General features: G+C 58.5%; 44 protein-coding genes and 1 pseudogene (1 of these 45 running past the window's edge). 17 read left to right on the plus strand and 28 right to left on the minus strand.

The features are described 5' to 3' along the window. The 3 genes in view from KEHDKFFH_RS11025 to KEHDKFFH_RS11035 are tightly spaced (at most 17 nt apart) and all read right to left on the minus strand, a layout consistent with a single transcriptional unit that may run on beyond the window. Positions 1-656 carry the 5' portion of a biotin/lipoate--protein ligase family protein gene (locus tag KEHDKFFH_RS11025; RefSeq protein ID WP_104321971.1) on the minus strand. Its footprint begins 49 nt before the window's first position, so only the first 656 of its 705 coding nucleotides appear in the window; the start codon lies at positions 654-656; its stop codon lies beyond the left edge, outside the window. After that, positions 653-1,501 (minus strand): Mrp/NBP35 family ATP-binding protein, encoded by an 849-nt coding sequence (locus tag KEHDKFFH_RS11030; protein ID WP_082905141.1) that lies wholly within the window; start codon positions 1,499-1,501, stop codon positions 653-655. Before KEHDKFFH_RS11030 ends, KEHDKFFH_RS11025 begins: the two co-directional genes overlap by 4 nt. A 17-nt stretch (positions 1,502-1,518) precedes the next feature. Further along, positions 1,519-3,498, minus strand: a complete 1,980-nt coding sequence (locus KEHDKFFH_RS11035) for a 4Fe-4S binding protein (protein ID WP_104321972.1) — start codon at positions 3,496-3,498, stop codon at positions 1,519-1,521. 143 nt (positions 3,499-3,641) lie between these two features. Here KEHDKFFH_RS11035 and KEHDKFFH_RS11040 point away from each other — a divergent pair, with 143 nt between their 5' ends. The 9 genes from KEHDKFFH_RS11040 (at position 3,642) to KEHDKFFH_RS11075 (ending at position 11,014) form a co-directional block, all read left to right on the plus strand. Next, positions 3,642-4,220: a DUF3305 domain-containing protein gene (locus KEHDKFFH_RS11040; RefSeq protein ID WP_192875777.1), complete on the plus strand. Its 579-nt coding sequence runs from the start codon at positions 3,642-3,644 to the stop codon at positions 4,218-4,220. Further along, the gene (locus tag KEHDKFFH_RS11045) at positions 4,220-4,846 is read left to right on the plus strand and encodes a DUF3306 domain-containing protein (RefSeq protein WP_104321974.1); all 627 of its coding nucleotides are present in this window, start codon (positions 4,220-4,222) and stop codon (positions 4,844-4,846) included. Before KEHDKFFH_RS11040 ends, KEHDKFFH_RS11045 begins: the two co-directional genes overlap by 1 nt. 109 nt (positions 4,847-4,955) lie before the next feature. Further along, positions 4,956-5,567 carry a TorD/DmsD family molecular chaperone gene (locus tag KEHDKFFH_RS11050; RefSeq protein WP_104321975.1) on the plus strand — a complete coding sequence of 204 codons (612 nt, stop codon included), beginning with the start codon at positions 4,956-4,958 and terminating at the stop codon, positions 5,565-5,567. 41 nt (positions 5,568-5,608) lie between these two features. Next, positions 5,609-5,800: a twin-arginine translocation signal domain-containing protein gene (locus KEHDKFFH_RS11055; RefSeq protein ID WP_104321976.1), complete on the plus strand. Its 192-nt coding sequence runs from the start codon at positions 5,609-5,611 to the stop codon at positions 5,798-5,800. 90 nt (positions 5,801-5,890) lie between these two features. Then, complete coding sequence (locus tag KEHDKFFH_RS11060; protein ID WP_104321977.1) at positions 5,891-8,776, plus strand: formate dehydrogenase subunit alpha; 2,886 nt, start codon at positions 5,891-5,893, stop codon at positions 8,774-8,776. Between the two features lie 15 nt (positions 8,777-8,791). After that, positions 8,792-9,400, plus strand: coding sequence for a formate dehydrogenase FDH3 subunit beta (gene fdh3B / locus KEHDKFFH_RS11065; protein ID WP_064229103.1), 609 nt, complete (start codon positions 8,792-8,794; stop codon positions 9,398-9,400). A gap of 87 nt (positions 9,401-9,487) precedes the next feature. Continuing rightward, complete coding sequence (locus tag KEHDKFFH_RS11070; RefSeq protein WP_104321978.1) at positions 9,488-10,660, plus strand: formate dehydrogenase subunit gamma; 1,173 nt, start codon at positions 9,488-9,490, stop codon at positions 10,658-10,660. Beyond that, positions 10,657-10,782, plus strand: a complete 126-nt coding sequence (locus KEHDKFFH_RS20495) for a hypothetical protein (RefSeq protein WP_277872178.1) — start codon at positions 10,657-10,659, stop codon at positions 10,780-10,782. The genes KEHDKFFH_RS11070 and KEHDKFFH_RS20495 overlap by 4 nt, the downstream gene beginning before the upstream one ends. Further along, positions 10,775-11,014 (plus strand): sulfurtransferase TusA family protein, encoded by a 240-nt coding sequence (locus KEHDKFFH_RS11075; protein WP_104321979.1) that lies wholly within the window; start codon positions 10,775-10,777, stop codon positions 11,012-11,014. The genes KEHDKFFH_RS20495 and KEHDKFFH_RS11075 overlap by 8 nt, the downstream gene beginning before the upstream one ends. Positions 11,015-11,030: 16 nt before the next feature. Here the strand turns inward: KEHDKFFH_RS11075 and KEHDKFFH_RS11080 are convergent, their stop codons facing one another. The 9 genes from KEHDKFFH_RS11080 to KEHDKFFH_RS11120 all read right to left on the minus strand — a co-directional run bounded on the left by KEHDKFFH_RS11080 (position 11,031) and on the right by KEHDKFFH_RS11120 (position 20,346). Beyond that, positions 11,031-11,531, minus strand: a complete 501-nt coding sequence (locus KEHDKFFH_RS11080; protein ID WP_241956480.1) for a hypothetical protein — start codon at positions 11,529-11,531, stop codon at positions 11,031-11,033. A gap of 246 nt (positions 11,532-11,777) precedes the next feature. Beyond that, positions 11,778-12,620, minus strand: a complete 843-nt coding sequence (gene nei, locus KEHDKFFH_RS11085) for an endonuclease VIII (RefSeq protein WP_104321981.1) — start codon at positions 12,618-12,620, stop codon at positions 11,778-11,780. A gap of 268 nt (positions 12,621-12,888) precedes the next feature. Further along, complete coding sequence (locus tag KEHDKFFH_RS11090; protein ID WP_104321982.1) at positions 12,889-13,176, minus strand: hypothetical protein; 288 nt, start codon at positions 13,174-13,176, stop codon at positions 12,889-12,891. Positions 13,177-13,334: 158 nt separating this feature from the next. Beyond that, positions 13,335-13,721, minus strand: coding sequence for a RidA family protein (locus KEHDKFFH_RS11095; RefSeq protein ID WP_104321983.1), 387 nt, complete (start codon positions 13,719-13,721; stop codon positions 13,335-13,337). Between the two features lie 14 nt (positions 13,722-13,735). Then, positions 13,736-14,503: a DUF3726 domain-containing protein gene (locus tag KEHDKFFH_RS11100; protein ID WP_104321984.1), complete on the minus strand. Its 768-nt coding sequence runs from the start codon at positions 14,501-14,503 to the stop codon at positions 13,736-13,738. Continuing rightward, entirely contained in the window at positions 14,500-16,230 is a 1,731-nt protein-coding gene (locus tag KEHDKFFH_RS11105) for a hypothetical protein (RefSeq protein WP_104321985.1), read from the minus strand. Before KEHDKFFH_RS11105 ends, KEHDKFFH_RS11100 begins: the two co-directional genes overlap by 4 nt. Positions 16,231-16,233: 3 nt before the next feature. After that, positions 16,234-17,853 carry a BCCT family transporter gene (locus KEHDKFFH_RS11110; protein WP_104321986.1) on the minus strand — a complete coding sequence of 540 codons (1,620 nt, stop codon included), beginning with the start codon at positions 17,851-17,853 and terminating at the stop codon, positions 16,234-16,236. 37 nt (positions 17,854-17,890) lie between these two features. Next, the gene (locus KEHDKFFH_RS11115) at positions 17,891-18,892 is read right to left on the minus strand and encodes a membrane dipeptidase (protein ID WP_192875778.1); all 1,002 of its coding nucleotides are present in this window, start codon (positions 18,890-18,892) and stop codon (positions 17,891-17,893) included. A gap of 11 nt (positions 18,893-18,903) precedes the next feature. Beyond that, a complete protein-coding gene (locus KEHDKFFH_RS11120; protein WP_104321987.1) occupies positions 18,904-20,346 on the minus strand; it encodes an aldehyde dehydrogenase family protein in 1,443 nt (480 codons plus the stop codon). A 124-nt stretch (positions 20,347-20,470) separates the two neighbouring features. Here KEHDKFFH_RS11120 and KEHDKFFH_RS11125 point away from each other — a divergent pair, with 124 nt between their 5' ends. The 3 genes from KEHDKFFH_RS11125 to KEHDKFFH_RS11135 all read left to right on the plus strand — a co-directional run bounded on the left by KEHDKFFH_RS11125 (position 20,471) and on the right by KEHDKFFH_RS11135 (position 22,865). Beyond that, on the plus strand, positions 20,471-21,358 hold the full coding sequence (locus tag KEHDKFFH_RS11125; RefSeq protein ID WP_104321988.1) for a LysR family transcriptional regulator: 888 nt from the start codon (positions 20,471-20,473) through the stop codon (positions 21,356-21,358). 144 nt (positions 21,359-21,502) lie between these two features. Then, positions 21,503-22,453: a hypothetical protein gene (locus KEHDKFFH_RS11130; protein ID WP_104321989.1), complete on the plus strand. Its 951-nt coding sequence runs from the start codon at positions 21,503-21,505 to the stop codon at positions 22,451-22,453. A gap of 91 nt (positions 22,454-22,544) precedes the next feature. Beyond that, entirely contained in the window at positions 22,545-22,865 is a 321-nt protein-coding gene (locus KEHDKFFH_RS11135; RefSeq protein WP_104321990.1) for a hypothetical protein, read from the plus strand. Positions 22,866-22,877: 12 nt separating this feature from the next. On the opposite strand, the gene KEHDKFFH_RS11140 is transcribed toward KEHDKFFH_RS11135, so the two are convergent. From KEHDKFFH_RS11140 to KEHDKFFH_RS11165, 6 genes are all read right to left on the minus strand, one after another. Then, positions 22,878-24,680: an AMP-dependent synthetase/ligase gene (locus KEHDKFFH_RS11140; RefSeq protein ID WP_104321991.1), complete on the minus strand. Its 1,803-nt coding sequence runs from the start codon at positions 24,678-24,680 to the stop codon at positions 22,878-22,880. Continuing rightward, positions 24,677-25,486: an ABC transporter ATP-binding protein gene (locus KEHDKFFH_RS11145; protein ID WP_104321992.1), complete on the minus strand. Its 810-nt coding sequence runs from the start codon at positions 25,484-25,486 to the stop codon at positions 24,677-24,679. The genes KEHDKFFH_RS11140 and KEHDKFFH_RS11145 overlap by 4 nt, the downstream gene beginning before the upstream one ends. Positions 25,487-25,494: 8 nt before the next feature. Then, on the minus strand, positions 25,495-26,703 hold the full coding sequence (locus KEHDKFFH_RS11150; protein ID WP_104321993.1) for an ABC transporter substrate-binding protein: 1,209 nt from the start codon (positions 26,701-26,703) through the stop codon (positions 25,495-25,497). A gap of 71 nt (positions 26,704-26,774) precedes the next feature. Then, a complete protein-coding gene (locus KEHDKFFH_RS11155; protein WP_104321994.1) occupies positions 26,775-27,818 on the minus strand; it encodes a branched-chain amino acid ABC transporter permease in 1,044 nt (347 codons plus the stop codon). Between the two features lies 1 nt (position 27,819). Continuing rightward, entirely contained in the window at positions 27,820-28,698 is an 879-nt protein-coding gene (locus KEHDKFFH_RS11160; RefSeq protein WP_104321995.1) for a branched-chain amino acid ABC transporter permease, read from the minus strand. After that, positions 28,698-29,513 (minus strand): ABC transporter ATP-binding protein, encoded by an 816-nt coding sequence (locus KEHDKFFH_RS11165; protein ID WP_104321996.1) that lies wholly within the window; start codon positions 29,511-29,513, stop codon positions 28,698-28,700. The genes KEHDKFFH_RS11160 and KEHDKFFH_RS11165 overlap by 1 nt, the downstream gene beginning before the upstream one ends. Before the next feature lie 251 nt (positions 29,514-29,764). On the opposite strand from KEHDKFFH_RS11165, the gene KEHDKFFH_RS11170 reads away from it, so the two are divergent. Beyond that, the gene (locus tag KEHDKFFH_RS11170) at positions 29,765-30,541 is read left to right on the plus strand and encodes an enoyl-CoA hydratase/isomerase family protein (protein WP_104322016.1); all 777 of its coding nucleotides are present in this window, start codon (positions 29,765-29,767) and stop codon (positions 30,539-30,541) included. 42 nt (positions 30,542-30,583) lie between these two features. On the opposite strand, the pseudogene KEHDKFFH_RS20535 reads toward KEHDKFFH_RS11170, so the two are convergent. Continuing rightward, positions 30,584-31,729 (minus strand): annotated as a pseudogene (locus KEHDKFFH_RS20535) (GGDEF domain-containing protein); the annotation flags it as partial. A gap of 140 nt (positions 31,730-31,869) precedes the next feature. Here KEHDKFFH_RS20535 and nfsA point away from each other — a divergent pair. Further along, a complete protein-coding gene (gene nfsA, locus KEHDKFFH_RS11180; RefSeq protein WP_104321997.1) occupies positions 31,870-32,607 on the plus strand; it encodes an oxygen-insensitive NADPH nitroreductase in 738 nt (245 codons plus the stop codon). Positions 32,608-32,622: 15 nt separating this feature from the next. Here the strand turns inward: nfsA and KEHDKFFH_RS11185 are convergent, their stop codons facing one another. From KEHDKFFH_RS11185 to KEHDKFFH_RS11200, 4 genes are read right to left on the minus strand one after another with little or no spacing between them, the layout of a single operon-like run. After that, positions 32,623-35,442, minus strand: a complete 2,820-nt coding sequence (locus KEHDKFFH_RS11185) for an FAD-binding and (Fe-S)-binding domain-containing protein (RefSeq protein ID WP_104321998.1) — start codon at positions 35,440-35,442, stop codon at positions 32,623-32,625. After that, positions 35,439-36,110, minus strand: a complete 672-nt coding sequence (locus KEHDKFFH_RS11190) for a LutC/YkgG family protein (protein ID WP_104321999.1) — start codon at positions 36,108-36,110, stop codon at positions 35,439-35,441. Before KEHDKFFH_RS11190 ends, KEHDKFFH_RS11185 begins: the two co-directional genes overlap by 4 nt. After that, on the minus strand, positions 36,107-37,558 hold the full coding sequence (locus tag KEHDKFFH_RS11195) for a LutB/LldF family L-lactate oxidation iron-sulfur protein (protein ID WP_104322000.1): 1,452 nt from the start codon (positions 37,556-37,558) through the stop codon (positions 36,107-36,109). Before KEHDKFFH_RS11195 ends, KEHDKFFH_RS11190 begins: the two co-directional genes overlap by 4 nt. Continuing rightward, positions 37,555-38,394 (minus strand): (Fe-S)-binding protein, encoded by an 840-nt coding sequence (locus KEHDKFFH_RS11200; RefSeq protein WP_104322001.1) that lies wholly within the window; start codon positions 38,392-38,394, stop codon positions 37,555-37,557. The genes KEHDKFFH_RS11195 and KEHDKFFH_RS11200 overlap by 4 nt, the downstream gene beginning before the upstream one ends. Before the next feature lie 217 nt (positions 38,395-38,611). On the opposite strand from KEHDKFFH_RS11200, the gene KEHDKFFH_RS11205 reads away from it, so the two are divergent. Beyond that, positions 38,612-39,388, plus strand: a complete 777-nt coding sequence (locus tag KEHDKFFH_RS11205; RefSeq protein ID WP_104322002.1) for an FCD domain-containing protein — start codon at positions 38,612-38,614, stop codon at positions 39,386-39,388. A 33-nt stretch (positions 39,389-39,421) separates the two neighbouring features. On the opposite strand, the gene KEHDKFFH_RS11210 is transcribed toward KEHDKFFH_RS11205, so the two are convergent. From KEHDKFFH_RS11210 to KEHDKFFH_RS11230, 5 genes are all read right to left on the minus strand, one after another. After that, the gene (locus KEHDKFFH_RS11210) at positions 39,422-40,162 is read right to left on the minus strand and encodes a ParA family protein (RefSeq protein WP_104322003.1); all 741 of its coding nucleotides are present in this window, start codon (positions 40,160-40,162) and stop codon (positions 39,422-39,424) included. 167 nt (positions 40,163-40,329) lie between these two features. Then, the gene (locus KEHDKFFH_RS11215) at positions 40,330-41,085 is read right to left on the minus strand and encodes a putative 4-mercaptohistidine N1-methyltransferase (protein ID WP_104322004.1); all 756 of its coding nucleotides are present in this window, start codon (positions 41,083-41,085) and stop codon (positions 40,330-40,332) included. 37 nt (positions 41,086-41,122) lie between these two features. Beyond that, positions 41,123-41,953 carry an ethanolamine ammonia-lyase subunit EutC gene (gene eutC, locus KEHDKFFH_RS11220; RefSeq protein WP_104322005.1) on the minus strand — a complete coding sequence of 277 codons (831 nt, stop codon included), beginning with the start codon at positions 41,951-41,953 and terminating at the stop codon, positions 41,123-41,125. Then, on the minus strand, positions 41,946-43,349 hold the full coding sequence (locus tag KEHDKFFH_RS11225) for an ethanolamine ammonia-lyase subunit EutB (RefSeq protein ID WP_104322006.1): 1,404 nt from the start codon (positions 43,347-43,349) through the stop codon (positions 41,946-41,948). Before KEHDKFFH_RS11225 ends, eutC begins: the two co-directional genes overlap by 8 nt. 68 nt (positions 43,350-43,417) lie before the next feature. After that, the gene (locus KEHDKFFH_RS11230; RefSeq protein ID WP_104322007.1) at positions 43,418-44,284 is read right to left on the minus strand and encodes an Nmad3 family putative nucleotide modification protein; all 867 of its coding nucleotides are present in this window, start codon (positions 44,282-44,284) and stop codon (positions 43,418-43,420) included. Between the two features lie 97 nt (positions 44,285-44,381). Between KEHDKFFH_RS11230 and KEHDKFFH_RS11235 the strand changes: the two genes are divergently transcribed. Together KEHDKFFH_RS11235 and KEHDKFFH_RS11240 are read left to right on the plus strand one after the other, a co-directional pair. Beyond that, positions 44,382-45,011 (plus strand): metallophosphatase domain-containing protein, encoded by a 630-nt coding sequence (locus KEHDKFFH_RS11235; protein ID WP_192875779.1) that lies wholly within the window; start codon positions 44,382-44,384, stop codon positions 45,009-45,011. Between the two features lie 106 nt (positions 45,012-45,117). Beyond that, the gene (locus tag KEHDKFFH_RS11240) at positions 45,118-47,595 is read left to right on the plus strand and encodes an ExeM/NucH family extracellular endonuclease (RefSeq protein WP_104322009.1); all 2,478 of its coding nucleotides are present in this window, start codon (positions 45,118-45,120) and stop codon (positions 47,593-47,595) included. Positions 47,596-47,756 lie beyond the last annotated feature (161 nt).

The raw sequence follows: 47,756 nt of genomic DNA on the forward strand, positions 1-47,756 counted from the left end.
TCCTGACGCAACAGCATCCGACCTTTTTCATCCAGGCCAACAAAAATGCCGGGCCGGGGCCGTTCGATTGTCTTGCCCAGCGTGTCACAGCGGGGCCGCCATTCGTTGTGCACCCGTTCGAAACCACTGTCCATAAAGTAGGTCAGCCACAACAGCGTGTGCTTGGACCAGCTTTCCAACAGGGCCATGGGCGTGATTTCAACGCAGCCTTCCTCGTACAGACAGGTTTCGTTTGGATTTTCTCCCGGCTCGTCGGTCATCGGGATAAAGGGCACATCAACGCCAATGACCAGCCAGTTGGGATAGGCCTTGGGGTCAGAAACATCCGCGGCGAAACGGACACTGCCGCACATCGCACCGTTTACCTTGATGCGGTCGGGCCATACAAAGTGTACGGGGACTTCGGGCGGGGCCAGAGCACCAAGGCTCTCGGCCAGACCTATCTGGGCAACATAGACCGCCTGAATGGCCTCTTCCAGGGGCGTTTCCGGCGCCAGCACCAGGGCCGCACGCAGGCTGTCGCCTTGCTCGGAGTAGAACACCGTGCCGGAATCGACACCCGCAATGGCCCGGCTCACAGCCTTGTCAAAAGGGTCGGTGTGCCTGGGCACCACCTCTCCGGTCAGTAACGGTGGGAACTGGGGTGATTCGATCATTGGATAGCCCGGGCATAGACGTCAGAGGCAACAATTTCATCGGCGATGCGCTGGAAAGCCTGCGCCTGGGGGCTGTCAGGCTTCGAAACGACAATCGGAACACCCCCATCCGATCCCACCCGGATATCGAGATCCAGCGGAATCTCTCCCAGGAAGGGCGAACCAAGTTTCTCCGCCTCGGCCCGCGCGCCACCGTGTCCGAACGGATGGTGCTCTTTGCCGCAGCCATCGCAGATAAACGAGGCCATATTTTCGATCAACCCGAACAGCGGCACATCCATCCGCTTGAACATATCAATACCCTTGCGGGCATCCATCAGGGCGATGTCCTGGGGCGTCGAGACGATGACCGCTCCTGCAACGAAGAACTTCTGGCTCAGGGTCATCTGGACATCGCCCGTACCCGGCGGCAGATCCACCAGCAGCACGTCCAGCCTTCCCCACTCCACCTGGTTCATCATCTGTTGCAAAGCGCCCATCAACATCGGCCCGCGCCAGACGATGGCTTCATCGTCCGGGGCCATCAGGCCCAGGGACATCAGCGTTACGCCGTGATTTCTCAGCGGCAGGATGGTGCTTCCATCCGGGCTGGACGGCCGGCCGGAAACCCCTAGCATGCGGGGCTGGCTCGGGCCGTAGACATCTGCGTCCAGCAAGCCGACCTTTAGACCTTTCGAGGCCAGGGCCACAGCCAGGTTGGACGACACAGTCGATTTACCTACGCCGCCCTTGCCGGATGCAATGGCAATGATGCGATCCACGCCCCTCGGGTTCTTGTCCTGAGGCCTCGGAGCGTCAGTTCCGATCAGATTCGGCTTCTTTCCTACTTCGGTGTACTCAACCATGGTGTGTCCTGTTGTTTTTAACTGTCCAGATAATCATCACTGGTGCGGACCCGCGGGCGCTCACCGCCTGCCATAGGTGCTGTGCTCCCATGGAACTGGGCCTTGACCCGGCAGTCATCACACATTTTGATGAGCTGCACGTTATCAGAGTTCTTGTACATCCAGTGCTGGTTTTCAAGTTTCTCGACGATCCGGTTAATAGTGCTGGCAACGCCAAATGGGGTGCCACACTTGATGCATTCGAATGGCTCTTCACCATGCAACGCCCGGGCACTGAGCGCCGCCTTGGACACATCAAGCTGGGGCTTCAGGGTGATGGCGGTTTCAGGGCAGGTACTCTCGCAGATGCCACACTGGACACAGGCGTTTTCCGTGAACTGAACCTCAGGGCGATCCGGATGGTCACCAAGCGCACCCGTTGGGCATAGTGATACACAGGCAAGACAAAGCGTGCATTTATCGGAATCAATTTCGATGGCACCGTAAGGCGCACCGACGGGCAGCGGAATTGGCTCTTCGATCTTTTCCGACATGGCAGCCACTGTTACCCGGGTGATATCCCGGCGACCACCAACCAGCAAGACCGGGTCGCTCACCCGACCGGCATTGTCGCCGGCATCGCAGAGCTCAATGGCGGAAATAACCCGCACCCGACTCGGCGAGTTGTGGGTACCTTTGAGCATGGCCTGGGCCAGTTCCACTTCCGCAGTCACCGCACGGCGATCCAGCTCGTTGTCCGCAAGGATCAGGACCTCGGCGTAGCCGGCGCCGAACGCCGCCATGATTTCCGCGTGGCCGATCCGGTCGACATGCTCCAGCGCCATCGGGATGAGATCATCCGCGAGACCATTATCGTAGCGGGCCAGGTTGGCAATGGCTTCTGTGCCAGCCTCCAGGGTATGGAAAACCAGACGGGGAGATTCGTGGGTGTGCTCGCGATAGACCTTGGCCATCACTTCCACGGCCTTGGTCAGTGCCTCGAACGGGGTCTCATTCATGGTCACCGCAGAGGTGGGACAGACCGCGGCGCAGGAGCCGCAACCGGCACAGATATCGGAATCAATCTGGATGTGATCCCCGACGGAGAAAATAGCTTCCGTCGGACAGACATCCAGGCAACGGGTACACCCGGGTTTGTTCGCCCGGGAGTGCGCACAAAGGGATTCTTCCAGCCGGAAATACACCGTTTTCTCGAACTCACCCACCATTTCCCGGGCCGTCAGGGCAATGCGTTCCAGCTCGCCGGATTTTTTCGGGTCGGCCCAGAAGTAGCCGTTGCGCTTCTCGTGGCTCGGAAACGCCGGGGCGCCGCCACGCAGATCAATAAACACATCGCATTCGCTGCGGGCTGTGGGCTTGGCTGCTTCATAACCCAGCTCACCGCGACCGGCCGGATGCAGGGGCTGCAGGTGGGCAAATTCCAGCTTGAAATTGCCCAGCGCACCGTAAGCTCCCGTCAGTTGGCCTTTGGCCACGTCGTAGGCGGCGGATGGCAGCTGGATGGGGCCGGCATCGTTGACAATGCAGGTGACACCCAGTTCGTCCTGAACCAGTTCGGCCATCCTTATAGCCTTCTCGGTGGGACCGACGATGCAGCACACGCCACTGGACTGAATGTTTTTTGCCGGGGCCATTGGCGCCGGCAATTGGGCGGCGGCGACCAGGGCTGCCTGCTTAGCATGCAAGCGCTCGGGCTTGGCGTCGGGAGCACTCCAGCCGGCGCGATCCCGGATATCAATTGATTGGAGCGGCGCGGAGTGCTGGATCTCGGCGTAAACGTCTTCGGCGAGGCGCTCGAACAAAGCCGCCTGCTGGCCACAGGCAATCAGGACGTCGTTACTGGCGGCCAGATGTTCGGCGGCAACACTCATTTCACTGCCGCACAGTTGATCAACTGCAATCACCTGTTCAGCCGCCGCGGCTTTCCGCAACGCCTCTGAATCGAAGGTCTGTGATTTATCGCAGCTGCACAATAATAGGGTCTTGTATGCCTTCATCAGGAATTGAACTCTTTCGTTGTTTTTGTACGTATACGTTTCCGTATCGCTTTTCGAGCATGCCACAGGCATTATCTTTTGGACAATTGGATAATCGTTTGTGCCCTGCTAGTTTTACGCTATAACAAAAAATGAGATGCACCATGAGTCGTCGTACAGAACAGTGGAAACGCGAGTTGAGGGTGGGAGCCGTCGTTCGCCGGTCTCCGGGCGTCACCCGTTGGGTAAAGGAAATCTGGAAGCCAGTTGCCGTTATACCGGGGGCACCTGATGCATTCTGGAAAGAACTGGTTCGCGAGGAAGACGTTGTCGATTACCACGCCAGCACCGTTACGATGGAGCTTTTCCGGGCCGACGTCGAGGGCTATCTGGTTTCCCTGAACATGGCCGTTCCATCGATCTGGATCATCATGGATAGAGATGTAACGAGCCAGTCGCCCTCCGGATGGGTCGTCAGCACTATCACTGCCAGCGCCCATGAGGCACTGGACGCCCTCGATAGTGGCGAAAGCATTGTTGAGGCGGTTCCCATTCCCGAATCCATGGCGGCCTGGATCAAAGAGTTTATCGACATGCACTACATCGAGGAGCCGTTCAAGAAACGCCGTCGCGACGAGGTCCGTGTTGATGGCGCCGAGGACGCCAAGGGCGACCCGCGCATTCGCCAGGAAAGCGACGTTTACCGTGCTCCTGCGAACATCAAAAAGCCGAGAATTCAGTAATGGCCGAATCAAGACTCCAGCGCTGGGCGCGCAAAAAAGCCGAAGCCGGAAAACGCCCTGAGCCATCCCCTCCTCCGGTTGTCGAGTCCGAACCGACCCCGGAAGAGCAGGAACTTGCCACTAATGAAACATTGCCTGAACACGAGCTTCTGGAAAAATATGGCCTGCCCGATCCAGAAAAGATCGAACTGGGCACGGACATCACCGGGTTCATGCGCAAGGAAATTCCGGAGTTCCTCCGCCGGAAGGCCCTCAGGGGCCTGTGGAAATCCAACCCGGTGCTTGCGGTTCTCGATGGCCTCAATGATTACGACGAAGACTACACACTGGCCTCGACGGCCGGCCAGACAGTGAAATCGCTCTACAAGGTGGGAGAGGGCCTCGTCGACAGAGCCAAAAAAGCCGCTGACGTTGTGGAAGACCAATCGGGCAAGCAGGCGATTTCATCGTTGGCAGATCCTGACTCGACAACTGTTGAGGAGCCGGAGCCCGAGGACAGCCCTGAGCTGGAGAGCAGCGGAACGCCGACGGAACTTCCCGAGCAACGGCTTACCCAAGAACAGACGAGTCAGCCGGAAGAGGAACCGGAACCGCGGTTCCGTCCGCGCATGCGTTTTGACTATTAACTGAATGCATTTCAGCTATTAGCAAATTAAAGGCCGGTCAGGCCACTATTCTCGGATATGTACTAGACTAGTGTGACAGACCGCAAATAATAATTAGAAGGAACATGAATTGAGCAATACTGCGGAAATCCAGTGCCCGCGTTCGGTCTCCGAAGAGGATCGCGCCCGGGCCCAGATCTATCAGCTGCTGGGCGTCCTGCTTGTAGACCCACCCTCGAGTGATTTACTGAAAGGGCTGGCGTCACTGCAGGGTGACGAGACGCCCCTTGGTTCGGCCTGCAAGAACCTGGCAGCCCTCGCCGAACGGACCAACCCGTATGATGCCGAGCGAGAGTTCAACAACCTGTTTGTTGGTCTCGGTCGTGGCGAATTGCTTCCCTACGCCAGCTACTACCTCACCGGCTTCCTGAATGAGAAGCCCCTGGCGGAACTGCGAACCGATCTCAGGTCACGGGGCATCAAAGCCCGCAGCGATGTAAAAGAGCCGGAAGACCACATTGGCACACTTTGCGAAATCATGGCGGGCATCATCACCGGCGAATTTCCCTGCGACAGCGGGTTGGCGTCGCAGAAAGCGTTTTTTGATACCCACCTGGCCAAGTGGGCAGCCTTGTTTTTCACCGATTTGGAAGAAGCGCAAAGCGCCGTCTTCTACGCGCCAGTTGGTTCGCTTGGTCGAGCCTTCATGGCCGTGGAAGCCGACGCCTTTGCAATTCAGTAACCGGGATCTGAAGGTCCCATAAACCCAGGGGGAGGTGTCCAATGGACAACCCGAAGCGTGAAAACAGCCGTCGCCGTTTCCTGCAAATGGCCGCTGCCGCAGCTCCGGCTGCCGTTGCAATGACGGTTGCACCGAACGCCGCAGCCGAGGTCGTCAGAAAAGACGTGCCGAAAAGCCGCGGTTTACGTGATACCGAACACACACGTAAATATTTCGAATCGGCTCGCTTTTAACGGGGATTTGAGTTGATCGAGGTTGCGAAAGGCCCTTGAGAGACTCGGCTTTCCGGAAAAACGAGAATAATAAAGAGAGAGGTAAACGACATGTTAAGGAAGAAGACCAACGGGGTAGCGAAAGGCTCCCGTGCAGGCTCTTTGCTTTCTTCTCTCGCTGCCAAGACTCTGGACCGTCGTCAATTCCTGACGACGTCTGGTGTGGCAGTGGGTGGTCTGGCGGCGCTGTCGCTGACATCGGGACGGGTTGAAGCTGCAGCCCCGGCAACCGGTGGCGGAGAAGTGGTCGTCAAGAAATCCGTTTGTACGCACTGTTCGGTCGGCTGCACCGTCGAAGCCGAAGTTCAGAATGGCGTGTGGACAGGCCAGGAACCAGGCTGGGACAGCCCCTTCAATATGGGCGCTCACTGCGCCAAAGGTGCTTCCGTGCGGGAGCATGCCCACGGCGAGCGTCGTCTCAAGTCGCCGATGAAAATGGTCAATGGCCAGTGGCAGAAGATTTCCTGGGACACCGCCATCAACGAAATCGGCGACAAGATGCTCGAGATCCGCGAGCAAAGCGGTCCCGATTCGGTCTACTGGCTGGGCAGCGCAAAGTTCAACAACGAGCAGGCCTACCTGTTCCGTAAGTTTGCGGCCTACTGGGGCACCAACAACGTGGACCACCAGGCCCGTATCTGCCACTCCACGACAGTGGCCGGCGTAGCCAATACCTGGGGCTACGGCGCAATGACCAACTCCTACAACGACATTCACAAGTCCAAGGCGATCTTCATCATCGGGGGCAACCCCGCCGAAGCGCACCCGGTGTCGCTGTTGCATGTACTGAAAGCGAAGGAAGAAAATAACGCGCCGCTGATCGTCTGCGACCCGCGTTTCACCCGGACAGCGGCCCATGCCGATGAGTTTGTGCGTTTCCGCCCGGGCTCCGACGTTGCGCTGGTGTGGGGTATTCTCTGGCACATCTTCGAAAACGGCTGGGAAGACAAAGAATTCATCCGTACCCGTGTGTACGGCATGGAAGACATTCGCGAGGAAGTGAAGCGCTGGAATCCGGAAGAAGTTGAGCGTGTAACCGGCGCACCGGGTGCACAGCTTGAGCGGGTGGCCCGCACCCTGGCCAACAATCGGCCAGGCACCGTTATCTGGTGTATGGGCGGTACCCAGCACACCAACGGTAACAACAACACCCGTGCCTATTGTGTACTCCAGCTGGCCCTTGGCAACATGGGCGTAGCCGGCGGTGGCACCAACATCTTCCGTGGCCACGATAACGTTCAGGGTGCAACCGACCTGGGCGTACTCGCCGATACCCTGCCTGGCTACTACGGTCTGGCCGCTGGCTCCTGGGCTCACTGGGCCCGCGTCTGGGAAGAGGATCTGGACTATCTGAAAGGCCGCTTTGCCGTTTGGGATAAAGACGGTAAGTCCCGGGCCATGATGAACGAGAAAGGCATTCCGGTCTCCCGCTGGATTGACGGTGTCCTGGAAGCCAAGGAAAACCTTGAGCAGCCAGACAACACCCGGGCCATGGTGCTGTGGGGCCACGCGCCCAACTCCCAGACCCGGATGACGGAAATGAAGGAAGCAATGGAAAAGCTCGACCTCCTGGTTGTAGTGGATCCCTTCCCGACCGTCTCAGCGGTGCTGCATGATCGTAAAGAAGGCGCGTATCTGCTGCCCACGACCACCCAGTTCGAGACCCATGGTTCGGTAACCGCTTCCAACCGTTCTCTGCAGTGGCGTGAAAAGGTTGTAGAGCCGCTGTTCGACTCCAAGGTCGATCACGAAATCATGAAACTGTTTGCGGACAAGTTCGGCTTTACCGATCGCATGTTCCGCAACATCGCCATTGATGGCGATGAGCCGTCGATTGAGGACATTACCCGAGAATTCAACCGCGGCATGTGGACCATCGGCTATACCGGCCAGTCGCCGGAGCGCCTCAAGAAGCACATGAAGTACCAGCACCACTTCGACAAGACCACCCTGCGAGCAGTTGGCGGACCTTGTGATGGTGATTTCTATGGCTTGCCATGGCCGTCCTGGGGCACCCCAGAGATGAATCATCCGGGCACTGCCAATCTGTATGACATGTCGCTGCCGGTTTCTGAAGGCGGCCTGACGTTCCGGGCCCGTTTTGGTGTTGAACACAACGGCCAGAACATTCTGGCAGACGGTGTTTACTCCAAGAACTCGGAAATCAAGGATGGCTACCCCGAGTTCACCATGCAGATGCTGATGGACCTGGGCTGGGATGGCGATCTGACGGCTGAGGAGCGGGCCAGCATTGAAGCCGTGGCCGGCCCGGCAACCAACTGGAAGACAGACCTGTCTGGTGGTATCCAACGCGTGGCCATCAAGCACGAATGTGCGCCCTTCGGCAACGCCAAGGCGCGGGCCATCGTCTGGAACTTCCCGGATCCGGTGCCTCTGCATCGCGAACCGCTGTACACCAACCGTCGCGATCTGGTGGCGGATTACCCGACCTACGAAGACAAGACCTTCTGGCGGGTGCCGACCTTGTACGAGTCAATCCAGAAGAACGACTTCAGCAAGGAGTTCCCGATCATTCTTACCTCCGGCCGTCTGGTCGAGTACGAGGGTGGTGGTGACGAAACCCGATCGAACCCCTGGCTGGCTGAACTTCAGCAGGACATGTTCATCGAGATCAACCCTCGCGACGCCAACAACCTGAATGTCCGCGATGGCAATGACGTCTGGGTTTCCGGTCCGGAAGGCGCGCGGATCAAGGTTAAGGCCATGGTGACAGAACGCGTCGGAGAAGGCGTGGCGTTCATGCCGTTCCACTTCGGCGGGCACTATCAGGGCAAGGACCTGCGGGACAAGTATCCCAAGGGCGCCGACCCCATCGTTCTGGGCGAATCCACCAACACAGTTCAAACATACGGGTATGACTCGGTCACGCAGATGCAAGAGACCAAAGCCACCCTGTGTTCGATTATGCCGGCATAACAAGAGGTGTAGACCATGGCACTTGAAGGACAAGCAAGAGCAAAATTCCTTTGCGACGCCGAGCGCTGCATCGAATGTAATGCGTGCGTAACGGCCTGTAAAAACGAGCACGAGGTCCCCTGGGGGATCAACCGTCGCCGAGTGGTAACCATTGAAGATGGCAAGCCAGGAGAGCGTTCGATTTCGGTAGCCTGCATGCACTGCTCAGACGCGCCCTGTATGGCCGTCTGCCCGGTGGATTGCTTCTACCAGACCGAAGACGGTGTTGTGCTGCATTCCAAAGATCTGTGCATTGGCTGCGGCTATTGCTTCTACGCCTGCCCGTTCGGCGCACCACAGTTCCCGCAAGCGGGCAACTTTGGCAGCCGGGGCAAAATGGACAAATGCACCTTCTGTGCAGGTGGTCCTGAAGAAGACAATTCCACAGTTGAATTCTCCAAGTACGGTCGTAACCGTATCGCCGAGGGCAAACTGCCGATCTGTGCGGAAATGTGCTCAACCAAAGCCCTGTTGGCCGGTGACGGCAACGAGGTAGCGGACATCTATCGCCAGCGTGTTGTGAACCGTGGTTTTGGTTCCGGCGCATGGGGATGGGGCACAGCCTACGAGAAGAAGGGTGCATAAACTGGCCTGACTCATACGGGGCCCTTCGGGGCCCCGACGTCGGTCAAGGCAACAATTTCTTCTTGTTCATTCCGTTGGAGTGCTCTAATGAAAACAAAACTTTTTAGTGCCGCCATCCTCGTGCTGGCGGCGCTGCTATTCAACCCTGTCTGGGCACAAGAGTCCCCGACGGTTGATCGCACAGCGACCGGGGGCGCCCAGACCCTCGAAGACATAATGCGCCGCCAGAAACAGCTGGAGACGGACGATTCCTTCCGGTCTGAAAACCTGGGTGATCCCGCTAACGCGGCTCCAATTACGGATCAACTGGGTACCAGGGGCGGGGTTTCCGACTCAGACAACTGGCGCTCTATCCGGTACAACGAGATTGACCCCACAACGCAAGTGAGGGGGCCAGCGGCTGAGGTCCTTATTCAGGATGGCGGCATGCCCTGGTGGAAGCTGCGGGAAGGCCCGATGATTACCTACGGCGGCGGCGCAATTCTCGGTTTCCTGGCGTTGTTGGTGGTGTTCTATTTTGTTCGCGGCAAAATCATGATCGATGGCGGCCCAGCCGGCACTACGATTCAACGATTCAAAGCCGTCGAACGATTTGGGCACTGGCTGTTGGCGGGCTCCTTTATCGCTCTGGGCCTCACAGGGTTGCTAACGTTGATGGGCCGGTCCTTCCTGATTCCCGTCATCGGACACGACGCCTTTGCCACCATTGCTACCGGCTCCAAATGGGTCCACAACAACATCGCCTGGTCCTTCATGCTCGGTCTGGTGATGACCTTCGTGATGTGGGTTGCCCATAACATTCCCAACAAACTGGACTGGCAGTGGATCAAGGCGGGCGGCGGTATCTTTACCAAGGGTCATCCCTCTGCCAAGAAGTTTAACGCCGGCCAGAAAATCATCTTCTGGACAGTAATGATACTGGGCGCCTCAGTCTCTCTCTCCGGGCTGTCGCTGCTGTTTCCGTTTCAGATGCCAATGTTTGCCGACACTTTCGCGGTGATCAACAGCGTTCTGGGAACCAGCTTCCCGACTGAGCTCGCACCCCATGAAGAGATGCAATATGCCAACATCTGGCACTCAATCGTGGCGTTCGTGATGATGCTGGCTATCATTGCTCACATCTACATCGGCTCGGTTGGCATGGAAGGCGCGTTCGACGCCATGGGCAACGGCCAGGTCGACCTGGAATGGGCCCGTCAGCACCACGATCTGTGGGTGGCTGAGGTAGAAGCCAAACAAGGCAAGGGAGGTTCGTCGTGAAGGTCATGATTTCCGCTTTTGTCGCGGCTTTGCTTATTGCCACGGCTGCGCCGATGGTGCTGAATCAGTTTGGCTGGTCGTCAGCCGAGCAGACCAGCGCCGAGAGCGTTCGCCTTGACTGATCAATCCGAGGTATACCAGATCGACGCCGTCGGTCTGGTATGCCCTCTTCCGATTCTACGTTTCAAAAAACGGACCAGAGATCTGCCCAGCGGGACACAGGTCGATTTCCTTGCGGATGATCCTACCGGACGCCAGGATCTGCAGGCCCTGTGTGAAATAACGGGGCACCGTATCGAATGGATGCGGGAAGAAGAGGCGGGAATTACCCGCTATCGTATCTGCCTGGCCTAGTCCCGAACTCCCACCTTCAATGGCCACCCCGGGGATGCTTTCTAGCTTCCAGATTTCCCAGTGACAGTTTCACGTCATGATCGGTAAGCTCCGGGAGGTCATCAAAATTCGAAACCCGGGGAAAGCCCGTATCAATCAAAGAGGCCAGAGCGGCGTCGATGCAAAACGTCTCGGCAACAGCAGAATGTGATCCGTACATGACAATCGCCCTGATGGCACTGATCTCGCGGGTTGCTGTCTCGACATCACCCGATCTGCTTGCGCTGATCACCGTATGCCCGCGACTCCAGTCGACCTCATTGCCCTCCAGATAGCCGGCTTCAATCCTCTCACAGAGTGTGCCGGTTGCCTCGAGTAGTGTCCGGAAATTTGCCGACGCTGCGATATTGTTGGCTCTCCCCCTGGCGTCTTTGTCATATCCACAGTGAAACAACAGGTAAGGTTCTCCATTGACGAACACCCCGTAATAGCCTGCTGTAGCCGCTTCCGGCCTGGGGTAGTAAGTGCCTGCCGTCAATGTTGAATGCTTCTTTCTCCGCGCTATCTGGGAGCCTTTTTTCTCACTAACCACTTCTTTAATACCGATTATCTATTCGCCTGTATGCTGATAAAAACTGCCAAGGTGCTGCGCCCCGTCAAACGGAATTCTCGGGAATCGCCAACGGAGGCACCTCGAAAAGGGCATCAAATGTGGAGTTTGGAAATCGGGATTACAAGTGGACAAGGCGACACGTAAGAAACACTATCAGTTCATCTGCGCTCACTATGGTTCAACGTCCTGACAGACCGGGCAGTAATAGAGGCGACGGCTGGCCATCATGGTTTTGACAAGGGCCGAGGCGCAGTCATGGCAGCGCTGGCCATCGCGGTTGAACACCATGTGCCGGCGCTGACCGAAGCTCCATCCTTCCTGCTTCAGGCGCTCTGCCCGCTCCGGCGGATTGGTAATGCCTTTCAGTCGGTAAGTTCGCTCGACCAGTGTTTGAATGGCGTCGGCCAATTGAATCTTTTGATCACTGTCCAGATCACGAGGACGGCACCAGGGAGAAATCCGGGCCTCGAAGAGAACCTCGGAGCGGAGATAGTTGCCAATACCCGCCACGAAACCCTGATCCAGCAGCAAACCGCCCAGATTCCTTCCGCGAAAGCGCGGATCAGCGAAAACCGACAAGAGGTCTTCAACAGTTATTGGCTGATTCAGCGGATCTGGCCCCAGCCGCGAAAGATAGGGTACTTCGCTTAATTCATCGGGCCGAACCAGTTGAATGTCCGAGGCACTGTATAACCGGGCGGCCTTTTTCAAGCCAATGATCGCAAACCTCAGCTGTCGGTTAGTTCTGGGCTCCCGATCCGGCTTGCCAATGCGCCATTTGCCGTAGAGTTGATTGTGACTGTAAACGCACCAGGGCCCATCCTCGTCTGTAGCCTCGAAAAACACCAGGACGGCTTTGCTCCGCGCTTCCACCTTCTCAACTCTGCGTCCCCGAAGGACACTCTCAAAGGGTTTCAGGTGCTCAAAGGCAAAGAACACGGATTGCACTGTCTTGCCGCCTACAGCTTTGTGAATGTCGTCGACCATGCGGCGTATTTCGGGACCCTCGGGCATACTCGTTTCCGCTCCTGACCAGTCTCTCTGCATCACAGGTGAGCTAAAAGCTACGTTGCTTCCAGCAATTCGGAGTTGTCGGGTCACAAAGTTTTGTCATGAACCGGGACGAGAGAGGGCCAACGGATTGGCTGCCGGCTTCAGGTCAGTGCGATTATCCCGGCAAATTCATGGCTGTAATGAAGCGATATGGTCTCCACCACAGACATGAACAATGGCAGGGTTTACGGGTCAAGCGACAGCGTTGCTACAACCAGTATCAATAACCTCAACGCTTGTCTCCCGGACCGACCAGATCAGAGAGTTTTTCGCGTAGGGAATCAATATTGTCTTCGCCGCTCTGCTTGAGCTCATCCAGCTTTTTGCGGCCATCCGAGATCTTTTCTTCAACCGAGCGCAGCGTATCGGACGCGCTCTGCTGGATATCCGCGCTGGCCTTCTCATTCTCAGCTTCCGCTTCTTTGGCTTTGGCCTTGGCTTTCAGGGAATCGGCTTGTTTTTCCCATTCTTCCAGTTGCGCTTCTGCTTTTCTGATCAGTTCGTCTTTCAATGACATAAATGCCCTCCCTCTAGGAGTCGATGAATTCCTTACAGTTGCGTACTTGGGAGAGCAAACTGGAAAAACAACCCACACCGCCGGTAAACAACGGATTCAGTGGCCTTTTTTTCGGAAAACCACGAGACGCTCACACCTGGATCCCGGTTCGAATCGGTTCAGGCAGCGGCATAAGCCACAATCTCCACCAGCATTTCTTCCCGCGCAAACCCCGAGACAATAATTGCAGCCCGATTCGGATAAGGCGAAGCCACGTACTCGGCATAAACCTGGTTTACCGTCGCAAGATGAGCCCGATCGGTCACGTAGATGAGCGCTTGGGTCAGGCTGGCCATGCCACCGCCTGCACACTCCAGGGTATGTTTGAGGTTTTCCATGGTTTGCCTGGCCTGGACTTCAATACCGCCGGCCACCACCTGACCGCTGGCGTCGATGGGTATCTGGGCAGTAAAGAGAATGCCGTTCGCGCTCACCGCCCACTCAAGGGGGGCTTTGGACCGCGGCAGCTGGGTAGCGATAGGGGTGATCTTACAGGTTGAGGTCATGCTTGCTTCTCTGTTCAGTCGTTATCACTGGTACCTGCACCGGCACCGCTTCGGGACGCGTCGGTCGCCTCGACCAGCAGTCGGTCGGCCAGGGATTTCAGGTTATGCCAAAGCTCGTCATCGATATCCATGCCCTCCACCAGCGCCCTGTCTCTTTGTCTTTCGAGATCCTCTTCGGTCTGGCGCATCAGATTGGTCAGCTCGTATTCCGAACGCAGGCTTGGCAATAAATCGACGTGGTTGGCCATGATCAGGGTAATGCCATCGTTCTTCTCGGTGTCGTCAGGCGTTTTCTCCAGACTGTAGAGACAGATCTCGGGGACCGGGTGCCCCGCCTTGAACCCGACCACCAGTTCTGTAAGTGGGTCGTGGGCATTGCGCCAGAAGGCCGTGACATTCATGCCCCGGCGGGCAAGCCGCGACAGGTAGCCAATAATCAGGATGCGATTGTGGCAGTGGCGAATCTTGGTAACCGACAGCCCTCGCCCCCGTGCCCTGGCATACCCCAACTCCACAGCAAGACTCGCGTTGCCGAGAATACTGTGATTGTGGGCATCAAGGACGCTGAAGTCTTCATCCTGATAGACCAGGGTTGGCGATTCGTTATGATCCTCAGCCAGAAGAAACCTGAGTCCCTTTTTCAGCGCTTCGACGCCGCCCAGGCCATGGGCTTCCATCCAGGCGACCATTTCAGCCGCGTCAATGGCATCACCCTCGGCAAAGCCGATTCCGATAAACGCTTTCCTGCCTATACCCTGAAGTTCATTGAAGGAGACTTTCATGACAGGTTCAGCTCCGGTTCCACGGGAAAGCTCCAGTCGTCGAGTTCAGCAAGTCGCGCCTTGTCGGTGCCATGATCGCTGAAGAGTTCGCAGAACAGGGGCGCGCCCTGGAACATGGTTACTCTCACCCAACGGTCGGATTTAGGATCAAACCGGCTGGCACCGAAGAACGACAGCTTCGTTCGCAGAAGATGCATGGGCTTCATGTCCCGATGCCAGAGGTTGGCCTGGATCTCACCGTAAGGTGTGGCGGCCATGGTCTGGATCCGGCGCACGCATTCTTTCTGCCGGGGATGGGCCATCAGAAACTCGACTATGGAACCCCGGGGGCTGCGGTCAAGAAACGCATCCAGCAACTGATGGGTGCGATGGATCCTTGGCCCAATGGCAAGGGGCATCTCTTTTTCCGCGCCCGGTTCACTGGCGCGCACGCCCAGTCTTGGCTCTTCCTTCTCGGCAGAGCGGTACCAGAACCAGTACTGGTGGTCCGGATTCTTGGGGTCGTAGTCCAGCGCCCAGCCAAACCGCGCCTCAATTTCCTGCTTCAGCGTTGCCGCCCGCATTTCCGGCTGCAGTTCCAGTATTTCCTCACAGCCGAGCTCATCCTCAACCGCATCGATCAGATCCGGATACAACTCGATCAGCAGGGTATTGATCAGTTCCTGGGCCTCCAGTGAGCACTGTTTGTCGGCCCACACCAGTAAATCGCTCCAGAGGGTCGGGGTGGCCGGGGTCCTTTCCAGCCATTCGATAACCGAATCAATGGAGACAACCGTCGCCTCATTGCGCCGGGTCTGCTCGGCATCCTCGGTGACAGTTTCCAGAAAGTGCCGGTGGGCCCTTTTTAGCAACGCCAGAAGTTCACGCCGGCTGGCGTCGTCGGGCAGTTGTTCACGGGCATAGGCCAGAGCCCGCTCACGACAGTACACCCATTGCTGGATCAGTTGAGGGTGATTGATCAGAAACGGCGCCATGCCAAGCCCGGTGGAATTACCGATGCCCAGGTAACGCTGCAAGGATGGATGCAGGGCAACAGCCCGCTCAGGCGAGCGGCTCCTGGCAAGATGCTCTACCTGTTGCACCGAAAAGTGGCGCAACAGGTAGACCGCAAACATCTGCGCCGAGAAGGGCCGATTGAAATCGGGATTGTTCTGCAGGCGAGCGTAATCCGCAATCCCGAATTTCCCGTTACCGTAGACCGCCGTGGTTCGGTACAGATAACCGACCCGTGTCAGCCAGGCCGGATCAGGCTGGCGGCCGGCGGCCAACGCATCAACAAAGTGACCAAAGTTCCTGAGGCTCTTGTTGGCGCGCGACAGCACCAGCAATCGAGGATGTTGACGGCCCGCCTCCTGCAACGGCACGTTGGCCGCCATCTGCTCAAGAAGGCTGTCTTCCACTTCCCCTTCCAACAGCGCAAAGGTGACATCCCAGGCCTCCGCGATCACGCGGTCGGACCGGAGTTCCGGATCCAGATGCTGTGAGAACACCACACCATGATAGGTGTGGTTCGGGGTGTTAAGACGGTAGATCACAACTCCGTGACCATCGGCATCCAGGTCAAAACGAACCGTGGTGACCGTCCAGTCCTCCCGTGCCATCTGGCGAACCAGGCTGCGGCAAAAGCTCAGACGACTGGCGTGCAGGCTCCCGAGTCTGACCAGGTTCATCACCTGGTCAGAGGGGCGGAGCTGAAGTTCAGGCTTTGCATCCAACGGGGTTGCCATGTATCAGACTCCTGAGCTCTCGGACGAGCCCGTCGTCGCAACAACCAGCGCCACTTCACCCTTGGGCGGAACAATGCCCTGCTCTCGAGCCATGGCGTACGCAGACTTGGGGCCGATATACAGCGATGGCAGCAGGATCAAGGACACCGGTATGGCCGTAATTACAATGAACTGCTGCAATGCACTGATCTGACCTGCCCCCATGTACAGCAGCACTGCTGCCATCAGTGCCATGGCGACGCCCCAGAAGGCACGCACGATTGGCTCGGGCGCATCATGGCCGGCACTTACCACGGCGATGGCGTAGCTCATGGAATCGCCGGTAGTAGCGACAAAGATAGTCGTCAGCAGCAGAATCGCCAATGCCATCATGGCGCCGCCCGGCAGGGCTTCGGCTATGGTGAGTGTGGCAACATCAAACTGGAAGTTGTTGAGGGCCTCGGTCAGATCGATCGCGCCGGTGATCTGGTAGAAAATCCCGGAACCACCAAGCAGGGTGAACCAGATGGTGGTGGCAACCGGTGCCATGACGCCAACTGCGAGAATCATCTGGCGGATGGTGCGTCCGCGGGAGATCCGGGCGACAAAGATGGCCATCAACGGTCCGTAGCCCAGGAACCAGGCAAAGAAGAACACCGTCCACCACTGCATCCACCAACCTTCAGCGGTGCCCGACGTTACCGTGGCCATCGAGAAAAAGGAGCTGATGTATTCGCCAAAGCCCTGGGTGTAGGCATTGGTCAGGAACAGCGTCGGGCCGAAAATAAAGATCACGGCAGCAATCGCCAGGGCAAGAAACACGTTGAAACGGCTCAGCAGCTGAATCCCCCGGTGAATACCGGTCATCGCTGAAGTCACATACACACCGGCAAGGACGCCCAGTATGATCAGTTGGGTGCCATAGCCCTCGGCAAAACCGAACAGCTCATGCAGACCAAAGCTGACCTGGGTGGCCAGAAAACCGATCGGCCCAACGGTACCGGCAACCACCGCAATCACACAGGCAGCGTCAACACAGCCGCCGAACCAGCCTTTCATCACCCTTTCACCAAACACCGGATACAGCAGGGTTCGCGGTTGCAGAGGCTGGCCTTTCACGTAGTGGGCATGGGCCAGGACGATGGCAGACAGCGTCCCGAGAATTGCCCAGGCCAGGAAGCCCCAGTGCATGAAGGACTGGGCCAGCGCAGGTGCAACCGCCTCTGCCGTACCCGCTTCCGTATCGAATACCGGAGGCGTGACAACGAAGTGGTAGACCGGCTCACCCGCCGCGAAGAAAACGCCACCCCCGGCAAGCAGGGTGCACATGATGATGGACAGCCATTTGAACGTGCTGAGCTCCGGCGTATCGAGGTTGCCCACTTTGGCACTGCCGGCCGGCGAAATCGCCACCCCCATCGCTATCAGGAAGGTGAGCAGCAACAGTAGCTGAAAGTAAGAACCGAGATATTTAGCGGTCCAGGCGAAGCCGTCGCTGATCAGCCCCGCCGTCCACTGAATGTCGTACAGAGATAGGCCGAGAAAGAGCAGGATGAAGCCCACGCTCAGGCCCAGGACAATTGGATCGCCGAAGCGCTTGATGCCTGTTTCCGGGATAGCTATGGAGCTGGCTGAGTTTGTCATGACGATTACCTGTTGTTGTTTTTGGAACAGTGTGTAATCAGAACGCGGCGTTTACGGCGGGCCGCGTGCCGTCGGTTAACTGCTTGAGCCAGTTTCGGCCCATGATTTTGTCAATTTCCTCGTGGTTGAACCCCTTCTGACGGAGGCCCTCCACAATATTCGGAAAGTGACGGTTGTCGCTGAACCAGGCCAGCGGAGAAGGCCATCCGGCATTCGACTGGCTACCCTCGCCGTAGTCCATGGCTTTGGTCCAGCGCCCGTTACGCATCCACGTCAGCACCGATTCCGGCTGGGCCTGGCAAAGGTCCGTACCCATGCCGATGTGATCGATCCCCATCAGCTCGGCGGTATCGGCCACCATGCCGCAGAATTCGTCCAGCGTGCAGTCAGGCCCGTTCCTGAGGTGGAACGGATACACTGAAAAGCCCAGAATGCCGCCGCTTTCGGCGATGGCACGCAACACCGTATCGGACTTGTTGCGCTTGGCAGGGTGAAAGCTGGCCGGATTGGCGTGGGAGATAATGACCGGCCGCTCTGACAGCTCAATCGCTTCCAGCGTGGAGCGCTCCGCGCTATGAGACATATCGATCAGCATCCCCACCCGGTTCATCTCCCGGATCGCCTGCCGGCCAAACCGGGTAATGCCGCTGTCTTCTGCTTCGTAGCAACCACAGGCCAGAAGACTCTGGTTGTTGTAGGTAAGCTGCATGATCAGCAAGCCCAACCGGCGCATGATGGCCACCAGGTCGATATCGTCCTCAATCGGCGAACAGTTCTGGGCCCCGAAGAAAATACCGACCCGGTTTGTTTCCCTGGCCAGTTCGATATCGCTGGCCTCAAAAACCGGCATGATCAGGTCGGAGTGCTCCTCGAAGCGACGCTGCCACTCGCCGAAACGCAGAAGGGTTTCACGGCAATTTTCGTGGTATACGAGCGTGGCGTGCACTGCATCAACGCCGCCCTCCCGCATTTGTTCAAAAATGGCTCTCGACCAGTTGGAATACTGCAGGCCATCAATGGTTAGCACAGACTTTGACATGGCTGCAGACCTCAGGCCTTGGTGTAACAGGTTTTGATCACCGTATAGAACTCACGAGCATACTGGCCCTGTTCCCGGGGCCCGAAGCTGGAGTCCTTTCTGCCACCGAACGGCACGTGATAATCGGTGCCAGCAGTCGCCAGGTTCACCATTACACAACCGGTCTCGGCCCGGGCCTTGAAGTCAGAGGCGCGTTGCAGGGAGCGGGTAATCAGGCCGGCGGTGAGGCCGTAATTGGTATCGTTCAGAGTCGCCAATGCCGCGTCGTAATCCGGAACCCGAATGACACAGGCAACGGGACCGAACACTTCATCGCGGTTGATGCTCATGTTGTTGGTGGTGTTGGTGAACAGCACCGGCTGCATGTAATAACCGTCTGCATCCACGTTGACGTGGTCACCACCGAAGGCCATGGTCGCGCCCTCTTCCAGCGCCACGCTGACCCAGCGTTGATTGGCTTCCAGCTGGCTCTTGCTGGCTATCGGGCCGATAGCGGTGCCGTCGGACAGAGCCGGGCCAACTTTTGCGCCGGCCAGCTTCGCCGTCAGCTTGTGCACGAACTGGTCGTGTACAGCATCCACAACAATCAGTCGGGAAGACGCCGTGCACTTCTGCCCGGACCCGGAGTAGGCGCCGGCGAAGGCCGCTTCCACCGCCAGATCCAGATCGGCATCGTCGAGCACGATCAGGGCATTCTTCGAACCCATTTCCAGCTGGCATTTCACCAGGTTGGCGGCGGTAGCCGACGCTACCCGCTGACCGACCTCAAGGGATCCGGTAAAGGTAATCGCCTGCACATGGCGGCTGGTGATCAAGGCTTCGCCGGCTTCGCGGCCATTGCCGGTCACCAGATTGAAGGTGCCCGCTGGCAGATTCTGGCGGCTGATAATTTCTGTCAGCGCCCAGGCACTGGCAGGCACCAGATTGGCGGGCTTGAACACCACAGCATTGCCAAACGCCAGGGCGGGCGCAATCTTCCAGACCGCGGTGGCCATGGGGAAGTTCCAGGGGCTGATCACGCCAACCACACCCAGCGGTTCGCGACGGGTCTCTATCTCAACGCCGGGGCGCACCGAAGCGACCCGGTCATCGATCTGTCGAAGCACTTCAGCTGCGTAGTACTGGAAGAATTGTCCGGAGCGATAGACCTCACCCTTGCCTTCTGCCAGGGGCTTGCCCTCTTCTCTGGACAAAAGCTCACCGAGCTCATCCTTGCGGGCGATCAGCTCATTGCCAATTGCCATCAACACGCTGTAGCGGGCCTCCAGAGCGGTTTCTGCCCAGATTTTCTGGCCAGCCTGTGCCGCACTGATGGCTTGCTTTACCTGCTCAGCGCTGGCCTGGTCATAGTGGCCGATAGTGTCGCTCAGGTCTGAAGGGTTCTGGTTGGGCTGGGCAGCATGGGCGCCTGCAACCCACTCGCCGCCGATATAAAGTGCGTGTGAATTTGGCATGGGTTCCTCCTTATATGATCCCCCAAGCCTAGATGCTCCAGATAAATAAGGATAATCAAAAATATCGTGTTTTTAGTAAGTTTTTCTTATACCTTAAAGAGGAAACAGACTGGGGCGTGTGCAAATGTCGATCGAACTCAAGATTCAGCCTCTACGCTACGTATTGGCGGTACGGGAAGAAGGCAGCTTTCACGGCGCAGCCCTGAAACTCCATCGGAGCCAGCCGGCACTCTCCATGGCCATTGGTGATTTGGAAGAAAAGCTGGGCCAGCCCCTGTTCGAGAAGACTCACAAAGGGCAATTAACCCCGTTTGGCGATTATTGCCTGCCCAGATTCCGGGAGCTGATCAACCAGCACGACAGGCTGGCAAGCGAACTTCAACAGATGGCCAAAGGGCACCAGGGGCGGGTGACGCTAGCCACGGTACCCTCGGTTGCCAGCCGGCTGATGCCTGAATTTCTCGCAGCTTTCGTCGCCCAGTACCCCGACATCAACATCAATCTTCATGATGAAAACGCAGAATTCGTCTGTCGACTGGTGGCCAATGGTGAAGTGGATCTTGGAATCAGCAGCATGTGGGTCCAGGATGAAGCCCTGGCCTTCAGCCCGCTTTTCGAGGATAACGTGGGCGTGGTCATGCGCAAGGACCATCCTCTGGCGGGAAGGCAAAGGCTGAAATGGCAGGAGCTGACAGAGGAGCGTTTTATTGCCAACGGCACTTCCCGGCTTCTGAAGCACACGGCCGCCGCCAGCCTGGTCGACAACAACGACTTCTTTATCTCCAACATGATTTCCCTGCTTGCCATGCTGGAAGCCGGCAGTGGCATCACCACGCTCCCGCGCCTCGCCTTCCCCGTGGCCAACGACAAGCTTTGCTTCGTTCCGCTGAGTGAACCGAAACTGGTACGCCAGATTGGCATCATCAAACAGGCCTCTCGCTCGCTGTCACCTTCCGCCCAGGCTCTGGAAAAGATGATTCATGCCGAATTGGCTGGCATGGCGATTTCCTGAAGCCAGAGTGCAGTTCAGCCCTTTGTCACTGCGAACAGGAGTTTCTCCTGGCTCGCTTTACCTGATTTTTACACCCTGTTGACGGAGCCATCCGGATAACCCTGCGATCATTCCGGACAACAGGATCCAATTCAGGAGTGGTTTATGGCAACCAGCAAAGCGGTGCTGATACTCAGTGTTCTCGTGATGGGCCTGACCGGCTGCAAGGTCACTACTTCAGACGATCATCATTACCCGGATTCCGGTGGCTTCGTTTCCGGCCTGTTTTACGACGCACGGGATACCGGCCGGCACTACCCCACGAATTCCTGGGCATTGGCCAGCGACGCTGAAGCCTGCCGAGGCGAATCTCTGTATTTCGAAACCCACAGTGGTCGGGTACGGGTCTATGGCTCGCCGGCTTACAGCGAGACCTCATTCCGGGCTGCCGCCTCGGAGCTTGAACGGCGGATCGACGGCGTGCTGAGCCGGTTCCAGTTACGCTGGTCCGATTTTGTCGAGGACCGCAGCGCTGCTGCCCCCTACCCCCGACAGGTGGTCGGATGCCTCAGCCCCGAGGTGCCACACACCGAGTTTGTTTCAGCCTCAATGGGCGCCGTGGCCTTCAATCCGTATTACGGCCAGTGGCCTTATGAGACCGGCCAGATTGTGGCCCATGAGCTGGCCCATTTCATCCAGGAAAACCTTTCCCGATATGATGCCAGTTACAGCCTGCTTCCCTACTGGTTTGCGGAAGGGCAGTCCGTTGTCGTTGCAGGCGAACCCATTGCCCCGGTCTACCAGCACTATGACTACGACCCTCTCTGGGATGTGACTCCGATTGATGCTGCAAACGCCCCGTATCGCTTCGAGCATTACGGCCTGGCCTACCGCTACCTGGAAAAGGCCAATGGCCCACTGGCGATGACGGTTTTGCTGGAAATGGTTCAGGTGCTGGACTGGGACGGCGGTTTCTATGGCGAGGTCAGCACGGGAGAGTCCGGGGCCTTTGTGGAAGCGTTCAATTCAGCAGGTTTGGTGGACCACAGGAATAACTACCTGAGTTTCCAACGATTTCGAAGTGACTACCACGACCTTCTGAACAGCAGTTATTAAACAACCGCGCCCTGAACTGGATTAAATCTGTCCAATCAGGGATAATTCCGGCCGTTTTTTAACCAGCTGTGTCGTTTGGTAGTCTCTGGTCATGACCATTTTCAGTGCTCTTCAGTTAATTATCTTTTCTGTCCTGTTGCTCAACACCGTGCACCTGATGCCGGCCTTTGGTCGTTTACTCAAAGGCGCTGAAACGGCATTCCAGTCCGGGTATCTCTGCGCCATGCTTACCGTGCGCCTGGCCCGCAATATCCTGGGCCTGGTCCTGGTAACCGCCAGCACCGCGCCCAACCCGGAAATCCACGCCCTGGTGCCCAAGGGCATCCTGTTGTTCCTGGTTTTGGCGGTACTCAATGCCGCACTGACCCAGTATATGGAACGCATCCGGGTGGAAGAAGGCGCCCGTTTCTAGGCCGCCTCACTCTCAGGCGTAAAGCGATTCGATCACGTCGGTGTATTTCTCGTAGATGTTGCTCCGGCGCACCTTCATGGTGGCCGTCACTTCGTCGTCGTCGTGATCCAGTTCCTTGGTAAGCAGGTGGAAGCGCTTGATCTGAGCCACTTGCGGCAGCTGTTCATTACCCCGGTTTACCTCGTTCTGGATCAGCTCGTTCACCCGATCCTGCTCGGTCAGGCTCCGGAACGTGGTGTAGGCAATCCGCTCCTGCTCCGCCCATTTGGCCACCGTGTCGAAGTCAATCTGGATCAACGCGGACACATACTTTCTGGCCTCCCCTATGACAATGCACTCCTTGATATAGGGACTGGCCTTGATGGTGTTCTCGATCTCCGTCGGTGACAGGTTCTTGCCGCCAGCCGTGATCATGATGTCTTTCAGCCGGTCGACAATCTTGAGTTGGCCGTCCCGCCATTCACCCACGTCGCCGGTGTGCAGCCAGCCATCCTTCAGGGTTGAAGCCGTGGCCTCGTCGTTCTTGTAATAACCCTTGAACATGCTGCCACCACGCATGATGATCTCGTTGTGTTCCCCGAGCTTTACCTCGACACCGGAAACAGCCACCCCAACCGTTCCCAGATGCACATCGTCAATCAGCTGCGCCGTGGCAACACCGGTACTTTCCGTCTGGCCATAGACTTCCACCAGGGGAATGCCAATGGTGCGGAAGAATTCGAGAATGCCCGTGGAAATGGGCGCCGCCCCGGTAAGCGCGATGGAGCATCGGCGCAGGCCGATAAAGTTCTGCAACGCGCGGAGCACCAGCCAGTAGCTCACGCCGTACAGGCAGCGTTCCTTCAGACTCCACTGCGTTCTGGGCTTCGTGGCCATGGGTGAACACACGCGGATGGCCCAGTTGAATAACGCCTGTCGGAACCGCCCGGTCTCCTGGATCTTGATGTAAATGGAAGAATGCAGCTTCTCCCAGATCCTCGGTACCCCCAGGAAAAAGGTCGGCGCAATTTCCCGCAAATCTTCCTGAATGGTCCGCAGGCTCTCACCAAAGCTGACCGTACTGCCCACATAAACCGGCGCAATATTGGTAAAGGCCTGTTCTGCAACATGGCACAGGGGCAGGTAGGAGAGGCTGGATCCATGTTCATCGGCCTGCAACAGCTCAATCAGTCCCGGCGCCGCCGCATGCAGGTTCTGCCAACTGATCATGGCGCCTTTCGGTCGACCGGTGGAGCCGGAGGTGTAGATCATCAGGGCGGTGTCATCCATTTGCTGGCTATCCAGCAACTCATCCACCAACCCGGGATGCTGCTTTTCAAACTCCCGGCCGCGGGCCTCGATGTCCTCGAACGCCGACGGCGGCTTCGGGTAATAACGCAGGCCTTTCATATCAATGGCAATGCAATGCTTCAGCTTTGGCAGCTCTGGCCAGGCTTCCAGCACCTTGTCCGTCTGTTCCTGGTCTTCACAGATCACGAACTCTGCGTCGCTGTGCTCCAGCACGTAAGCCACTTCGTTCCATGGGCTGGTGGGATAGACGCCGACACAAATGCCCTGAACCAGGCCGATCCCCATCTGACCAATGACCCACTCCACCCGGTTTTCCGAGATGATGGCCACATGGCCGCCTGGCTCAAGCCCCATGGCGCGCAGACCCAGCCCGAAATGCCGGGCCCGCCGGTAGTAATCCTGCCAGGAATAGGCCTGCCAGATACCGAAATCTTTCTGGCGCAGAGCAAGGGCGTCCGGTCGCTCGAGTGCGTGAGCCCGAAGCATTTGGGTGAGCGTGAGTTCAGGTATGGAAGGCATTGTCATGATAGCCACCGTTTACGGCGTTTGTAGTGCTTGATGTCTCGATAACTGCGGGCCTCACCTTCCTTGCCACCCACACCCAGATAGAATTCCTGAACATCCTCATTGGCCGTAAGCTTGTCCGCCGGGCCGTCGATCACGATCTTGCCGTTCTCCATGATGTAGCCATAGGAGGCAATGGCCAGCGACACCGCGGCGTTCTGTTCCACCAGAAGAATGGCAGTGCCCTGTTCCCGATTGATTCTGGCCACGATGGTAAAAATCTCCTCCACCAGCAGCGGGGCCAGGCCCAGGGACGGTTCATCCAGCATGATCAGGTCTGGCTGGGCGATCAGCGCCCGGCCCAGGGCCAACATCTGCTGCTCGCCCCCGGACAGGTAGCCGGCCAGCTGTTTGCGGCGCTCCTTCAGGCGGGGAAAGTAGTTATAGACCAGTTCGTAGCTGTCACTGAGGGACGGCTTGCTGCCACTGAGGGCGTAGGTGGCGGCTATCAGGTTTTCTTCCACCGTGAGGTCCTCAAACACCCGCCGCCCTTCCATCACGTGGAATAGCCCGTTGCGCACCAGCTTTTCAGGGGGTGTGCCTTTCACATCCTGGCCCTTAAAACGGACTTCACCGGCGGTCACCTCGCCGTCTTCCAGGGTCAGCAGCCCGGAGACGCTTTTCAGGGTGGTGGATTTACCGGCACCGTTGGAGCCAAGGAGCGCCACAATGGCACCCTTCGGCACCCGCAGTGACAGGCCCCGAAGGACCTGCACTGACTTGTTGTAGACCACCTCGATATTGTCAATTTCCAGTAAGGCTTCCATACAGCCCCTCAGTCGAGGTGAATCCAGTCCGATACCGGCTCATAGCGGCCTTCGTCCGCGTTTACCCGCCAGATACGGCCCACCGGGAAGGACATGTCGCGCACGGTAACCGGAATCCCGATGATACCGCCGGTGTCCCAGTCCTCAATGGAGGCCAGGGCCTCTGCCATGTTATCCCCGGTCAGCTCTTTACCGGCATCCAGGGTGCGCTTGACCACTTCGGTCCAGACCATGGCGTTGAACCAACCCTGCATGTAACCGGTGGGACGGTAGCCCGCTTCGGGGTCGCTCTTCTCTGCCTGGGCCCGAAGGGCATCCAGCATCGGGCCGCTTTCCTCGCTGTCGTAGTAGTTGTAGGGCATCACGCCCATGTAACCATCGGCATCTGCCCCCATCTTGTCGATGATGAGTTTGTCAGAGGACCAGAAGGTGCCCATGAACTGGGTATCCAGACCCATCTGACGCATCTGCACCATGAACTCGTTGATCGGTGACAGCACGTAGCCGTGGAACACCACGTAATCCGGGCGCACCCGGCGCAGTTTCAGAACCTCAGCCGAGACGTCCACACTGCCGGGCTTGGTGACGATCTCTTCCACCACTTCAATCCCCAGCTCGGCGGCGCGGGCTTTGCCATTTTCGATCGGATCCTTGCCAAATTCGGTATCGCTGTAGACAAACGCGACGTTGGGCATATCGCCGCCTTCACCCTGAGACGCAATATACTCGAGGATAATCCCGAACATCTGGCTGTAGTTGGGTCCGGGAATGAACTGGTACGGATAGGTTTCGTTGTCAGTCAGCACGGTGGCGAACGACGCACCGCTCATCAGGGTGTTGCCCTGGCTGTTGAGCTCCGAGGCAATCGCCTTCATGAAACCGGTGCTGTCACCATAATAGGTAGCCGGGGAGCTGCTGCCGGAAATCTTCTTGAACGCTGCGACCGATCGGTCCACCTCGTAGGCGGTGTCTTCCATGACATATTTTACCGGATGGCCATTGATGCCGCCCTGGCTGTTGATCCAGTTGGTGTAGTCGGTCAGACCCGCGTGGATGTGAATACCGGCAAACGCAAAGACACCGGAGAGCGGAATGGAGCCGCCGAACACGATGGGCTCCTTATCCTGTGCCATCGCGGGGGCAGCGACTGTCAACGCAGCGACCAGGCTACCAAGCCCGGCAAGCCGGCGACCTTTTTCGAGGATGTTTCTGAACATGTTTCTTCTCCTTGCTGCTTCTTGTTGTTGGTGGTGCGTGGGTTCCTGGTAGCGAACCCGTTGAAACACGATTAATTCTTGAATGGCCACAGGCGGAAGAAACGGCGGATACGGTGCCAGATCTCCGCCAGGCCATGGGGTTCAAAGATCAGAAAGCCCACGATCAGGGCACCAAAGATGATTTCCAGCATCGGCGACATGAACACCGGTGCGTTGGGATAGAAAGGCGTCAGCGCGGCGGTCAGCAGTTTCAGAGCTTCCGGTACCAGGGTCATGAAGGCAGCCCCGAGAATGCCACCCAGCAGATTACCCATGCCGCCGACAATCACAGCCGCCAGATAGAAAATGGACATGGAAAGCGGAAAACTCTCCGGAGTCACCACCCGATAGAAGTAGGCAAACAGACCGCCGGCTACCCCTGCGTAAAAAGAACTCAGGGCAAAAGACATCAGCTTGTAGCGCAGCAGGTTAATCCCGAGAATCTCGGCAGAAATATCCCGGTCACGGATGGCGATAAACGCCCGGCCAATCCGGGTTCGGAACACGTTCCTGGCCGCCAGCACCATCAGCACTGCCAGCGGTACGATGATGAAATACATGCTGAAATCGCTCTGGAACGTGAGCCCGAACAGGTGCGCCGGCTCCAGGCTCAGGCCGCCCATCCCACCGGTTACCGATTCCCACTCGGCGAAGATGAAATGCAGGAACACGCTCGCCGCCAGAGTCGCAATGGCCAGATACAGTCCCTTCACGCGTAGCGAAGGGAGCCCCACCAGAATACCGACGGCGGCGGCCATCAGACCGGCCAACACCAGTGTCACCGGGAATGGCAGTGCGGTATTTATCGACAGCCAGGCAACGGTATAGGCGCCCACCCCCATAAACCCGGCCTGCCCGAGGGAAATCAGCCCGGTAAAACCGGTCAGGATATTCAGGCCGGTAGTACTGATCACGGCGATGCCAACCAGGCACCCCAGGTACAGCAGGTAGGAGTCCACCACAAAAGGGAATACCAGCAAGATCAGCAGGAAGAATCCCAGCCACAGTTTCTGGGTCTGGCTGGTCCAGATTGCCTCATCGGCCTCGTAACTCTGTTTTGCGTCACCGATGCGCATCTTAAACTCGCTCTATTTCGTGGGTGCCGAATAGGCCGTAGGGGCGGATCACCAGGATGACTGCCAGCACCAGGAAAGTTGCCGGCATCCGGTATTCACCGCCGAGATAGGCACCGGCCACTGTCTCCAGCCAGCCGATGAACACGCCGGCCACCAGGGCTCCGAGAATGCTGTCCAACCCTCCAACAATCACCACCACCAGCACACTCAGGCCGATGATCCCGAATTGCGGGCTCAGCCCACCGGTGGCCGCCACCAGCACACCGGCCAGTGACGCCGCGAGAGAGCCGAACACCCACGCCATGTTGAAGACCCGGCGCACGTTGATGCCCATGGAATAGGCCGCCGCCTGATCCGAGGCAGTGGCTCTCAGGGCCACGCCACCCCGGGAGAACCGGAAGTACAACAGGTAGATGATCAGCAGGGCGGAACCAATGAGAAAGCCGTAGGCGATTTTGGGCGCCAGATACAGCTCACCAATGAACACCGGCTCCCTGGGCAGGAAATTGGGCAGCAGCTGGGGATCGGCCGTCCAGATGAACTCCACCAGGCCCACCAGGATGCTGGCGATACCGATGGTCACCATCACCACCGAAATTGGCGACTCGCCCAGCATTGGCCGGATCATGGTCTTTTCGATCACACCGCCCAGAATACTGCCGCCGATAACAGCCAGCGGGAGCGCAATCCAGGGCGACATTTCCATGCCGCCGGCAAACGCCAGGAACAGGTAGGCGGCGAACATCATGATCTCGCCGATGGCGAAATTGATGACCCTCGTGGCCTTGTAGATGATGACAAAGCCCAGGGCGATCAGCGCGTAAAGCCCACCCATGGCCAGACCGGCCAAGCTGATTTCGCCGAAGAACAACCAATCCATCAGGCGGCCTCCCCTTCGGCATTGAGCTTCTTCCGCAGGCTATCGATGTCGCTGTTGCCCAGGTACGCCTTGATGACTTCGGGATTGTTCTGAACATCCGCCGGCAGACCCTCGGTGATCACCTGGCCAAAATTCAGCACGGCAATGTGGTCGGAAATGTCCATTACCATGCCCATATCATGTTCCACCATAAGCACGGTGACGCCCCACTCCTCACGGATGTCGAGAATAAACCGGGCCATGTCCTCCTTCTCTTCCCGGTTCATACCCGCCACCGGCTCATCCAGCATCAATACTTTAGGCTGCATGGCCAGCGCCCGGGCCAGCTCGACACGCTTCTGAAGACCGTAGGAAAGACTCGCCACCGGTTGGCGGCGAATGTGATCAATTTCCAGAAAGTCGATAATCCGTTCTTCCACCTCTTTACGGACTTCCATTTCCTCACGCCGGGCCGGGCCGAAATAGGCCAGAGCGCTGAGCAGACCGCTCTTCATGTGCACATGGGCGCCGAGTTTGATGTTATCGAGTACGGTCATACCCCGGAACAGGGCAATATTCTGGAAGGTTCGGGCCAGACCCAGTGCGGCTCGTTTCGGCGGCTTGATACTGCCCGGCAGAGGCTGCCCCTGATAGCGGATGGTGCCCTGCTGGGGTTTGTAGAAGCCGGAGATGCAATTGAATAACGAAGTTTTACCGGCGCCATTCGGGCCGATAATGGTGGTTACGGTGTTCTCAGGCACCCGAAAGCTCACGTCCTGCAGCGCCTTCACACCACCAAACGACAGAGACAGGTTGCTGATTTCAAGGATGCTCACACTACCTCCCGGCACCCCTGGCGCCGGGTACACAGGCACGCGAATACGCCCTGACAATACCCATCTCACGCCCGAAGATGATTGTAATTTTTGTTGTTTCTTATAGCCGGGGGTTAGCCCCGATCAAGTTTTAAAGTAGTCCATTCAGGCAACATTAGGCAAACCCCTCTATCCTGTTACCCGACAGACAGCAATAATCAGTACGCAGGTTTCGGATCTTCAGACCTGCGGTATCGGGAGGGCAATTGACCATGACAGACACGCTGGTAACAACCGCATTTGATACCGAAACCGGTGTGGCCAGATTAACCTTCAATCGCCCGGAGGCCCTGAACGCCATCAATGTGCCCCTGGCCAAAGCCTTTCTCGAGGCGGTTCAAGAAATCAACAAGCTTTCCGGTGTTCGCTGTATCGTTCTTACGGGCGCAGGACGAGCGTTCATGGCCGGTGGTGATGTATCCAGCATGGCCGGCACGTCGGAGCAGGCAGGGGCAGCCATCAGCGCGATCCTGGATGCCGTCAATCCCGCCGTCCTGCTCCTTCGCAGCATGGATGCGCCTGTAATCGCTGCGGTCCGGGGCATAGCCGCCGGCGCAGGGCTCAGTCTCACGCTGATGGCCGATCTGGTGATCGCCGAGGAAGGCGCGAAATTCCTGGTGGCCTACAACGGTATTGGTGCGGTTCCAGATTGCGGGGGCAGCTGGGCCCTGGCTCACAAACTTGGCGCTGGCCGGGCGGCGGAGCTGATGTTGCTCGGGCGCACCCTGAGTGCAGCGGAAGCGAGGGACTGGGGCATGGTCAACGACATTGCCCCTGACGGCGAATTCGAGAACCGGCTGAATCGTATGATCGAAAAAGTAGCCCAGGGACCAACCCGGGCCTACGGGGCCTTTCGCCAACTGATTGATCGGGCCAACGGCGACCAGCTGGCCGACCATCTGGAGGCAGAGCGCGCGGCGTTCCTTGAAATGACCCGGACCGAGGATTTCGCCGAAGGCGTGTCGGCGTTTCTGGCCAAGCGGCCGTAAGGGTTTCGCGGCCGCTGACGCTGGCACAAATACAGCGCGGTTGCGGCCGTCGCGTTTTGCCCGGTAAAGGGCTTTGTCCGCTGAAACCATGATGTGCTGGAAGTTGCCATGCTCCTGTGTAAGAGAGGCACCCCCGATGCTTGCAGACAGGTGGACCGGAATACCATCGACTTCTCGGCCAGCCTCAAAAATTCGTTGCAACAGGCGCCCGGTTACGGCCTCGATCGCCTCACGGTTGTTGTTGCGCAGCACGGCAGCAAACTCCTCCCCGCCCACACGTCCAATGATGTCGTCATCCCGGAGTTCGGCTTTCATCAGGTTCGCCACGATTCTCAGCACCTCGTCGCCAGTAGCGTGCCCCCAGCGGTCGTTGATCTGCTTGAAGTGGTCCAGGTCTATCATGAGGACAGTAATCAGTTTTCCCTCTTCCCGGGCTTTTTTAAACGCCAGCTTGCCCTCCCGGTAAAACGCCCGGCGATTGAACAGCTGGGTAAGCCCGTCCCGCTCCGCCAGCGCGACCAGAGCCTGTTCGGCACGAGTAAACGCCAGCAACGGAAGCGCCATGGCCGTAGCGCTCACCAGCAACAGGTGGTTCACCAGAATCAGTTTCAGCAGCACCTGGAGATCGAGCTGTGTGCTTCCGCTCACGGACACTGTGATCACCAGCACCTGGGCCATCATCAGCGTACCGTGAATGCCGAACAGCGTTTGCAGAATGCGAAGAGGCAGTCTGGGCCTGCGCTCAATCGAGCCCAGCCGGTAGATCGCCAGACTGAAGACCAATGCCGAGAACAGCGCAGTCAGGAATCTGGCAACAAGCGGATCCCATCCAGTACCGACAGCCAGGCCGAAAAGATAGAGTAGAGAGGCACCATAGATTATACGGGACGACCTTCTGGTGCCCACTATTGGCAAATCCACCAGTGCGTGTATTCCTGCAAGCACCAACAACGGGGAACCCCCAAGAACGAGATGGGCGATAAAAACGAAAATCCCCGGGGCGGCGGCCAGCTCATTGGTCACCGCTAGCGCGGTACCCATTACGAAACTCAGACAGGCGAGTGCCCAAAGCAGAAAACAGCGTTCCCGGTGGCGCAGGTGGTAGATCGCCCACAGCATCCCTCCGATCAGGAGGTTAATCATGACCGACGTGACCAGCAGCGTTGGCAGGTGCATGTTCAGGTCCATAAACGCACGGCATTCCAGGCTTGATAATGGCTTTTTCAGCGTATCAGCTTAACTTCTGAGCCTGCGCACCTGCTATGTAGCATTTGGTATGATAATTGTCACAGATTGGCACGACATCCATGAACTCACTGCGAGACCCCATGAATCCAACCATAGAACTTCTTAAATCCCACCGCTCTATTCGTAAATTCACCGGTGAAAAAATTCCGCACGACCTGCTCAGGGAGCTGATTCGCGCCGGCCAGTGCGCCGCCACCTCGAATCATGTGCAGGCCTACTCGATCATTCACGTGATTGATCCGGACAACCGCCGGAAAATCGCGGAGCTGGCCGGTGGCCAGAGCTACATCGCCGACTGTTCGGACTTTCTGGTGTTCTGTGCCGACATGCGGCGTTCAACCGATGCCGCGGGGCGAGCCGGGGCCGAGGTGGTGCGAGGGATGACGGAACAGTTACTGGTAGCCACCATCGACACCAGCCTGATGGCCCAGAATGTGGCGATCGCCGCGGAATCCGAGGGGCTCGGGCTGTGCTATATCGGGGGCATACGGAACAACCCGGCGGAGATCAGCGAGATACTGCGGCTGCCGGAGCATGTCTATCCGGTGTTTGGTATGTGCCTGGGCTACCCGGACCAGAATCCGGAGGTGAAGCCTCGACTGCCGGTGGAAGCCATTCTCCGGGAAGACGACTACTCCGACGCCCGGGACGAGGAGCTCGTTGCCGGGTTTGATCGCACCATGAACGAGTACTATCGGGAACGCACCGGTGGCAACAAGGACACCACCTGGTCCGAGCAGCTGAAGCCGCTGTTCACCTCGAAACTGCGGCCACACATGCGCGACTTCCTGCGCAAATGCGGCTTCGAGATGAAGTGACCGCCAGTCGGGGCACTAGGCGATCGCTTTCGGCCTGGTGACCCGATCCACCAGATACACCAGACCGTGGTAGTCGATACCGCTGTGCCGGCTAAGCCCGATCTCGCAGGTACGGCTCGTGGATATGCCTTCCTCACAGCCCGCCGTCTGCTCTGCCAGTGTTTTCAGAGAATGAGCGTTGAGCTCGGGCACGTTGAAGCCTTTATCCCCGGCAAAGCCACAACAATGGATGCCCTCGGGTACCACCACCTGAGTGCTGCAACGCCGGACCACATCGATCAGTCCGTCTGACTCACCCAGGTGCTGGGTGCTGCAGGTGACGTGCACCGCCAGCGGGGTCTGCTCCGGCTCGAAATCCAGGCGCTCGTAGAGATGATCACGAATGAACCGGACCGGATCAAACAGCGTCAGGCCGGCTTCTTCGGCGGCTTCGCGGATCTGCAGGGTACAGGGGCTGGTGTCGCAGTAGATCGGATCGACGCCATTCCGGCTGGCCCGCAACAGCGCCGAAATCAGCTCGTCTTTCTTTGTCGCCGCCTGGTCCGGATAGCCTTTGGAGGCAAAGGGCTGACCACAACACAGGCTGTCCAGCTCCTCCGGGTACACCACCTGGTATCCGCCCTTCTCCAGCAATCGTCGGGTTACCTCAATCAACGGCTCCTGTTGCTTGTCTCCCCTGGCCGGGCCCATGGTCCGGGATACACAGGCCGCCAGATAAACCACCCGGGGCCGGCCATCGGCCGGGGCCTGCTCTTCAGCCGGTGACACAAACCGTACCGGCTGGGGCAGGCTCGGATCCCACTGGGCCACCCGGCCACCAGACACTTTGCGAACGCCGGCACTGAGCCGGGTCAGCAGCGGCGCGCCCAAGAGTCTTTCGGCCGTGGATGCGCCGGCCAGGACAAAGCGGGTCGCTTTCAAAGCGCCGGCAAAATGTTTCGCCAGCTGATTGGCCACGGACTGGCCGGTGGCCTTCTCGCTTCTCAGCTTCCGCACCAGATCGCCGGTATTGATGCCTACCGGGCATCGCTGGGCACAAAGGCCGGTTGCGGCACAGGTATCCAGGCCATGGTACTGATAGGCCTTTTCCAGTTCGGTGGTGTCTTCACCGGCACGGCGGCGGGCCTGAATATCCCGCCAGATCACGATGCGCTGGCGCGGCGACAGGGTGAGGCTTTCCGAGGGACACACCGGCTCGCAGAAGCCACATTCGATGCACTTGTCCACCAGCGGATCGGCCTCGGGCATGGGCTTCAGATTCTTGAGATGGATCTGCGGATCTTCCGACAGCACTACATCCGGATTGAGCAAATTCTCCGGGTCCAGCAGACGCTTGATCTGCCACATCAGCTGCCAGGCATCGTGCCCCCATTCCAGTTCCACGAACGGCGCCATGTTACGGCCGGTACCGTGTTCCGCCTTCAGCGAACCACCAAACTCCACCGCCACCAGTTGCGCCACATCCTGCATGAAGGCTTCATAGCGGGCGACCTCCGCGGGGTCGTCAAAGCCCTGGGGGAACACGAAGTGCAGGTTGCCCTCCAGGGCATGCCCAAAGATGATCGCGTCGTCATAGCCATGCTTCACGAACAGCGCCTGGAGGCGGGTGACGCCTTCGGATAGCTGATCAATGGGGAAGGTCACATCCTCGATGATCACGGTGGTCCCGTTTGGCCTTACCGCCCCAACCGCAGGGAAAGTGCCCTTGCGGATGGCCCAAAGCTGATCGGACACTTTGGCGTCGCGGGTAAAATCCACCTGCTGCTCAAGGGGGAATTCTGCCAAAGCCTGCCTGATTCGCGTCAGCTGCTGATCCAGAATCTGCGAGGATGACGCCCGGGTCTCCACCAGCAGCGCGCAGGCGTTTTCCGAAACATCATGAATCCAGTCCGGCAGGCCGGGCTTGTCCTGAACCGAGCGAAGACTGCGACGATCCAGCAACTCCACGGCCGCTACCGGTTGTGAACGCAGCACCGACGCCGCCCGACAGCAGCTTTCAGCATCCCGAAACACCAGCAGGGCCGTGGCCTTGTCCGGATACTCGGGTACGGTGTTGTAGGTCACTGCGCTGACAAAACCCAGCGTGCCTTCGGAGCCCACCATCAGGTGCGTCAGGATGTCGAGTGGACAGGTAAAATCCACCAAGGCGTTCAGGGACAGGCCGGTGGTGTTCTTCAGGCGGTATTTGTGCCGAATGCGCTCCGCCAGCTCGGGATTCTCCCGGGTATTGATGGCCAGCTTTTTCAGGGCCGCCAACAGATCACCGTGGCTGTCGCGAAACGCCGAAACGCTTGCCGGATCCTCGGTATCCAGCACTGCGCCGTCCGCCAGCACCAGCCGCATACCGGCCAGCGTGTGGTAGCTGTTCTGGGCGGTGCCACAGCACATACCGCTGGCATTGTTCGCAACAATGCCGCCAATCTTGCAGGCGTTGATGGACGCCGGATCCGGTCCGATCTTGAAGCCCTTGGGTGCTAACCAGGCATTCGCCTGAGCGCCGATCACACCCGGTTGCAGACGAATCTGGCGGCCTTCTTCCCGGATGTCGTGGCCGTTCCACTGATCGCCCAGAACGATCAGGATCGAATCACTGATCGCCTGTCCGGAAAGGCTGGTACCGGCGGCCCGGAAGGTCACCGGGACCTTGTGGCGGCGGGCGATGGCCAGAAGATCGACAACCTCTGCCTCATCCTGAACCCGCACCACCACCTTGGGAATCAGCCGGTAAAAACTGGCGTCGGTTCCGAACGCGAGGGTGGACACCGGATCGTTAAAAACCCGGTTTTCGGGAATCCGTTGCCGGATATCGGCCAGCACTTCCGGGGTAAAAGTCATGCATCCTCCAGAACCAGCACAATGAGCTCACGGGGGCCGTGGGCACCGTAGGCCAGCACCTGTTCGATGTCCGCGGTCTTGGACGGGCCAGACACCAGCAGAACGTTTGTTGGCAGCCCGGCCGCCCAGTCCTGGGACACCATCATGTCATACAGATTGTCATGAATCTCGCTGGCCTTGAGCAGGGCAATGTGTACCGGCGGTACCAGGCTCATCAGGCGCGGCTCATGGCGATCCGGCCAGAGCACGAGCGTGCCGGTGGCGGCGATCCCACCCAGGGTGCCGGTCAGGCTGGCCTCCACATTCCAGAACAGCTCTTCTTTCCAGGCTTCCACCGGCTGATCATAAGCCAGTAACTCGACCCTCTGCTCCGTGGCCTCGAAGTAAGCCTGCAGCGCCCGGCCATGTTCCTTCGCCGGTGCGCACAACAGGTTGGTGAGATTGCGTTTGTTCAGAAGTTCCGCCACCAATTCCGGCCAGTTGTCAGAACGGCACTGATGCACTTCAGTGTGAACCGCTTCCATGAGGCTGCGCAACCGGGCGATCCGGTCTCCCGGCGCATAGCGCCAGGGCTTGGTCACCAGCCGCTCGTCGAACTCGTCGGGGCGGGGTGTTGTGCCGGCGAGGCTGTCTCTCAACTTACCAAGAATATTACCGCGCGCGCTCATGATGGCCGGCCTCCGTTCTGATCAAGATGCCGCGCCGCCAGATCATGCAGGGAACGGCGGGCGGGCACCGGTGCGCTGTGATTCTCGGTCCAGGGGCCGGCCTTTTTCGGCGCCAGCGCCCGGAAGCGTGTCGCAGCCCAGAGAAAACTGCGATACAGCGCCGGCCGGGTATTGAGCATCTGCCAGCCACGCCAGATCCACCGCTCCGTCCGGGAATATTTGGCGCCGCCACCTTTCACCTGCTGCGGCTGCTCCGGATCCTTCACATTTTCCTGGCGCAAGCGTTGCAACAACTCGGGGATCGGTATTTTCACCGGGCACACCTCACCGCAGGCTCCGCACAGAGAGGAAGCACTGGGGTGGTCCGGGACCTTGTCCAGGCCGGCCATGTGCGGCGTGATGATCTTGCCAATGGGGCCTGGGTAGACCTCGCCGTAGGTGTGGCCGCCCACCCGGGTATACACCGGGCAGTGGTTCATACAGGCGCCGCAGCGGATGCAGTTCAGGGTCTGGCGCATCTGGGCATCGGCAAAAGCGCCGGTGCGGCCGTTATCCAGCAGCACCAGGTGCACCTCTTCCGGGCCGTCCAGTTCGTCGGGCTTGCGGGGGCCGGAAATCAGGTTCACGTAGGTGGTAATGGGCTGACCCAGGGCTGAGCGGGTCAGCAAGGACACCAGTGGCACCACGTCCCTCAGGTTCGGCACCACTTTTTCGATACCCGTTACCGCAATATGCACCGGCGGCGCCGTGGTGCTCATCCGGCCGTTACCTTCGTTTTCCACCAGCAGCAAGGTGCCGGTTTCGGCGACGGCGAAGTTCACTCCGGAAACACCCACATCCGCTTCCATGAATTTCCGGCGCAGGGTCCGGCGACCAATCTGGATCAGCTGGTTAACGTCTTCGGTCTCCGGCTCGCCCAGTTTGTCGTGGAACAGCTTGGACACCTGCCGCGCGTTCTTGTGGATCGCCGGCATAATGATGTGGGAGGGCTTTTCGTTGTCGAGCTGAACAATGTATTCCCCCATGTCGGATTCCAGGCATTCAATGCCCCGCTCCGCCAGGTAGTCATTCATCTCCATCTCTTCGCTGACCATGGACTTGCCTTTCACCACCTGGCTGCCCTTGCGGGCTTCGATGATGTCGTGCACCAGGTTGTTGGCTTCCTCGATGGTCTCTGCCCAGTGAACCTTGATGCCGTTTTCAGTGAGCTTCTGTTCAAGCTGTTCCAGCAAGTCCGGCAGACGGGACAGCGCACCAGCCTTGATACGATTCCCCAACTCCCGCAGGCCTTCGCGTTCGTCGGCGTCTGGAAAAGCGTTGGCCCGCTTGGTCATCAGCGAGTCCATTGCCACCCGGAAATTTTCGCGCAACTGCCCGTCCGCGAGGGCTTCTTCGGCACGGCCCCGGAAATCCGGGGTCAGTTCGGTAACCGGAATACGCTGGCTCATGCCACCTCCCCTGCACTGGCACCATTGATCCGCTCCCACAGGAAACTGGCCAGATGCCGGCCCCGGAAGTTCTGTTTCTGTTTCTCCAGGGAACCGTTGATGTTCATCAGGCAGCCGCCATCGGCGGTGACCATTTCCACCGCCCCGGAGTCCATCAGCGAGCGGGTCTTGTCTTTGACCATGGCACCTGAGACTTCCGGCATCCGCACCGAGAAAGTGCCGCCAAACCCGCAGCATTCGCTTTCATGGTCGTGATCGACGCGCTCGACCCCTTCAAGCTGCTGCAGAAGCTCGCGGGCATGAAGGTGGGTATTCATTTCCCGGCGCGCTGAGCAGGAGGTGTGCAGGGCGATCCTGCTGGGCGCGCCCCGGTCAGCCAGCTGCACCTTGCAGACTTTCAGCAGAAACTCGGTCAGCTCGAAGGTGCGCTCGGCCAGAGCTTCCACCCGTTTGAGCGTGTCCGGCTCGTCGGCAAACAACGCCGGGTAATGGTGCCGGAACATCCCGGCACAGGAGCCGGACGGCACCACTACCGGCAGACCCGATCGATCGAGAATGTCCAGCTGTTTGCGTGCCACGGCTTTGGCCTCATCCCGGTATCCCGAAGTCCAGGCGGGTTGCCCGCAACAGCTCTGCTCTTGCGGGAAATGCACACGCACACCTTCCCGCTCCAGCAGGCGGATGGCGTCCAGCCCGGCTTCCGGGAAGAACAGATCCACCACACAGGTACCGAACAGCGTGACCGCTTCCGACTTCTCCGGGTAATGCCGGTCGGCTTCCCGCTCGGGCGATACCCGGGTGGCATTGGGGGCGGCATCGTAAAACAGTTGGCTCATTGATTGCGCCTCAAGACAGTCTCAAACAGAAAAACTTTAAATTGGTATTACCAATTGACATTGCATAATAACCAAGGTATTCGAGACCGGCTGTCGATGTCAAAATTTTTCGCGGAAGGCTTCACTCTGAACAGCAAACATACATCGGCGCTTGGCCTAGGACTTGCTCTGTGTTATTGGTATTACCAATAAATTCTAAGACAGGAAATTCTTTCTTATGGACGTCGGGCATATCGCGCCTCGCAGACTCGCGGACACCATCGTGGAACAACTGGAAACCATGATTCTGGAAGGCGCCCTGCAACCGGGCGAACGGCTTCCCCCGGAACGGGTCTTGTCAGAGCAGTTCGGGGTGTCCCGCCCTTCCCTGCGGGAGGCCATTCAGCGGCTGACCGCCAAAGGCCTTTTGATCAGCCGTCAGGGCGGCGGCAACTATGTCACCGAATCCCTCGGTGGGAGTTTCAGCGATCCGCTGATTCCTCTGCTTGAAAACCGGCCAGACGCGCAGCGGGATCTGCTGGAGTTTCGTCGCACCCTGGAAGCAGACTGTGCCTACTATGCAGCCCTGCGCGCGACGGAGGTTGACAGGGCACACCTGAAAACCGCCTATGAGGCGCTTCAGGCCTGCTATAGCAAAGATAAAGATCGGGATCTGGAAGCCGAGGGCGCCGCCGATGCTCGCTTTCATCTGGCGATTGCCGAAGCGAGCCATAACGTCATTCTTCTGCACACCATCCGAAACCTGTTCAACATGCTGAAAAGCAACGTGGTTACCAACATCGGCGGCATGTATCAGAGAGAGGCGGAAACCCGGCAGGGGCTGGTGGAACAGCACCGGATGCTGTACGAAGCCATCACCGAAGGACGGGCCGAGGAAGCCCGGGAGCTGGCCGGCAAGCACATCCAGTATGTCCAGCAGGTGCTTTCAGAACGCAGTGAGAGCCACCGCCGACTTGAGCGATCCCTGCGGAGGGACAAGCTCGCCCGATCATGACTTGCTCGATCCTGAAAGGAAGCGATCAGAGTCTCAGAGCAGTCGATTGATCTCCTTCCATAACCTGCGATAGGCGTCGGCGGCCACTGAGCTGGGCGCAAGCAGCTCCACCGGTGTGCCTTCCTCACCCATCTTCTCCACCACACTGGCGTTCGGGATGATGGTCTTAAGGCCTTTGGGCAGGATTTCATCCTGGGCGTTAATCAGTTCCCGATGAAGACCCTTCCGGCGGTCTGCCATGGAATAAAACGGGTGGAGCTTGCCCGGCTTCAGCTTCTTGTCCTTGGCAAACTCCAGCAACTGCTTCCAGCTGTTCAGGGACAGCCAGGTGGGAATCACCGGCACAAACACCTCGTCCGCCGCTTTCAGCACCTGTTCGGAAAGTCGGGACAGCGAAGGCGGGCAATCCAGTATCACCAGGCTGGTTTCTTCGGACAGCGGCGCCAGCCACTGCTTGATCAGGTTGCTGCCATCCTCCTGGTCCAGTTTCACATCGAGGTTACGGAAACTGGTGTGGGAGGGAATGAAATCCAGGTTTTCGTAGTCGCTCTCGTGAATGAATTCGGCGATGGGGGTTTTGCCCTTGAGCAACTGCGATAACTTGTGCCCTTTCACCTCTTCAGCACCGGCCAGATACCAGCTCGATGCGCCCTGGGGATCCAGGTCCCACAGCAGGGTTGAATACCCGGCCTGGCTCGCCAGATAGGCGATGTTCACGGCAGCGGCGGTTTTACCGACACCGCCCTTCAGGCTATAAAACGCAATGGTCCTCATCCTGTCAGATCCTTTTTTCCAGGCATAAAAAAACCGGGGAAGTCCCCGGTTAAAGCATTCACACGATGCACAACACAATGCATGTCGTCCTGATGAGTTCTCAGGCTAAGCTTTTCCGGTGACAGTTTGATGACAGCCTCCAGGCCGTCCTCAAAATTTTCGCATCCTTACTGACTTACTTTCTCCCAGACTGTCAGCTCGGAGAAGCTGTGCTGGAACTTGTTCCTTGTCTCCCTGATGACAAACGGCAGGCTCCAGGGTTCAAACAACAGCCGGAAATGGGGCGCCAGCATTTCCTTGAGGCCGTCGAACGTCGAGAAATCTTCACCGTCCTTCTTGAACCCGCCAACCCAGTGTTCCTTCGGCGTGTACTCCTCCAGCCAGGTATAAGGTGAGGCAATCACCAGAAGCCCGAGCTCGTTGATCCGCTCATGGATGGTCTCCAGAAACAGCGATGGCTGGTACAGCCGATCGATCAGATTTCCCGCGAGTATCAGATCATACCCGGTGAACTGCGATGGCAGATCGCAGGCATCGCCCTGATGAAAGGCCACACGGTCAGCGGCCTCTTCCAGCCCGAGGGAGGCGAGACTCTGGTCCTGGAAGGTCACCAGCTCGCCCTCTTCCGGACGGGCATAACGCACGCGTTTGTCTCGGGCCACTTCCTGACACTTGTTGACGAACGCGTTGGAAAAATCGATGCCGTCCACGTGCCGGAAATGCCGGGCCAGCTCAAAGCTGGTACGGCCAACGGCGCAGCCGATATCCAGCGCACGATCCAGGGGCCGGCCATCCATGGCATGCATGGCGGCATCCGCCAGCGCCTTGGGGAAGTTGGCCTCACCATGCCACCGTTCGCCAAAGTGAAATTCCAGGTATTGGGCGAGGGTGGTGTCGTTTTCATAGTACGCGGTTTGCTGCAATGGAATTCTCCTACCCTGAATGGTTCAACGACTACCTCTAGCGTAACAGGAAGTTGCCAATACCCTGATCAATAACCGCCTCTTCCGACCGGTCCTTGAGCGGCACCCCGGAAACCTTCTTCCGGCGCGCCGCCCTGAGCAGGTACATCAGACGCCTGCTCGCCTCCCCGCATGAAAGCCCCGCCGGCCGGATATTCGATATGCAGTTTCGGCTGGCATCGGTCAGCCCTGGCCCCGGCTGCCAGGTCAGGTAAAGTCCCAGGCTGTCCGGAGAGCTCAGGCCCGGGCGTTCGCCAATCAGCACCACCACGCAACGGGCGTTGAGGCGGTGGCCAACATCATCCCCGATCGCAACCCTCCCCTGAGAGACAACAACCAGCGGGGCCAGTTCCCAGGGCTGATCATCGGTTTCGAGATCCGTCAGTAGTGCCTCGAGAAAACCGACGGCGTTTTCCTGGACGCCATAGGAGGACAGGCCGTCTGCAATCACCAGAGCCAGGTCCACGGGCGAGTCACCGGTGTGACCCAGACGATCCAGCGCCTCACAGGACGGTTGGCTGAGTCTGCGGCCAAGATCGGGGCGCTGAAGATATGTGATTCGGTCGCAGGCCTGGCTTTGCAGGTGAACCGGATCATGTCGTAAAAGCGTTTTCCTGCTCCCGGTCAGTTCTTTCAGATCGGCCATCAGCCGATCCGTGTCCAGCGGCAGGTGCACGGCATCGCGGGCCTGGGCATGGGCCAGTTGAAACGCCAGCATCTCCTGCGTGGGCAGGCTGATGCCTGCCCGGCCAAGTCCAATCCGGGCATCGGTCCAGGCCGAAAGCCGGCGCCAGGGATTCTCGGTTACAGCCAGCTTACGCTCAGTCATTACCGTGGCCCTCCGGTAACCGGGCCAGGCTTTCCCGGAAGGCTTCCGGTAATCCATCGGCGGGAACCTTGCCTTCGCCATCCCGGAAAATCTGCATACGGGTGAGCCACTGTTCGAATTCCGGCGCCGGCCGTTTGTCGAGCACCCGGCGAACGTAAAGGGCATCGTGAAACGAGGTGGTCTGGTAGTTCAGCATGATGTCGTCGGAGCCGGGTATGCCCATGATGAAGTTACAGCCGGCCACCCCCAGCAGGGTGAGCAGGTTGTCCATATCGTTCTGGTCGGCCTCGGCATGGTTGGTGTAGCAGATATCACACCCCATGGGCAGACCCAGCAACTTGCCACAAAAATGGTCCTCCAACCCCGCCCGAGTGATCTCCTTGCCGTCAAACAGGTATTCCGGGCCGATAAACCCGACCACCGTATTCACCAGCAGCGGCTCGAATTTCCGGGCCACCGCGTAAGCCCTGGCCTCGCAGGTCTGCTGATCGACACCGTGATGGGCATCGGCCGACAGCGAGCTGCCCTGGCCGGTCTCGAAATACATCACGTTACGACCAACGGCACCCCGATTCAGCGAGAGAGCCGCATCCCTGGCCTCGGCCAGGGTGGCCAGATCAAACCCGAAACTGCGGTTAGTGGCCTCGGTACCGCCTATGGACTGGAATACCAGATCCACCGGCGCCTTCTGCTCGATGGCTTCCAGGGTGTTGGTCACATGGGTCAGCACACAGGACTGAGTGGGAATCTCATATTTTCGAATCACCTCATCCATCAACTGCAACAGGCGGACACTCTGGGCCACGTTGTCCGTAGCAGGGTTGATCCCGATCACCGCATCACCGCTGCCATACAGCAAACCGTCCAGGATACTGGCCGCAATGCCCGTAATGTCGTCGGTCGGATGGTTGGGTTGGAGGCGAGTCGACATCCGGCCGGGCAGACCTATGGTGCTTCGAAAGGCGGTCTGGACCCGGCATTTGGCCGCCACCAGAATCAGGTCCTGGTTGCGCATGATCTTGGACACAGCCGCGGCCATCTCCGGAGTAATGCCAGCCCGGACGCTCGCGAGCATCTCCGGCGTGGCAAGGTCGCTGAGCAGCCAGTTCCGGAAATCGCCAACGGTAAGATGGGAAACCGGCTCAAACGCCTCGGAATCATGATCATCCAGAATCAGACGGGTGATTTCATCCTGGTCGTAGGGGATGAGCGCTTCATTCAGAAAGGTTTTCAGGGGCAAGTCCGCCAGGGCCATCTGGGCCACCACCCGCTCCTCGGCGGTGTGCGCAATGACACCCGCCAGGCGATCACCGGAGCGCGCCGGCGTGGCTTTCGCCATCAATTCCGCCAGCGTTGCGAACTGCCAGCGCCGGCCACCCAGACTGTAGCGATACATTACCCTCTCCCTGAGACCGTTGTTCTACTATCTTAGGTGAATATCACCCAGACAGATCAACTGCCGGATTATGAACCTGTGCCACGGCCAGTTCGGAGCAATCCCGCGAGCCAGCCAGTCAGGTCAGGATAGGCGTCCAGATTCAGCACGAATTCTTGCCCACGGGCCGCACAGTTCAGGTAACACCAGGGTGACTTGAGCTGCCAGCGGTCCGTTTTGGTGTGATAGCTCAGGGGCGGACGGTCATCGCCCGGATAAAAAGCAGCAGGCAGGCGCCACCGGGTGGGCAGCCGGCTGTGCGGATCGGTCAGGACCAGCTCATCCCTCAGTTTCGGGAACACACCACTGCCGGAAAAGACCTCCGCGCCGGTTGGCAACTGACAGGCAATGGAAGATTCATAGAGCGTGTTGCCGGCGTCTGGCTGGCCGTGGAAGTGGGGATGGTATCGGGCCCAGGGCAAGGCGCACGGCGCCAGCTCATCAATGGTGTGGATCTGGCCAACATGCAGCCAGCCCCAGATAGCATGAAACGGTCGCGAGCCGGGCACAAACCGCCAGCGCCGGTTATGCATTTCAGCGCGGCGGAAAACCCCGAAGAACAGGAACAGATCTCCGGGCTCAACTCCCTGATTACGCAAATGCCCCTGGGCCGAACCGGTCTGGCCCAAAACCGGTCGCCAGCCCTCTTGTCGCGGGTAGGCACCCGCCATCAGATCCGGGTCCAGGTGGGCGCCGTGTCCGCCACGAATTCGGCCACCAGAAAGATCCCGGGCAATCTTGCCCAGCCGGCGTTGCTCGAAGAGGACATTGTCATAGCGGATTCGGGACTGGGAGTCCGGAATCGGCAACACACACAGGGCATCGTCCGGTAACACCGGACTGGGACAACCACCGGCGGAAGAATCGAATCCCTTCCGGCTCAGAATAAGTCGCATGGCATCACTCGAAAAGCATGAAGGCTGAACGGGCGGTAAATGCTATCTTAGAAAAAACAAAAATGCGCGAATGCCACACAGCGGAACCGCCAACATCATGAGAATTGTCTGCATCTCCGACACCCACAGCATGCACCGCCAGATTGAGGTGCCCGAGGGTGACCTGCTGATTCACGCCGGCGACTGCCTGGGTGTCGGCACCCTGGACGAACTGGAGGATCTGGATCTCTGGTTCGCTGAACTTCCCCACCGCAATAAGATTCTGATTGCCGGCAACCACGACTGGTGCTTCCAGGATGAGACGGCCGAAGCCCGGGAACTGGTACGGCACGCCCATTACCTGCAGGACAGCCCGGTGGAACTCGAAGGTCTCAAGTTCTGGGGCAGCCCATGGACGCCGACGTTCTTCAACTGGGCGTTCAATCTGGAACGGGGTGATGCCCTTGCCGAGCGGTGGGCACAAATACCCGAAGACACCGATGTGTTGATCACCCACGGCCCTCCCGCCGGCATTCTGGACAAAATTATTTCACCCACCGGCATTGTTCGCCCCGGTTGCGACGACCTGGCTGAACGGGTGGCCAGACTGACCCTGAAGCTGCACATCTTCGGTCACATTCATGAGGGTTACGGCCAGGAACAGATTGGCGACTGTCTCCACGTGAATGCCAGCACCTGCAATGACCGTTTCCAGCCACTGAACCCGCCGATTGTGATCGATCTTTAGCCTGGTCAATACCTTCATAAAACTCACATCCCCTCGTCACAGTCCCCTTGCAGACTGAGGTGGGCCGCGTGCCCTCAACCTCTATCAAGGAATCAGGGACAGAACGATGAAGATCAAAAAATCACTACTGGCAGCTGCCATCGGCGGCCTGCTCACCAGCTACGCACAGGCATCGCTGGTCATCAGCGAATATATCGAAGGTTCTGGCAACAACAAGGCCATAGAGCTTCTGAATACCGGCGCAGATCCCGTAAACCTGACCGCCTGGGAGCTCCAGATCTTTTACAACGGTTCCCAGTCACCCGGACAGACCTTAAACCTCGAGGGCATCGTTGAGCCTGGCAGCAACTATGTTTTCGCCAGCAGCTCGGCGGCCCCCGCCATCCTTGATGTGGCAGACCAGACCACCGGCGCTGGCCTGTTTAACGGTGACGATGCCGTTGTTCTGCTGAACGGCGGCAACCCGGCCGACAGTATCGGCCAGATCGGAACAGACCCGGGCAGCTACTGGGGCAGTGGTGATGTCCGCACCCAGGACCGGACACTGCGACGCAAAGACGGTGTTCCCGGGGATACCGATCCATTCAACGCCTATGACCCAGGGCCCGTTTTCGATGGTTTCCCGCAGGATACCTTCGACGATCTTGGCAAGGCAGGAGGCGATAGCGGCAGTGATCCCGAGCCACAAACTCCCGACATGACCTGTGGCGGGCCAGCTACTTTCATTTCAGCCATTCAGGGCAGCGCTGACAACAGCCCTCTTGTTGGCCAGGCGGTTGTTGTGGAGGCTGTCGTTTCCGCTGTTTTTAACAACGACGGCCAACTGGGCGGATTCTATATCGAAGAAGAGGCCGGCGATCGCGATGGTGACATCAGTACCTCGGAGGGTCTGTTTATCTACGGACCAGGCCTGACAGCCGAGGCGGGCCAGCTCCACCGCATTGCCGGTGAAGTGACCGAATTCTTCGGCCTGACCCAGTTAACCAACGTGTCTGCCACCCAGTCCTGTGGCACCGCGACTCTTCCAGCCCCGGCTACTGCGAACCTGCCCTGGGACACCCTGAATGCACCGGAAGCGCTGGAGTCGATGCGTGTGAGCTTTAACAACAAGCTCACGGTCAACGACAACTACGATCTGGGTCGCTTCGGTAGTCTCACTCTCGGCAGTAAGCGCCACTTCATCCCGACCAGTATTGCCAGCCCGGGTGCAGAAGCTCAAGCGGTGGAAATGATGAATGCCATGGACCGGGTCGTTCTGGACGACGCAAGCAACCGCCAGAATCCTGCTACGGTTCCCTATCCATCACCGCAACTCAGCGCCTCGCAGACCGTCCGTGCTGGAGACACCGTGGAAAATCTCCAGGGCATTCTCGACTACCGCTTCTCCGAGTGGCGCATACAACCTGTTACCACGCCTGTTTTCGCCCAGGACAATCCGAGAACTCTTGAGCCACAGCTTGAGAATCGGGGCAATCTGGTCGTGGCTTCCTTCAACGTTCTGAACTTTTTCAATGGCGACGGACTGGGCGGCGGATTCCCTACTGATCGCGGGGCCGATACCCCTGAAGAACTCAACCGGCAAACTGAAAAGCTGGTCAGCGCCCTCAATGCAATGAACGCCGACATCATTGGCCTGATGGAAATTGAGAACGACGGCTATGGCGAGAACAGCGCAATATCGGAGCTGGCCGAGGCGCTTGGCAGCAACTGGGAGTTCGTAGACCCGGGCCTCGAAAAGCTTGGCAGCGATGCCATCGCGGTTGGCTTCCTCTACCGCACTGACCGGGTGGAAACCGTCGGTGAGGCTGCCACTCTATCCGGCTCCGCGTTCGCGGACCTGAACCGCCAACCTCTCGCCCAGACATTCCGCCCAATGGGGTCAAACGATGGAGTCACCATTGCCGTTAACCACTTCAAATCAAAAGGCTGCGGCAGTGCCGACGGAGCCAATGCCGACCAGGGCGATGGCCAGGGCTGCTGGAACCCGGTTCGCACCCAGGCTGCTAACGCGCTGGCAAGCTGGCTGGAGGCCGACCCCACCGGGACCGGTGAAGAGGATTCACTGATCATCGGCGATCTTAACAGCTACGCCAAAGAAGACCCCATCCAGGCGCTGGCCGATTCAGGCTACACCGATCTGGTAGCCAGATTTGAGGGGACCCGAGCCTATTCCTACGTGTTCCTCGGCCAGGCAGGTTATCTGGACCACGGGTTGGCCAACCTGTCACTGGCGGAAAAAGTGGCGGACACCAGCATCTGGCCAATCAACGCCGACGAGCCCCGGGCGCTGGACTACAACACAGAGTTCAAGACACCTGAGCAGCAGGCCAGCTTCTATGCACCCGACGCCTACCGGGCCTCAGATCACGATCCCGTGATCATTGCCCTGAACCTGGAAACAACCCCTGCCAGCGCTCGCGCAGACCTGAACGGCGATGGCCGGGTCAATGGACGTGACCTGGCCCGCTTTGTCCTCGCCCTTCTGTTTGGCAAGGCAAATGGCCCGACTTACGACATCAACCAGGACGGTCGCATCAACAAGGACGACATGTTCGCCATCATTGACGCAATGCGCAGCCGATAAACGCTCCGCGCAAGAACGCCCGCCAGCTGGCGGGCGTTTCAGATTGCTGACGAACCCCGGTTTTTCCGGGGTTCGTTGCGTTTGGGCGCATTAAATTCAGTTGGCGACGGATCTAGCCCAATAGTCCCGACCGGATTGCCAATACGCGAGATAACGCAGTT

The organism is Marinobacter maroccanus (assembly GCF_002933275.1).
GTDB classification, from domain to species: Bacteria; Pseudomonadota; Gammaproteobacteria; order Pseudomonadales; family Oleiphilaceae; genus Marinobacter; species Marinobacter maroccanus.

What these genes read in the sequence shown, in the direction of transcription:
- KEHDKFFH_RS11060 (WP_104321977.1), top strand. Translation starts at nt 5,891, where the DNA reads ATGTTAAGGAAGAAGACCAACGGGGTAGCGAAAGGCTCCCGTGCAGGC.
- KEHDKFFH_RS11130 (WP_104321989.1), top strand. Translation starts at nt 21,503, where the DNA reads ATGGCAACCAGCAAAGCGGTGCTGATACTCAGTGTTCTCGTGATGGGC.
- KEHDKFFH_RS11225 (WP_104322006.1), bottom strand. Translation starts at nt 43,349, where the DNA reads ATGTATCGCTACAGTCTGGGTGGCCGGCGCTGGCAGTTCGCAACGCTG.
- nfsA (WP_104321997.1), top strand. Translation starts at nt 31,870, where the DNA reads ATGAATCCAACCATAGAACTTCTTAAATCCCACCGCTCTATTCGTAAA.
- KEHDKFFH_RS11185 (WP_104321998.1), bottom strand. Translation starts at nt 35,442, where the DNA reads ATGACTTTTACCCCGGAAGTGCTGGCCGATATCCGGCAACGGATTCCC.
- KEHDKFFH_RS11070 (WP_104321978.1), top strand. Translation starts at nt 9,488, where the DNA reads ATGAAAACAAAACTTTTTAGTGCCGCCATCCTCGTGCTGGCGGCGCTG.
- KEHDKFFH_RS11125 (WP_104321988.1), top strand. Translation starts at nt 20,471, where the DNA reads ATGTCGATCGAACTCAAGATTCAGCCTCTACGCTACGTATTGGCGGTA.
- KEHDKFFH_RS11045 (WP_104321974.1), top strand. Translation starts at nt 4,220, where the DNA reads ATGGCCGAATCAAGACTCCAGCGCTGGGCGCGCAAAAAAGCCGAAGCC.
- KEHDKFFH_RS11200 (WP_104322001.1), bottom strand. Translation starts at nt 38,394, where the DNA reads ATGAGCCAACTGTTTTACGATGCCGCCCCCAATGCCACCCGGGTATCG.
- KEHDKFFH_RS11145 (WP_104321992.1), bottom strand. Translation starts at nt 25,486, where the DNA reads ATGGAAGCCTTACTGGAAATTGACAATATCGAGGTGGTCTACAACAAG.
- KEHDKFFH_RS11035 (WP_104321972.1), bottom strand. Translation starts at nt 3,498, where the DNA reads ATGAAGGCATACAAGACCCTATTATTGTGCAGCTGCGATAAATCACAG.
- KEHDKFFH_RS11055 (WP_104321976.1), top strand. Translation starts at nt 5,609, where the DNA reads ATGGACAACCCGAAGCGTGAAAACAGCCGTCGCCGTTTCCTGCAAATG.
- KEHDKFFH_RS11120 (WP_104321987.1), bottom strand. Translation starts at nt 20,346, where the DNA reads ATGCCAAATTCACACGCACTTTATATCGGCGGCGAGTGGGTTGCAGGC.
- KEHDKFFH_RS11190 (WP_104321999.1), bottom strand. Translation starts at nt 36,110, where the DNA reads ATGAGCGCGCGCGGTAATATTCTTGGTAAGTTGAGAGACAGCCTCGCC.
- fdh3B (WP_064229103.1), top strand. Translation starts at nt 8,792, where the DNA reads ATGGCACTTGAAGGACAAGCAAGAGCAAAATTCCTTTGCGACGCCGAG.
- KEHDKFFH_RS11240 (WP_104322009.1), top strand. Translation starts at nt 45,118, where the DNA reads ATGAAGATCAAAAAATCACTACTGGCAGCTGCCATCGGCGGCCTGCTC.
- KEHDKFFH_RS11195 (WP_104322000.1), bottom strand. Translation starts at nt 37,558, where the DNA reads ATGAGCCAGCGTATTCCGGTTACCGAACTGACCCCGGATTTCCGGGGC.
- KEHDKFFH_RS11155 (WP_104321994.1), bottom strand. Translation starts at nt 27,818, where the DNA reads ATGCGCATCGGTGACGCAAAACAGAGTTACGAGGCCGATGAGGCAATC.
- KEHDKFFH_RS11100 (WP_104321984.1), bottom strand. Translation starts at nt 14,503, where the DNA reads ATGAAAGTCTCCTTCAATGAACTTCAGGGTATAGGCAGGAAAGCGTTT.
- nei (WP_104321981.1), bottom strand. Translation starts at nt 12,620, where the DNA reads ATGCCCGAGGGTCCCGAAATACGCCGCATGGTCGACGACATTCACAAA.
- KEHDKFFH_RS11210 (WP_104322003.1), bottom strand. Translation starts at nt 40,162, where the DNA reads ATGAGGACCATTGCGTTTTATAGCCTGAAGGGCGGTGTCGGTAAAACC.
- KEHDKFFH_RS11040 (WP_192875777.1), top strand. Translation starts at nt 3,642, where the DNA reads ATGAGTCGTCGTACAGAACAGTGGAAACGCGAGTTGAGGGTGGGAGCC.
- KEHDKFFH_RS11090 (WP_104321982.1), bottom strand. Translation starts at nt 13,176, where the DNA reads ATGTCATTGAAAGACGAACTGATCAGAAAAGCAGAAGCGCAACTGGAA.
- KEHDKFFH_RS11160 (WP_104321995.1), bottom strand. Translation starts at nt 28,698, where the DNA reads ATGGATTGGTTGTTCTTCGGCGAAATCAGCTTGGCCGGTCTGGCCATG.
- KEHDKFFH_RS11230 (WP_104322007.1), bottom strand. Translation starts at nt 44,284, where the DNA reads ATGCGACTTATTCTGAGCCGGAAGGGATTCGATTCTTCCGCCGGTGGT.
- KEHDKFFH_RS11095 (WP_104321983.1), bottom strand. Translation starts at nt 13,721, where the DNA reads ATGACCTCAACCTGTAAGATCACCCCTATCGCTACCCAGCTGCCGCGG.
- KEHDKFFH_RS11235 (WP_192875779.1), top strand. Translation starts at nt 44,382, where the DNA reads ATGAGAATTGTCTGCATCTCCGACACCCACAGCATGCACCGCCAGATT.
- KEHDKFFH_RS11205 (WP_104322002.1), top strand. Translation starts at nt 38,612, where the DNA reads ATGGACGTCGGGCATATCGCGCCTCGCAGACTCGCGGACACCATCGTG.
- KEHDKFFH_RS11030 (WP_082905141.1), bottom strand. Translation starts at nt 1,501, where the DNA reads ATGGTTGAGTACACCGAAGTAGGAAAGAAGCCGAATCTGATCGGAACT.
- KEHDKFFH_RS11110 (WP_104321986.1), bottom strand. Translation starts at nt 17,853, where the DNA reads ATGACAAACTCAGCCAGCTCCATAGCTATCCCGGAAACAGGCATCAAG.
- eutC (WP_104322005.1), bottom strand. Translation starts at nt 41,953, where the DNA reads ATGACTGAGCGTAAGCTGGCTGTAACCGAGAATCCCTGGCGCCGGCTT.
- KEHDKFFH_RS11170 (WP_104322016.1), top strand. Translation starts at nt 29,765, where the DNA reads ATGACAGACACGCTGGTAACAACCGCATTTGATACCGAAACCGGTGTG.
- KEHDKFFH_RS11105 (WP_104321985.1), bottom strand. Translation starts at nt 16,230, where the DNA reads ATGGCAACCCCGTTGGATGCAAAGCCTGAACTTCAGCTCCGCCCCTCT.
- KEHDKFFH_RS11140 (WP_104321991.1), bottom strand. Translation starts at nt 24,680, where the DNA reads ATGACAATGCCTTCCATACCTGAACTCACGCTCACCCAAATGCTTCGG.
- KEHDKFFH_RS11115 (WP_192875778.1), bottom strand. Translation starts at nt 18,892, where the DNA reads ATGTCAAAGTCTGTGCTAACCATTGATGGCCTGCAGTATTCCAACTGG.
- KEHDKFFH_RS11150 (WP_104321993.1), bottom strand. Translation starts at nt 26,703, where the DNA reads ATGTTCAGAAACATCCTCGAAAAAGGTCGCCGGCTTGCCGGGCTTGGT.
- KEHDKFFH_RS11135 (WP_104321990.1), top strand. Translation starts at nt 22,545, where the DNA reads ATGACCATTTTCAGTGCTCTTCAGTTAATTATCTTTTCTGTCCTGTTG.